The sequence below is a fragment of the Roseateles sp. GW823-FHT07B05 genome (assembly GCF_058794515.1).
The window spans coordinates 1-48,106 of sequence record NZ_JBXAGX010000025.1 but is presented as its reverse complement, the minus strand read 5'-3'; the positions used below and the strand labels follow the sequence as shown (position 1 = coordinate 48,106).

Sequence of the window (48,106 nt, the reverse complement as noted above, 5' to 3'; positions counted from 1 at the left end):
CTGCAGGCGGCTGCGGCGATGTCAGAGGAGCCGGAAAGTTCTACTTCCGAGCGGTACTGAAACGGGGACAGGGTCAGTTGCGCGGATTCTTCTCTATTGCCTTGGTACGGATGGCGGGTTGCAGGTCACTTTGACCTTTGGCATGGTGTGAGTTTCTCGCTTGAAGCGCCGGATCGCCTACTTCGAGCCGTTCCAGTGTTGCTGTCGCGTCATCCTTGCTTGGCCCGCTGACAGGTTGCGCGGGCGAAGTCAGGGCGGCGAACGAGTTTGCGGCCACAGTGCAACGTCGCTTAGTAGGACCGTGTCAGTCATGCTCTTCAGGCGAAGCTCTGCATCCAGACTGCCCACGAAATCTGTGAACTCTGTGTCGAGCGCTGCAAGCCAGGCGCGAAGCTCGATGACGTCCAACCGCCTCTCGCCGCTCTCGACCTTGCTCACGGTGGCCTGACTGTGACCGACCATCTTCGCAAGGTCGGCCTGCCTCAGTTGCTTGCGCTCCCGCAGCACGCGGAGCATGTCCAGGAATATTAGGTTGTGTCGGCAGTAAAGGGACTTGGCCATGGCTGTGTTTCCGGCGCAAGGCTAGCTTGCGGCGCGCCATATTCGGAAAGCGAATCTGCGCGACAGGGAGAACAAGGCAAGTAGCGGCGCGCGACCGTCCAGCAGCAACGCTCGGTAGCCCGGCCCAACGGCTGCCCGTGGGCTCGAAGGCTCGCCGTCCCGCATGCGCACCTTATAAGGTGTAGTCCTTAAGGATGCATGATGCGCCAATGCGGGCCGGACAAGCCCGCGATGAGTGCCTCGACCCCTCCCAACTTTGCGAAAGCACTGCGTGCCGTGCGGCTCGAACGCGGCCTCTCGCAGGAAGACTTCGACGATGTCTCGGGACGGACGTACATCAGCCGACTTGAGAACGGCGGCGCTGATCCGACGCTGACCAAGGTGGATCAGCTGGCCAGCACGCTGTCTGTCCATCCGCTGACGTTGCTGTTGCTGTCCTTCTGCACCAAGGGGACGACCGGCGAGGTGGACCGACTGCTGACACGCGTCCGAGAAGAGGTCGCAACGTTCGAAAACCTGCGCCTCGACAGAACCTGATCGACAGATCTTCGCGGCCAGGCGTGTAGCACCGGCGCCTCGTCCGCTCAGCGTCCACAGCACGGCTGCCGCATCAAGGATAGGACTCGAGCAGAGCTGGCGTCGCCCCCGTTGCCTTGACCGTGTTCACGATGTCGTTGATCGTGCGCGGGATGAACTGGCTAGAGTCGCCGACAACACTTCGAGCAAGCGCCGCGCCGAGCGAGGTAGCACTGAATCCGCCCGAAGCCTTGCTGAATGTGGTGTAGATGTTCAACGCATATCCGCCCTGATAGGGCATCAGGCAGACGAAGAACGTGGTGGCCTCACCGTACTTGCTCATCGACGAATCGCGACCGTTGGCGGTCAAAACGGCCCCCTCACAAGTCGGCACTTGAAATGATTGGCCGGATGCGGCTGCCAATGCAGCAAGGTTGGATCCCTTGAACGGCGATGCCAGCTGGAACCGCGCGGGCTTCTCTGGCAGAGGTGCTGGCGGGATGCCATTGTTGATCTGCACGCCGCTCATGTTCTTCTGCAGCGCAACCTTGATCGCGTCAGCAAGCTTGGCGGACGTTACTTCCGGGGCGGCCTTGATGTCGTAGATGGCATAGGCCTGGCTGGACTCGCGGGTTGGCGTTGTGCTGGAGCAGCCGGCCATGAGGACGCTGGCTGCGGCAACCAACGGAGCTGCCATCCGCGCTGTCCTTTGACTGCGGCGATGCACGCGCACGGACAGCTCAGCGGTAGCTCTCTCGATCAAATCTCGCATTCGTTATCTCCCAAGATGTCGCCTATAGAGTGGCACCTTATAGGATACATGACGAATGTTTTGAGGCCTTCGACGAGCAGCCAACGCTGGGCCTACAGCAGTGCGGAGGGCTTCAGCGCGTGCCCTTGAATCCGAAACGCTCAGCGTGCTGCGCCAGGTAGGCGCGTAGGGCAGCGTTTGGCGTCTTGCGCAGCTTCATGGGCAGTCCGAGTTCCTTTCGCTCAGATGGACCGAGCGCACGAGAGACCAGCATGGTCCCGTTGGCGGCAAAGGAGATGAGCCCAGCATCGAAGAGGGCGTCGAGGTTGGCAGACAAGATCAGCCCGTTGTCAGGATCCAGCCGCTGCTTGTTGTTCGAGTCTTTCCAGGGAAGTACATGGGAAGCTCGAAGGACGCGACCTTGGGTCAGGCCGGTGACCGCACATGCATGCCCCCACTGATCGAGAAGATCCTGCCGAAACTTGCCCTGACCGATCCGTGCGAGTGAAAGGCTCAACCGCGTGGTGGCGGCAGGACTTCGACCACCAGCTCCCGAGGGAGGTAGAGGCTCATCCGGTGCTACGCGCATGGCATCGACCAGGCGCAGCCACTCGGCACCACGCTGCGCGATGGGCACCATACCCATGATCTGCTCGGCCTCGGACAGTTGTAGCGGCATGTAGGCGGAGAACATTTTTGCCAGACTGCTCTTCCCTCTGACTTCGTTGGCCTGCAGGGTGATCGGCTGGTTGGGCCACCAAAAGAATTCCTCAGGGCAGATCCAGTTGCAGAGGGATGGCAAGCATCTGCGCCACTCGGCATTGAACGCCACTTTGCTGCGCCCGAAGGCGGCCTTCACCCCGTCCAACTGCCAGGCCTCGTCGCCAAGCGCAGCGAGGTTCAACTTCTTGACGATTCGCTCCCGTTCCTTCTCGTCGCCGCGAAGGTACTGGGCGTTGCCAGCGACGCCGACCAGTTGCTGGACCCGATCGTGAGAGGCGATCATGAAAACGAACGTCTGCCCGCGGTTCTCGTCGGTGGCCGCGTTGCCGACCCGCTCGGTGTGAAAGGTGCGGTAGCGCTGGCCGCGCTCTTCGAAACCAAGTCGATCAGCGTTGTTCCATTCCTCGTGCCCAAATCCATGCAGCGCTGGATAGCTCTCCCCTGAGACCTTCCACCCGGAAGGCCCCTTGTAGTTCTGCGTGTTCCAGAGGATGGGCTTGAGTAGGAAGAGCGCCATGGTCACCTTCTTCGATCAGTAGGACCGCGGACTGTATGGTCCGGACGGTGGCCGTGCGCGATGCGGCATGACTGGTTCGGTGACCTCAGGTGGCGGGGCATGCGCGCCGCAGCGCAATTCGCGCGGCTACTGGTTGAAGCCGTTGCTCGGCGGCGCTCCCCAGCTGACACGATGCACAGAGCTGACTGCCGCATGCCGGGCGTCATCTTCAGAATGAACGTAGACGCTGGTGGTTGATAGGTTGGCGTGGCCGAGCGTGTCGCGTGCATAGCGCAGGTCGGCCGCATTGGCCAAGCTGGACCCGGCTGTGTGGCGCAGCCAGTGTGCGGACGCTGCCTTCAGCTTCTCCGCCTGCCCCTCTCCACGACCCTCTTTGAGCCAGCGCTCGGCTGCCATCGCGAAGACATCCTTGATGACGATGTGGACGGCGCCCCGGGTCAGGGCCTCAGGCCAGGGCGGCGCCGGATGGTCGGCATGTTTCCAAGTAACCGGGAAGAGGAGGGGAGAGGGCTCATCTGGGCGCGGTAGATCGGCCAGGCCAAGCGCGCGCCGATAGTTCATCAACTCCACCATCAGCTCTGTCGTCGCCGGCACCAGGCGCCGCTTCTTGCCCTTGCCCAGCACATCAAGCCACCAGCGCGGGTCGCCGGTCTTCGTGTCGGGGCGATTGAAGAAGTCTCCCATCGTGTTACCGACGACCTCGGAGATCCGCAGCCCTCCGATGAACAGCAGCGAGAACAGCCAACGCACCCTGACGTATATGTCGCGCTCGCGCTGAGTGATCCGCGGCATGGCCAGGATTGCCTCTCGCACAACCGTCCAGAGGTCCTCTTCGGGGTGATGTTGGTTTGAATGCCAAAACTGACGTTTCAGTTCAAGGGTAATCCCTTGCTTGGTCACTGCGCGGTTTGGTTGGCAGGACGATCCGAGCGGGGATCATGCCGCCCGAAAGCCAAGAACGCGCGCGAGCTTAAGTGCTGTCGGCGCGACGCCCGTCGCACGTTGAGCACTGACGGGATCGACGACTGCCGATCCATCATCCGCACTTCCGCCCGCCTGTGACTCGTGAGCCAGATGCACCGGTTCCTTTCCCGGGCTGTTCGACAGACCGTCAGTTTTTGCACCCGGAACCAAGACGTCTTCGAGCAGCACCGCTGTAACTCGTTGATTTATCGAGAACCATTCCCTCAGAACGTCAGTTTTTGCATTGGAAACCAGCAGCGGTCAGCGATGCCTGCCACGACATTGCGGGGTCGGTTTGCTGGGTTCGGCCTTTCGAGGCTGGACATGGGAATCCTCCCTAAAGCTGCCCACTGAATGTGTCGTTACGATTTGTGAATGCGCCTGCTGCATCTTTCCGACATTCACTTCAAAGCACCCGACTGCCTGCAGCCGTTGATCGACCCGGAGCGCCCATACAGGACGCGGCTGAAGGCCGACCTCGTGGCCCTATGCGCGGAAAAGGCGGTTGACGCCATCCTGGTCAGCGGCGACATCGCCTTCAAGGGCCACCCCGACGAGTTCGCTGTTGCCTATGCTTGGCTGAAAGAGCTCGCTGCAGCGTCTGGTTGCCCCACTGATCGGATCTACGTGGTGCCGGGCAACCATGACGTCGATCGGTCCGTCTGCAAGGGCTCTATGGCCATCGCGAATGCGCAGGCGGCCATCGCCAATGCCAACCACCTGCGCAGGGAGGCCGTGCTGCGCACCCAGCTCAACGACCCGGATTCAGGCCTTGCGCTGTTCAAGCCCCTGGCCGCGTACAACGCTTTCGCTTCGCCCCTGGGGTGTTTTGTCAGCCCAGCGCAGCCGTACTGGTACTACAACCTGGACGATCTCGGCGGCGGAGTGACTTTGCGCCTTCACGGCCTCACCTCGACGTTGATCTCGGGTTTAGAAGATCGCGACGACCAGCCGGGTCGGCTCTATCTCAGTCCACTGCAGACGGTGCTGGACCCCGAGCCTGACGTGCTCAACCTGGTCATGTCGCACCACCCGCCGCGGTGGTTCCTCGACGAGCACGCTGTTGACGACGCCGTAAACGACCGGGCGCCGCTGCAGTTCTTCGGCCATGAGCACCGCCAGCGCTGCATCGCAACCGACGGCTACATGCGCTTCACGGCCGGCGCCGTGAACCCGGAACGCCATGAGCACGACTGGAAGCCAGGCTACAACGTCATCGACATCGAGGTGCTCGGCCAGGGCAAGGATCGCGTGGTGCAGGTGTGCGCGCACGTGCGCCAGCTCCAGAAGAATCCGGAGCGGTTCATCGCTCTGACGACCAAACAAGGGCAGGATGTCTGGGTCCAGAACATCCTCTTCCCCAGCCATGCAACGCACGTCGTCCGTCCGACCGAAGCCCAGCCCGCTCAAGCGGCCGCTGCAGCTCAGGTCGCGCCCGCGGCACCTGCGCACATCGCGACACCTGCGGAGGTAGCTATGAGCAGCCCGAGCACCAAGGGATTGGTCTTCCGTTTCTGGAACCTGCCCGACAGCCAGAAGCGCGAGATCATGCTGAACCTCAAGCTCATCACCCAGGAAGACCTGGTGCTGAGCGACGAGGAACTCTACAACCGCGGGCTGCGGCTCGCCGCCAAGCAAGGGCTGCTCGACGCGCTGGCCCGTGAAGTTGATCGTCTGCAACAACAAGGCTAACTGCCAGCCAAGGGAGGCAAATGAAACCTGAATTTCAGCGTTGGTACGAGGCGGTGCAGTTGACCCTAGACCCGCAAGTCATGGAAGCGCGCTGGGCGGCCTTGCAGGCGCTTGCCGAGTCGATCAACGACGCGGAGCTTGAAGCGCTCGCGCGGGCCGCCTTCCGTTCCGACCAGACGACGGCTGCCACCGCCACGGTTCGCACCAAGCTGGCCGACAAGGGCGGCGCGATGGCCGACGAGGAGTTCGCGCTGCTGGCTGCGGCTGCTCTGGCTGTGATCCTGCAGCGGGACGAGCCGGCGGCCGCACGGGCAGCCACGATGATCTGCACGGCTCATTTCAAGAACCTACGAACGCTGAGGCAGCCGATGGATCTGGTCGGTCTTGGCGCCACCGCCAGGGTTGCGCTGGCCCGGACCTCGCGCCGACGCCCGCCACTGGAGTTGGAACCGATGCCGTCGCTGGAGGTGGATACAACCCCCGCTGAAGAGACCGAGGACAGCAACGAGAGCATCAGGCTGCTTGCCGGCGCCTTCACCGAGGCGATGCAGCAAATCGCCGACCGGCAGGCTGACTTCGAGGAACGGGCTCTGCGGTATATCAGCATCCAGGACGAGGAGCTGAACATGCTTTGGTGGCTCCAGGGCGGCCGCACCCAGGCCGGCCAGCTCTTCGAGGAGATCCCTCGGGAGCAGCAGCCCTTCGTGCTGGCGCGCGATCTCGCGGAGGCCACCTTTTCCCTGCCTGGTGCGTCCGCCATCGGGTCGCTGCTGGAGCGGGCTGGCATCAAGAACGACGAACCGCTAGAGGTCGCGGCTGCCATCCAGGCCTTGCCGATCGAATGGCTCAGGATCGCACTTCCTGAGGCGGACAAACACAAGGTCTCGCCGGTCACCACGCCGCTGCACGAAGGAATCAAGCGGCGTCTTGAAGTGCGTGGCGAGAATTCGTGGATCGCTGGCTGGGCCGGCGTCTGCGACATCGACACTTCAGCGCGCCTGACACCGCTGCAACTGGCGGACCTCTGCTACTGCGAGCAGCTTCTCATCCGCAAGTAGCCATGGCAGACCTCGAACCGCAAGAAAGCGCCGAGTCACCTCGCTGTGCTAACCCGGACTGCCAGGTCGCGGTGGATGGCCGCTGCATAGAAGGCTTCCCCGACACGGCCGAGTGCCCGCAGTTCGGCCGCATTGCGATCATGCCGGTTGCCCCAGCGCCGGGCGCCCACCCTGCACCGAGCAATGGCGTTGCCATGCAGGCCTCGACCACGTTGTCTGTGGACGAGGCCGATGACGTCGTCAAGGAAAGGCCGTCGCGTGTCATCGCCATCGCAGGACCTCAGTCCGCAGGCAAGACCAGCCTGATCGCCGGCCTTTACGACCTGTTCCAGCTCGGCCAGGTCGGCAACGTGTCATTCGCTCAGTCCTTCTCCTTGCACGCCTTCGAGCAGGCCGCACACGACTCGCGCGCGGCGTCGCGCCGCACGACCCCTAACACGGCACGCACCGAGCGTGGCGAGGTCCGCTTCTATCACCTGGAGCTGGTCGACACTGACTCCGGCGCCGTGCCGAGCGTCCTGCTGGGCGACCGGGCGGGCGAAGAGTACCTGGAGACGCGCAGCAATCCGCTGTCCGCGCAAGAGTTCCCTGAGCTGCGGCGCGCGGACGTGTTGACCCTGCTTGTCGACGGCGAGCGGCTATTGGATGCCGGCCAGCGCCACAACCTGCGCTCCGAGATCCGCCAGACGCTGCACGCCTTCGTCGAGGCCGGCGTGGTCAGGACTACCCAGCGGCTGGCGCTCGTGCTGACGAAGCTGGATGTCATTCGCAAGGCAGCCGATGGTGGCGAGCGGACGTTCCAGGGCTTCGACACCCTGCTGGCAGGCCTGCGCGCCGACTATGGCGCGAACTTCGCGGCCGTCGAGTCCTTCCAGATCGCAGCGCAGCCCAGCACGGATGGCGCCAAGCGCGGCGAGAACCTCGACCGCCTGCTGGCCTACTGGATGGCGGAGCCGATGCGCTACCGCCCGGCCTCGATGGTCTTCGACGTGCCGGAGGCGGAACGCTACTTCGACCGCCTCATGGCTCTGCCGAAAGGCGCCCAATGAGCAAGCATTCCGTCGTCGTCATGGGCCTCCCTGGCTCCGGCAAGACCACCTTCCTCGCCGCGCTGTGGCATCTGGTCAGCGAGAAGGAAGTGCCCTGCAAGTTGACCTACGTGTCGCTGCAGACCGGCAACATCGAGCACCTGCATGAGATCGCCTCTCAGTGGCGGGCGGCCAAGAAGCAAGAGCGTACCGCCCAGGGGGGCGACAAGCTCGTATCGATGATCCTCAAAACCGAGGGTGGGAATCCGCAGACAGTCACGTTCCCCGATGTCGCCGGCGAGGCCTTCCTGCGGATGTGGGGCCTGCGCGAGTGCGACGAGACCGTCGCGGGCTGGCTCAAGGAACCGGGCGTGCTGCTCTTCATTCACGCCGACAAGGTCACCGTGCCCAACTTGGTGATCGACGAAAAGTTGCTGATGGAAGACCTCGGGCTTCCGCTCGAAGCCGACGCCGAGCCCGAGAAAGTGGTCGACTGGTCCCCGGACGTGGCACCCACCCAGGTGCAACTCGTCGACCTGCTGCAGTCGATGCAGACCGAACCACTGAACGTCGGGCCCCGCCGCCTGGCCATCATCCTTTCGGCGTGGGACAAGGCATCGGGCCGCGGCTTGTCGCCCGAGCAGTACCTGGCCAGGCGCATGCCGCTGCTAGATCAGTTCCTGAAGCACGGCCTGCATTCCGACTGGGAGACGCGCATCTATGGCGTCAGCGCCCAGGGCGGCGACTACGACGACGACAACACGAAGCTGGCGGACGCGGAGCGTCTGCGGGATATCGACGTGCCGTCGGAGCGAGTTTCGGTGGTCTATGCTGGTGGCAAGTCCAACGACCTGACCGAACCGCTGCAGTGGCTGCTGACGTAGCGCTTTCCCCGTGATCATCAAAGTTCATCAAGCGCTGCACGGGTATTCAGACGGACATCGCCAACTCGCCTGCTCGGCCAGACTCTCCCCGCAGGATGCCAAGCTGGTCCTCGTGATGAGCGACGTCTCGGGGTCGGGGGTCGCGTCCGAAGGCAGCAGCTACCTGACCGGCTACCCCCTCTCGGAAAGCGGTATGTACGCGCTGGCCAGGACCTGGTCGGCGCCAGAGATGCCGCGACCGGGATGCGTCTGGACCCACACGCTGTTCATCGACTTCCCGGACTTGGCTGCAATCGGCGCTCCGTCTCGGCTGGCCAAACTCTTCGCCAGGCCGGAATCACCGTCCTGGTCCTCCTATGGCACGCCCGGGACTCTCGACCTGCTGGCCGGCGACGGGCCCGAGCCGCGCATGACGATGCCGGAGGAAGACTGGGTGGCCGGCGTGCTGAGCGGGCTTTACGAGTCCGCCAGCAGCCGCGTGGTTGCCAAACGGGATCCGAGTGTGCCGGTGGACGCGCTGACGCTGCGGATCTGGGACCAGCAGTGGCCGCGGCTGCGTCGCTCGTTCAGGTTCTGCACGTTCACGACCAAGGACCGCTCCACCTTGGCCGCCTCATTCGATCTTCAGATCCTGCCCGGCCCCGATGTGTCGAGCCGCGCGCGCCTACCGAACACGCGCGAGGTGTCGCCGATGTCCTTCCAGAGCCAGCCCGATTGGCTGATGACTCTCATGGACGATGTGCGGCAGCCCAACTACGGCGGGCTGCGGGACACGCTGAAGCGCCTCGGTGCCGACATCCTGGGCGGCCGCGAGGCCATGCCAGTCTTTTGCACCTTCCACCGCCTCACGAGCGGCCCGGTGTCGCCGAACAAACTTCATGAAGCGATCGAGATGGTCGACGAGCCAGGTCCGCTTTCGACCTCGGACCTGGCACGCGCGCAGGTCGCTGACTACGTGCTGAGCAACGTCGAGGATGCCGACACGAGGGCGTTGGACTTTCTCTGGGACCAGTGGCACTACATCGAGCCGTCGCGCCTCCAGCAGCGCCTGCCGGACGTGGCTGCACCGCTCTGGCGGGCATCGCAGCGACGTCTGCTGGCGGCTTTGCGCAACCCCGCCGACGACGCAGCGGGCTGGGCGGCGCAGATGCTCAAGGCCGTTCCCACCGAAGATCTGCTGGCGGATTGGCCCGAGCGCGACGTGCCGCTCCGGGAGTTGCTGCGGGCGCGGCCCGACCTGGTGGAGGTGCCTGCCTTCTGGGCGGTGGTCGACGTCCGCTCCGCCCATGACCTCAACGGCCTGCCCATGACGGACACGGCCGCCGTCGCGCTGGTTCATGGCATGGAGCGCGAGCCAGGTATGCGCGCTGCGGTGCAGGCGCTGGGGCGGGTGCACGTTCTCAAGATCGTGCAGCTCCTGAGCGGTCTGAAGGACTCCGACGGCAGAGAACTGCGCTGGGTTCGGTACTGCGTCGACGATGCCTCGGCGGTTGCTGAGTTTATGAGCCAGGTGCAGGCACCGGCGCAGGCGCTGCTCATGGAGTTCGCGCGCACGGTGTCGCCCGATTCAGTGCCCAACCAGTATGGGGACGATCCTTGGTACACCGCGCTGTTGGAGCTCAGAAATGCCAAGGGGTCCTTGCCGCATCGGCTGGCCGCCTACGCCTTCGCTCGCGCACTGGGCCGCAGCTCTAGGAACATCGGCGAGTTGCTGCAGATGACCTTCGAGCAGCTGCACGCGGCCGTGTCCAACTCGGCGCTGGCTGACGACGACTGGCGGCTGATCGAGCCGCGGCTGTCGTGGGTGTCCGACGACAAGCGGTGGAACCGCGCAGGTCGGCTGAGGAACGCGGTCGCCAGCGCCTACCTGGACCGGCACCTGTGGCCGCGTGGGTTCGCTTGGATGGCTTCGGACAACAGCGTGTTCGTGGCGTTGATGGAAGAGACGGCGGAACGCTGGGGCGGCAAGCGTTTCCTGAAGACTGTTGAAGAGTCGCTGGAACAAGAGACCGACGCCCTCTGGCGGGCCAGGCGCGAGCTGATCCACTGGTTCCTTAAGCGCAAGTAGTCGCAAGATGGATGGCTCCATTCCGCAAGCTGCGTTCAGCTCGGCCACCGCCAGATCCAAGGTTTGAATTCCGGCCTTGCCGCTGGAAGTCGTGAGTCTGCGATCAGCCTTGCAACGTCGTCCACGGACAGTTCCACTTTTCGCTTGAGGGTCAAGCGGGGTTGTGGCTTCGCTCGCAACCATGATGGCCACCGCGCCTCGTCTTGGATCCACGCGATTTCAAACTGTTCTGTCCACACGCGTTCACGAGTGGGCGTCAATGTGAGAACGCCGGCAACCGACCCTGATAGCTGGCACAGCGGACCATGCAGCAACTGTTCCATGACACGTGACAGTGCCGCCTGCTCCCCGCCAAGCGTGCCGGGCACGCTTTCATCCAACGTGATGACGCACCAGTACCCTCGCTCTGTTGGGCGATGCGAGAGCTCGGGAATGGCCGCCCAGTACGCCGTCCCTGACCCGCCCTGACGGGTTTCGATTGCGATGGGTGACCAGCCGACTGCTGACAGCCGCTCCGCGTCAAGGCGCGTATCCGGACTGTCGTGCCACCGTGTCCAGCTACCTGTGTGACTGTCGAAGACTTCGAGTTCGTCCAACGGCACGCCCCCAACGTGGAAGCCGTTGAGGTCCTCGTCGATGCCGCCCACCTTCCAGATCAGCTCAGCATTGCCGTCCAGGTGGTCGTCTTCGGCAAAGGTCCATTCATGGAGGCGATCCCGCACAACGGTGCGAAGCATGCGCATCAACACCATCGGGTGCTCTGAAGCACGCGTCCGCCAATCGCGCATGGCGACGTCGAGCGTCCGCCACAACGAGAGCCGAAAGATTCCTTGATGAGGGGTGCGAGTTCGATCCGCTTCGAGCAGTTCGACATGCGGATATCGATCACCCGTGTCCCAGCGCGCAGGCCGCAGGAACGGCTGTCGCCGAATGGTTCGTACGCCAGCCAGTGCGTCGACCCTGTAGAAAAATCGATCGGGCAGCTCAGGATCAGGCGTGCGATGCACCTTGTGGGCTACTCCTGCTGCGGTTCAGGAGTGCCGGGTGCGATAGGCATCACGCCCCTATTCAGCACCGTACCGGTCCGAGGCCTGGAGATCGCAAGCGGCTTTGGGGAGCCTGCGATGAGACCGGTCGCGCCTTTTGGTTCAGTCGCCGCAAGATCCCTCGCCTGGTCACGTGTCAGACCCCGCTCGAAGATGCGCTGCGCCTTCTCTGCCAGGTCGTTGGGGACGGCAACAAACTTGCCAGGGGCGACTCGAACTCGCTTCATGCTTTAGGCCTCCGCAGCCAGTTACTTTGCCATGCTCGCGTCAAACAAGAACGCGCAAGGCTTGGGGGGCGGATCGTCCCAGCCCGCAGCGGCGTGCTTGAGTCGTTCCGGCTCGGCACGCTGACCGACCCCGCGCCGATTTCGGTGCAAAAACCTGGGTTAAGGGATCAGCACTCCTTGGAGAATCAACGACTTACGCAGAGGGGCCAAAAGAGCCCGCGTCGATTTGCGTGCAGAAACTGGGGTTAAGCGATATGTCGTGGACGGCATTGCGGGCGGTTGCTGCCAAGCCTGCGATCAGGCCGACTGCCGCCCTGGTGGTGTGGTCTGCTCGACTGCCAGCGATGGCCAGGCTGACGGTGCTGCACTCGACACAGAGGCTGTTAGCGACCGCCAGAATTTCGCCATCCGGGCGCTCCAGGGCGATCGCCACGCGTAGGAGATCAACCAGCCGGTCGACTTCCGCCAGCCGGCAGGCCAACTGCCGTTGCCACGGTTTCGCGCGCGAAAGCCCCTTCTTCAGCAGTCGGACCAAGTCGGCCAAGTCGCCGATCGTCTTGGTGATGGTCACCAGTTGTGGGGAATCAGAGGGCGGCACCGTTTCAGAGGTGGCGCTCGTCCCGGTGAAGGGCTCGTCCATCGCGTCAACCCGGGGTGACCTTGTGTTTGTACTTACCCGGCCCGCCAGGCGGGTTGATGCGCTCCAGCACGCCCTTCACCAGGTCTGCCTGCGACTGTGCAGCGGCGTTCGCAGCGGCGAGAAGGAGCTCCAGCTCGCTGTTGCGCTGCTCCAGCGCCGCAGCACGAAGCTGGAGGGCTTCGTACTGTTGGCCAGCCTGTCGAGCTTGGCTGCGCAAATCCTCGACCAACTGATTTTGAACGGCCAGACGCTCGGCTGACGTCTTGAGTTCTCGCAGCTGCTCGTCCACCTGGCGGCGTTCCGCGCGCGCTGCTGTGAGCAGGGCCAAAGCGTCGACCTTTTCCTGGAGTGCGGCCCGGAGTTCAGTTTGCTTTGCCGTCAAGGCCTCCGTGGCCGTCGCCAGCTCGCGCTGCAGGTACTGCAACTGCTGTTCGTGTTGGCGGGCTTCCCGGTCCCGCTGCTCCTTGGAGGCGTTGCGGAAGTGCTCAAGCGCTTCGCGGGCGTGTGTGTGCTTCTCCTCCAGCGATGCCACTTGGTCCAAGGCCGCTTGTAGTTGCGCCTGCAGGCCGTCGGCCCTGGCGGCCAACTGGGCAGTAGTTTGGGCGCTCTCGAGCCTGAGGGCGGCCAGTTCGGCTTCGATCTTCTGCCGAGAAGACTTCTCATTGGCCACTTCGGGTAGCAATCGCTCGGATTCGGCGCGGGACGCGCGTGCCTCGCCCTGGGCCTTGGACACCAACTCATTGAGGCGCCGGACTTCCTCGGTATGGCCAGCCCGGAGGCCATCAAAACGCGCCTGCGCCTCGAATTCCAATCGCGCTGCCAGGGTCATCACAAAGGCCTGCAACTCCTCGCTGACGGAACGCTCTGGTGTTGCGACGCCGCCCTCGTCAGCTTCGATTTCCTTGAGGTAGGAAGAGATCGTCGCCTTGGACCCCGTGTTGCCCAGTTCGATCCGGATTCCGTCTATGGACGGGTGCTTGCCGGCCTTGATCAATGCAAGCCGCGCCCGCTGTACCTGCCCCTTCGTGATTCCGGGTCTCGCCATGTCTGCCACCAATTTCGTACGTGTTACGTAACATGGATGGTACGTAATACGAAACGCGCGTCAAGGGCGCCAAATCGTCCGTTTTCTGACATTGCTTAATATCGGATTATCCAACGTCAGCCATCTCCGAGGCTCTCGAGGCCCGCCGAGCGGTTCAAAACGGTGGAAATCTCAAGGTTGAGAAAACGACGCGGCCCGAATGGCCGCATCACTGCGCCGGGTACGGGACGTCTGAAAGGAGAATCGCGCGATGCCTGCTGCAGCGACGGCAACCTACCGCAGCTTGGTCAGCGGACGTTTTCCTGGTGCGTAGGCTGCTTCCAGACGCTCTAGCAGCGCATTGAACTGCGCCAGCAGTGGCTGCAGCTCATCCGGCTGACCGCTCCCGTCCAGCCTCGAATCCAGCTTGCTGGCATTCAAGGAGGCGGTCTGACGTACCAAATCGCGCAATGGCAGCAGCCCTTTTCGGACCAGGAGAAATCCGCCCGCTGAAATTCCGAGCGATCCAGCCAAGGCCGAGAACAACAGCGTAAACGCCAAGCGATCCAGCAAGGCACTATCACTGCGCCTGTTATATATCAGCTCAGCGTCAGCCGTCCCGCCAGGGTGAGGCAACTCGACGACGAATGCCAAACGCTTATCCATTCCAGCTTGGCGGTTTCGGTCATCTTTTGCAAATACCAAAGTACCATCTCTGCGCCTGATTGTTAAAGACAATTCTTCGTGGCCGGCGAGTAGATCATTAAGCAGATGCTGGCTGTTCGATCCCTCTTCCAACAGCCGTTCCACGGCTATACGCTCTTGCGCGAGCAGGTCATCTTGGCGCTGGGAAAGCGTTAGCGAAATTACAACATACACCGCAACACTCGCCAAACCCAAGCCGAACATGGTTTGAAGAGCGAACTGTCGTGACAACCGGGCGCGTAGACTGTTACCCCCAAATTTAAGAGAAATCATCAGTCCCGGGCTTCCAGCACATAACCCATGCCACGGACGGTATGAAGCAACTGTCGATCAAAAGGCTGATCGATCTTGACCCGCAAGCGCCGGATTGCAACTTCGACGACGTTAGTGTCGCTGTCAAAGTTCATGTCCCAAACCTGTTCCGCGATTTCCGTCTTGGTGATTACCTCCCCCTGACGACGTAGCAGAAGCGCTAGCAGATTGAATTCCTTGGGGGACAAAGTCAATTTTTGCTTCGCTCGCTCAACCTTGTGTCGGATCAGGTCAACTTCCAGATCGGCCATACGCAATACAACCGGCGCCAGTTCCTCCCGATGACTGGTGCGCCCACGACGAAGCAACACCTCAATCCGCGCGACCAACTCTGAGAATGCAAAGGGCTTGACCATGTAATGGTCAGCGCCGCCCTGTAGTCCACGGACGCGATCTTCAATTTGTCCTCGCGCGGTTAACATCAGCACCGGCATAGAGCGGGTATGTCGCAGTGCTGCCAAAACCGCGGAACCATCAATACCAGGCAACATCCAATCCAGAATGACTAAGTCGTAGTCTCCAACCGCAGCCATGTGCAGACCGTCGACGCCTGTATGGGCGACGTCGACTATGTATCCTTCTTCGCTAAGACCTTTGCGCAAGTAAATCGCGGCCTTGAACTCGTCTTCGATGACCAACAACTTCATGTACCCGCCTTGGCGAGAACATACTCCGTCGGCTTAGGGGCCAACGGCAGCGATGGGGGTTGAAGATGGGCCGGGCCGCACCCGTTCAAACGGTCAGTTGCGTTCAGCTTCATTGCGTGACACATAAATCACGAACAGCTTGTCGACAAAACCGCTTGGAGAAATTGCGCGCAAGTCGACCGGGCGGTGATTGACCGAGTCGAACTTCCAAGTAAATACTTTTTCGCCTCTACGGAACGTGATGATGTCGCCGCAGTCCACGTTTAGTGAGTTTCTATCGTCAACATTGACGACCTTGGCCGATGAACCGGGCTGAACTACTTCACTGCCATACACTGACTTGCCGTTGGGAAGGCGCTCCAAATCAGATTGGCCGGCATGAGCGGCAGTCGCAAGCAGCAGCCCGGCCATCAAAGCAGTAAAACCGTTTTTCATAAGAACTCCTAGGACAGGCGCGCCCTCGGATGAGTGACTCAACGCCTGCTTGGAAACACTGTATAAATTCCTTCCTGACTTTAGTCGCGCGGCGAAATTACAAGATTGTCATCTTTCCAAGCGCGACCCACAGGCGCAAAGTACAGATCGCCTGCTAGACGCTCGATGCCCATATCTAGCCTTAATTATTCATATGGTGGCTAGAAAAAAGCTATTTTCTAGGCTGAGAGTGGTGCATGCACGCATTTCACAGCGCAAAATTGGTTGACAAAGCCGGTTTTGTTATTTGCCCATTGCAGCCGTGGCAGGCTGACTATTCTCGAAAACTTGATTGAAGAGGCTTTAATTTGCACCGAGCTAACGTGATATTGGGCGCAGCACCGTCAACGACGTCAACGGGAACGTCGCGGAGTGATTGGGGCCGCACTCCAAACGTCGCAACGAAAGTCCGTGTCAGATGGGCGCTGTCAGCAAAGCCTGCCCAATGGGCCGCCTCCGTGAGTGTCGATCCGCTGGCGAGCGTGCGCACCGCACGTTGCAGGCGCAGCCAACGGACGTAGGCACGGAACGGTAGACCCGAAACTTCAGCGAACCAGTGCAGGAAGCGAGAAGACGACAAGCCGACCGACCGGGCAGCGTCTTCCGCTCGCACTGACGCGCCCAAGGCGTGATCAAGCCATTGCAGCACGGCTGCCCAGCGTCCGTCGGCCGGGCCGTCGGCAGCGCTCGCGCGCGTCGTCCTGTGTCCTTGCAACCAGCGGGCCAGTTCGCATTCCAGAAATTCGACCTGCGATGCGGTCAAGCCGGCAGCCGATGCTGCATCGCTCGCGGCAGGCGCTTCGCCGACGATGGTGGGATCGAGAAACACCATGCGCAGGGGCCGCGATGCCACCAGACGATGCGGAACTCGAGCGGGGAGGAAGTGCCCCGGGGTATCCAGCACGCCCCAGGCGCCTTCCAGCTTCAATGTCCCTGCTGGGCACCAGGCGAGCTGGGCGGCTTGGTGCCGGTGCAGCCGCCCTGGTTCGACGGGGCCAACATAGACGGCCCATCCACGTCCGACGATGAGCTGGGGTCGTTCCGGGACAGCCGCTTCATCCATTAGCTGCCCGGACCTGCTTGCGGCCGAACAGTTCGTGGACCACGATCAACACCGCACCTGCCGAGATGCCGATGTCGGCCATGTTGAAAGCGGGCCAGTGGTGCGGCCCCCAGTGAAGGTCGATCCAGTCCACCACGGCGCTGCGCACCATCCGGTCGATCATGTTGGCCAGCGCACCGCCGAGGATCAGGCCGAAACCCACGCGCTCTGCACGCGAGGTGCCGGGCCTGCGGATCATGAAGACCAGGAAGACCGAAGCCGCTGCCGCGAGCCCGATGAAGAAAAAGCGTTGCCAGCCGCCCGCGTCGTGCAGGAAGCTGAAAGCCGCGCCGCGGTTCAGCACATGCACGATGTTCAGGATCGACAACCACTCATGCCGCGCGCCGTAGTCGACCCACGCAACGATGGCCGCCTTGGTCGCCACATCGCCCGCCAGCACCAAGGCCGCCAGCAGGAAGCCCACGCGAATGCTGCGATCAGCCTTCATGGTGCCGCTCATTCGACGGCGCCCCCCGCAGCAGGCGCATGCCATTGAAGACCACGGCCAGGCTTGCTCCCATGTCGGCGAGGATGGCCAGCCAGAGGCTGGCGTAGCCCGTGAAAGCCAGCACCATGAAGATCACTTTGGTGCCAATCGCAAAGGCGATGTTGGCCTTCAGGATGCCGCCCACACGGCGCGACAGCGTGATGAACTCAGGCAGCTTGCGCAGGTCATCCTGCATCAAGGCCACGTCGGCCGTCTCGATCGCCGTGTCGGTGCCCGCCGCTCCCATTGCGAAACCGATGTTGGACTTGGCGAGCGCCGGCGCGTCATTGACGCCGTCCCCCACCATGCCAACCGGGCCCTGCGCCGCAAGCTTCTCGATGGCCTCCAGCTTGTCTTGCGGCAGCAGGTCGCCGCGAGCATCCGTGATGCCAACCTGGGCCGCCACGGCTTGGGCCGTCTTGCCGTTGTCGCCGGTCAGCATCACTGGCTCCACGCCGAGCCGCTTCAGCTCAGCCACCGCCTGCTTGCTGCTGTCGCGCACCGTGTCCGCCACGGCCAGGACCGCGAGCGCCTGCTTGTCGGTCGACAGCACCACGGCCGTCTTGGCCTGGGCTTCGAACTGTTCGAGCAACGCGCGCACGGAGTCAGACGCGACGCCCAGCTCCGTTGCGAGGCGGTGGTTGCCGATGTAATAGGTTTGACCGTCGATGTCGCCCTTGACGCCACGCCCGGCCAAGGCTTCGAAGCCCTGAACGGAGGCATGCGGTCGGTCACCATAGCCATTGACGATGGCCGTGGCCACCGGGTGTTCCGACAAGGCATCCAGGCTTGCGGCGATGCGCAAGACCTCCGCCTCGGGCAACGAGCCCTGGGGCACGGTGTCCGTCAGCGCGGGGCGGCCGTGGGTCAGCGTGCCGGTCTTGTCGAGGGCCACCGCACGCAGCAGTCGCCCCTGTTCCAGGTACAGCCCGCCCTTGACGAGCATGCCCCGACGGGCCGCGGCAGCCAGGCCACTGACCACGGTGACCGGCGTGGAGATCACCAGGGCGCACGGGCATGCGATCACGAGCATCACCAGCGCCTTGTAGGTCCAGTCCAACCAAACGCCACCGAAGAACAGCGGCGGGATCACGGCGATGCCGATGGCCAGGGCGAAGACGATGGGCGTGTAGATGCCGGCGAACTGGTCGACAAAGCGCTGCGTGGGTGCCCGTTGGCCCTGCGCCTCCTGGACGGACCGGGCAATGCGGTCGAGGGTGGTCTCGCCCTTACGGGACCGAACTTCGAACTCCAACGTGCCGCGTTCGTTGATCGTGCCCGCGAACACCGTGTCACCTGGGTTCTTCTCCACCGGCATGCTCTCGCCGGTGATCGGCGCCTGGTTGACCGCCGAAGCGCCAGAGACCACCAGTCCATCAAGCGCGATGCGTTCCCCAGGCCGCACGCGGACAACCGCCCCCACTGCCACGGTTTCCGCCTTGACTTCTTCCCAGCGTCCGTCGGCCTGCTTGACGAGGGCCGTTTCCGGCGCGAGGTCCATCAGCTTGCGGATGGCATTGCGCGCACGGTCCAGGCTGAGCGCCTCGATCATCTCGGCAATGCCGAACAGCCAGATCACGACGGCCGCCTCGGGCCACTGGCCGATCAACGCCGCACCGATGACGGCGATCGTCATCAGCAGGTTCATGTTCAGCGACAGCGTGCGCAGTGCGATCCAGCCCATCTTGAGCGTCTCGATGCCGCCCAACGCGATGGCCACCAGCGATGCCCCGATGACTGGCAAGGACGATTCGCCCAGGCCGGAGAAGGCCATGACCTCCGCACCCATCGCCAGCACACCCGCGGCCGCCATGCGCAGCCATTGGGACTTGGAGATGCCCGTGCCGAACTCGCGCGTGACCGCCGGTGCCGGCTGGCTGCTGTCCTGCAGCACCGGCTGCATGCCCAGGCGTTCAATGGCCGCTGTGATCGGCGCCTCGTCCGGCAGGGAATGGCTGACGGTCAACTTGCGGCTCATCAGATCGAACTGCAGCGCTCTGATACCCGGCACGCCGCCCAGGGCCTTGCGCAGCAGCGCTTCCTCCGTCGGGCAGTCCATCTTCTCGATGAGATAGGTGGCTTGCCCCTTGGCGCTTGCCCCCGCTTCGCGCTCGACGGTGGCTTTCATGCCGATCTCGCGCAGCGCATCCAGCACCGGTCCTGGCTCGTCGAGACGGTGTTGCACCGCAAGGCGGCGGTTCATCAGGTCGAAGTCCAGCCGATCGATCCCGTCCACCTTGCCCAGGCGCTTGCGGATCAAGGCTTCCTCGGTCGGGCAGTCCATGTTCGTGATCAAGAACTGGGTGGTGTTGCCGCTGGCCGTCGGCGCAAACGACACAGGCGGCTTGCCGCAGGCGCCGCAATCGGCGGCGGGAGCGCAGCTCGACGCCACCGGTTCCGCGACCTCATCACTCAACTGGGCCTGCATGCCGATCGAATGCAACTGCGCCAGGATCGGCGCGGCAGAAGGCAGCGTATGCCCCACGGACAATCGGCGGGCGGGCAGGTCGAACTGCAGCGACGTGACGCCATCCATGGCCCCCAGACTGGCGCGAATGGCCGCTTCTTCATTCCGGCAGTCCATATTCGGAATCAGGAACTGCGAGGTGCTTTCGCTGGCCGCCTGGGCGGCTGAAGCCGGCGCCTCGCCGCTGGGGTCGCCGTCATCGGCAGCGCAACTCGACCCCGGTGTGGCCACCACGTCAACCAGCTGAGCCTGCATGCTGATCGAATGCAGCTGCGCGAGGATCGGCGCCGGCGAGGCCAGGGTATGCGTCACGGACAGCCGGCGGGCCGGCAGGTCGAACTCCAACGACGCGACGCCATCCATGGGCTCCAGGCTGGCTCGGATGGCCGCTTCTTCGTTGCGGCAGTCCATGTTCGGAATCATGAACACATGCGAGGTCGCCGCAGGGCTCGCGCCACCGCACCCGGAGGAGCACGTAGATCCGCAGCTTCCGGTGACCGCAGCGCCATTCGACGCCTTGGAACCCTGCGCTCCGCTATCGGCGTCCGTCGAGCGCGTTTCTTCGATCTTCATCGCTTTCCTTCAATGACCTGCCTGATTGCCTCCATTGCACACCCTGAAGTGGGTACGGAGTCAAGTAACACTTGAATGGCCTTGTTTTTCCCCGGCGGCGCCCGCCTCGCTGAGGATCTCTCGGCCGCCCTGGGCGGCGATCACCGAGACCACGATGCCGAGCACCAGGTCCGGCAGGTTCGATCCCCACCACATCACCAACGCCCCTGACAAAACGATCGCGAGGTTCACGATCGAGTCGTTGTTGGTGAAGATCGCGGACGCCTTGAAGTTGACGTCTTCGCCGCGATGGCGCTTCAACAACCGCAGGCAGACGAAATTGAGCGCTGCGTTCAGGGCTGCCATCGCCATCATCGCCGGGCCCAATGGGGGCTCCCCACCAAAGAACCGGCGCAGCACCTCGACCAGCAGCACAAGGGCCAGGCCGATCAACAGCCAGCCGGACAGCCGGGCGGCTCGAACCTTGATCGTCACCGAGCGGCCAATGGCGTACAGGCTCACGCCGTACACCAGGGCGTCGGACAGGTTGTCCAGCGCCGCGCCAATCACGGCGGTCGACGACGCCCACACGCCAACAGCCACGCCGGCCAGGCACTGCCCAAGATTGATCAGCAGGACTGCCACGAGGATTCGGCGGTCTGCCGCATCGCTGGCATCCAGGCCATGTTCATCGTCGTCGCTCATTCGTATCCCTTCCGGTGCGGCATGTCGCGAAGTCCTGGCCAAGCGATTGGAGACCCCGTACCTGGTAGAGAGTCAAGAGGCGTAGCAGGTTTGTTCAAGCGCTTCTGGAAACCGGTGGCAACACTGGCGCTGCTTGTTGAGGAGTGGCAATGTCAGCGCGTTCTGTTGTTCGGTACGGGGTCTATCCAACGGTGATGGCCCTGGTGGTTCTCGGTGTGGCGACGACGCCAGCGCGAAGCTATGCGCTGGTTTGGCTCGCCGGGCTTGTCGCGTTTGGGCTGCTCGCTGTGGCATTGCTGGAGCGCTGGTTCCCCTTCGACGCTCGGTGGCAAGCAGCGGACCTGGACTTCCCGGCCGATGTGGCGCATGCGGTCGTCAACCTGGTTGTGATGCACGCCGCGGTGCTCGGATTCGTCCTGCTGCGCGATCTGGCTGGCTATCAGGGTCTGGGGTGGCCCAGCGACTGGCCCTATCTCGCCCAGGTCTTCCTGGCGGGCTTGCCGCTCGATCTGTCGCTGTACGCCATGCATCGCCTGAGTCATCGCCATGGCGTCCTCTGGCGCTTTCACAGCATCCATCACTCGTCACGCCGGCTCTACTGGCTCAACGGCGAACGCCGGCATCCTCTCCACGCAGCGCTGATGGCCGGCCCGGGGCTGCTGGTTCTGGGCGTGCTGGGAACGCCCGCCATGGTGGTGGGAGGCTGGTTTGCGATCCTGGCCGTGCATCTCGCGTTCCAGCATGCCAACCTGGATTACCGAGTCGGCCCGGTTCGCTACCTGCTCGGTGTGGCCGAGCTTCACCGCTGGCATCACCGCGAGCGCTTCGAGGACGCGCAGGTGAACTTCGGCGAGTTTTGGCTGCTGTGGGACCACATCTTCGGCACCTTTTATCAGCCCAACTCGCCGCTCGGCCCTATCGGGATCGAGGGTGATCCGGTTCCGCACGGCTACGTCGAACAGATGGTCTACCCATTCAAGGCGGAGGCATGCGCATGAGCTTCGACATGCCCACCTACGGTCGGGCGATTGGGCCGTTCGTAGATGCTGAGTTGCGAGAGGCCTGGCGAGCAATGCGCAGCAGCGAGCCCACTGTAGGTTTCCTGCACCTCGAACGAGCCCACGTCATGGGGCAGGCTTCGACCTACCAGCATGTGCGCGTCCATCTGCACATGCTGGCATGGGGGCTGCGCACTCGCGACGTTCGGGAGACAGCCGGGCAGTTGCTCCGCATCGTCGGCGCAGCGACCAAGACGCCGTTCGGGTTGGTTCCCACGGGCAACACCGGAGGGGCAGACATCAGCCCCGTCAAGCCACTGCCGATCCCTGGAGATTTGGCCAAAGTCATCGAAGACGCGAAGCGAGCCGCGAAAAGCTGACCTGCGATCAGGCCCTTGACTCTGAAGTCACTTCATGTCTCAGCATCTGCGGCGTCAAAACTTTCTCCTTCAGAGCCATGGACCGTCGTCACTTTTCCAAAGCAGCAATCGCCAGCGCAGTCGCGGCCCCGCACACGCTCTACGCACAAGACCGCCCCGTCGAAGGCAAGCAGTACGCCAGCGTGTCGCCGCGCCAACCCACGCGAGATGCGAATCAGATCGAAGTGGTGGAGTTCTTCGCCTATAGCTGCGAACACTGCTTCCTGTTCGAGCCTGTGCTTGACGCCTGGCACAAGCGGCTGCCTGCGGGAGCAGTGCTCCGCCGGGTTCCGGTCGCCTTCCGCGAGGTGCCGTTTGCGATGCACCAGAAGTTGTTCTTCGCGATCGAACAACTCGGCCTGGTGGAGCGGCTGCACGGCAAGGTGTTCACGGCCATCCACGTGGGCAAACAGCGACTGGACAAGCCCGAGGGAATCGCCGACTTCGCGACGAAGAATGGCGTTGAGCCGGCTCGACTCTTGGACGCGGTCAATTCTTTCGCCGTCGCCACCAAGGCAAAGCAAGCCAACACGCTGGCGACTGGCTACAAGATCGAAGGCACGCCGTCGATGGGGGTTGACGGTCGGTGGTTGACTTCAGGGTCCATGACCGGTTCGAACGAGCGCTCACTGGCCGTGGTCGACTACCTGATTGGCGAAGCGCGACGCGTCGGCAAGAGCTGAGGTGAAGTGAGCCGCCTGGACAAACTGCGGGAGACGCATCCGGCGCTGGTGGAGTACATCGTCTGGAGCTCCCTGGCCGTCACCATCTTTGCCGCTGCGTTGCTCGCGTACTACTTTCACAAGGACAGCGTGAAGCGGCGCCAGCGGCGAGAGGAGAGGCGGCAGCAGCGCCGCCGCGTTCGTCATCGCAGGCGGTAGAGGCCGGCCTGGGTCACCCACCGTGGACCGACTTCGGCGGCCCACGCCTGCGCGACGTGGGCGATGGCTCCCTGGCGGCTTCGGACAACCCAGACAGGATGCCGCAATCATTCGCGGATCGCGCCGAGCCGCAGCGTTGACGCAGGTCTCTGAGCTGACGCTCCAGCGATTTCAGCTCCTTGATCCGCTTGGCGACATGCTCCATGTGGTCGTCCAACAGCGCGTTGACGTCTCCGCATTCCTCGTCGGGTCGGTCCCTGAACCGCAGCAGCACGCGAACCTCATCCAGCGACATGTCGAGGCTGCGGCAGTGGCGAATGAATTGCAGCCGCTCCTGGTGGGCGGCGTCGTAAAGCCGGAAGTTGCCTCCCGTACGGGCGGCAGCCTGCAGCAGCCCCTCCCGCTCATAAAAGCGGATGGTCTCGATGGCCGTGTCGGTGGCGCTGGCAAGTTCGCCGATCTTCATGAAAAGCCTTGTGAAGTTGCTGGCGGGCTTGACTCTAAACCCACTTCAGGGGTTCCAATACGGGTCGGAACAAGAATCATTTGCAATGAAGCCTCTCCTTCTTCGCCTCACCGCCTTCGTTTTCTTCTTGCTTGTTGCTGCCGGTAGCCATGCGCAGGTGCCTGAGTCCGAGGTGCGGCAGCTTTGGCAGTTGATCGACTACGTCGGGGTTGACTACGGCGGCGCGGTCAGCAACGGCGCGGTGGTCAGCGCGGCCGAGTACGCGGAGATGGCAGAGTTCGCCGAGCGAGCCGTCCAGCAAGCGAGGGCACTGCCGGATGTTGCTGGAAAGGGTGAACTCCTGAAAGCCGCGCAGGCCCTAAGCAGTGCGGTCGCCAGCAAGGCCGACGCCAAGGAAGTGGGCGAACTCGCCAGACGGGCTTCAGGTCTTCTGCTGGCAGCCTACCCCGTGCCGGTGGCTCCGAAGACGATTCCGGAACTGCGGCAAGGCAAGACGCTGTATCAGGCCCAGTGCGCCAGCTGCCACGGCGCAGCCGGCGGCGGGGACGGACCGTTGGCGGCAACGCTGGATCCCAAGCCGATTGCCTTCACGGACCGCGAGCGTGCCGGGACCCGCAGCTTGATGGCGCTCTACCAAGTGGTCAGCCAAGGCGTCCCGGGTACCTCGATGCCGGCGTTCGGCGCGCTGTCTGACCAGGACCGTTGGGCCCTTGCCTGGTACGTTGGCACCCTCGCATCGGACGAAGCAGCGCGCAAGCGGGGGGCTGGCTTGTGGCAGAACGACTCACGCGCCAAGGTCAACGTGACGAACTTGGCCGCTCTCACGACGCAGACCGAAACGACTTTGGCACCCGTCCTGGGCGCGGACAGTGCGCACGACTTGATGGCCTATCTGCGCAGTGACTCTGCCGCGCTGGCGAGCGCCGAGGGCGGTGTGCCGCTGGCCCGTGCGCGGCTGCAGGAGAGCTTGGCAGCGGCTCGCGCCGACAAGGTCGCGGAGGCAACCCGCCTCGGCCTGTCGGCATACCTCGACGGGTTCGAGCCCCTTGAACCCAAGCTGTCGGCGCGCAACAAGGAGTTGATGGTCGAGATCGAGAAGGGGATGTTGACCTATCGGGCGGCGCTGAGCGGCGGCAAGCTCGAGGAGGCGGAAGCGGCAGCCACGCGCCTCGATGCGCTGTTCACTCAGGCCGAGACGGAGTTGAATGCGGGTGCTTCGGATGCCACGACGACGTTCGCAGGCGCACTGACCATCCTGCTTCGAGAAGGTGTCGAGGCGCTCCTCATCGTCGTCGGCATGATCGCGTTCCTGCGCAAGGCGAATCGCGCTGACTTGCTCCCGCATGTGCATGCGGGCTGGGTGTCGGCGTTGCTGGCGGGCGGCCTGACCTGGTTCATCGCCACCTACGTCGTGAGCATCAGCGGCGCCGATCGAGAGGTGACGGAAGGCCTGTCGTCATTGTTCGCCGCCGTGGTGTTGCTCGGCGTTGGCCTCTGGATGCATCAGAAGAGCAGCGCTGGACGCTGGCAGGCTTACTTGAAGCAGAAGCTGTCAGCAGCGATGTCGCGCCGTTCGGCATGGGCCTTGTTTGGCCTGTCTTTCATCGCCGTCTACCGTGAAGTGTTTGAAACCGTGCTGTTCTTCTCTGCGCTCGCGGTGGACGGTCATCGAGGCGCGCTGATGGGCGGCTTGGCTTGCGGCGTCGCCGCCCTCGCGGTCATCGCCTGGCTGATGTTGCGCACCAGTGCACGCATGCCGATCGGGAAGTTCTTCGCCGCCAGCTCGATCCTGGTGGCCGTGATCGCCGTGGTTCTGGCGGGCAAGGGCGTTGGTGGCTTGCAAGAGGCGGGATGGATCTCGGCGCATCCGATCGTTTGGCCTCACGTCCAGATGCTGGGTATCTATCCCACCGCCGAGACCGCTGTTGCCCAGGTCGTGGTCCTGCTGATCGCCATTGCGGGATTTGGGATCAACATGATGCAAGCGCGGCGTGTGCCTGCGGCAACTTAGGGCAACGCTGATCAAGTCCCGCCTTGCGGGTTGGTCTGGTGGCGGGGCCGCAGCGGCGTCGCGATGATTGACAGATGAAGCAAGCCACACTTGCAGCCGCCGCGGATCAAGGCGCGGAGTTCGAGCGATTTCGCCGGCCGACCCGGCGCGACGTGTTCCTGCAGACGATGGATGCCATCGTGCCGTGGGCTGAGCTGTGCGAAGTCATCGAGCCCCACTACCCGAAGGCCGGCAAGGGCCGTCCGCCCATCGGACTGGAGCGCATGCTGCGCATGTACTTCGTGCAGCACTGGTTCAACCTCGCCGACGAAGCCTGCGAAGAGGCGCTGTTGGACAGCACGGCGCTGCGCCGCTTCGTGGGCATTGACCTGGGCCGCGAGCGCGTGCCCGACGGCACCACCTTGCTGAAGTTCCGCCGGCTGCTGGAGGACGACAAGCACAAGCTGGGCGCCGCACTGTTCGCCAAGGTCGGCGAGGTGCTGCAGAGCAAGGGCATGAAGGTTGGCACGGGCACCATCGTGGATGCCACCATCATCTCGGCGCCGAGCTCGACCAAGAACGATAAGGGCGAGCGCGATCCCGAGATGCACCAGACCAAGAAGGGGCAGCAGTACTTCTTCGGCATGAAGCTGCACATCGGCGTGGACAGCCAGACGGGCCTTGCGCACAGCACGGTGGTGACCGCAGCCAACGTTCACGACAAGCACCCGCTGCGCGAACTGCTGCACGGCGAGGAGCTGGAAGTCTTCGGCGACAGCGCCTACGCCTCCCAGCAGGCGTTGATTGCAGCCAAGGCGCCGAAGGCCAAGGACCGAACGAATCAGAGGGTCAGGGGCACAGGGTGCTTGGCCGACTTGGAGCGCATCGTCAACCGCATCAAGTCCAAGACGCGCTCGCGGGTGGAGCACGTGTTCGCAGTGGTGAAGCGGCAGTTCGGCTTCAGCAAAGTCCGCTACAAGGGCCTGGCGAAGAACGCGACGCGAGCGTTCGTGGCGCTGGGTCTGGCGAACATCTACCTGGCGCGCAAGCGTCTGGTGGCATGAGTGCGTCTGCAGTGGGCGCGCGACGCGCCTGCTGCCTCGAAACTGCCGAAAAATGCGGCATTGGCGTGGAGCAACACCGTCAAGTCAGGCAAGTAGGGCGTTGGTCCGACGCAGCGTCGAAATCAATGGCTTGTTCAGCGTAGCCTTAGAAAACAGTCGCTGGCCGCCGACATAGTCTCGCGATGGACGACGTCACAGTGCCCTGTGTCAGTGGCCGGTTTTGGTGTCTCCCGACGTTCACCAGGCGATCGACCACTGCCTCTGTTCGAAGCTCGACCGAATGTCGGTTCTTTCTGCCGGCGAACTCACGCATCCGACCCGTTGCTGCCGGTCGGCCTTTTGGAGAACTGTGTCAGCCGGCGCAGCAGGACAGCTGCGTCACGTCCTTGGTGAAGGTCTGCGCCGCGAGCTTCAGGCCCTCGACCATCGTGAGGTACGGGAACAGCTGGTTCGCCAGGTCGTGCACGGTCATGCGGGCACGGATGGCGATGGCCGCCGACTGAATCAATTCGCCGGCTTCAGCCGTCACCGCCTGCACGCCGAGCAGCCGGCCCGAGCCCGTCTCCGCCACCAGCTTGATGAAGCCTCGCGAGTCGAAGTTAACGAGCGCGCGCGGCACGTTGTCCAGCGTCAGTGTTCGGCTGTCCGTCTCGATGCCCGCTCGATGGGCTTCTGCTTCGGTGTAGCCGACAGTGGCGACCTGCGGGTCGGTGAACACGACGGCAGGCACCGTGCCGAGATCGAGCGCCGCATCGCCGCCGGTCATGTTGACGGCCGCTCTCGTTCCGGCCGCCGCGGCGACATACACGAACTGCGGCTGATCGGTGCAGTCTCCGGCCGCAAAGATGGCCGGCGCGCTCGTGCGCATGCGATCGTCAATCACGATGGCCCCCTGTTCGTCCACCGCCACGCCGGCGGCTTCGAGGTTCAGCGCCCGGGTGTTTGGCGTACGGCCTGTGGCCACCAGCAACTGATCGGCGCGGAGTTCGCCGTGATTCGACGTCAACACGAATTGGCCGTCTGCATAGGCGACGTGGCTCGCCTGCGTCTGCTCCAGCACCTCGATGCCTTCATCGCGGAACGCGGAGGCAACCGCCTCGCCGATGGCCGGGTCTTCACGGAAGAAGAGCTTGTTGCGCGCCAGGATGGTGACCCGGCTGCCCAGCCGCGCAAAGGCCTGCGCAAGTTCCACGGCCACCACCGAAGAGCCGATCACGGCCAGGCGCGGAGGAATTGAATCACTTGCCAGGGCCTCTGTGGACGTCCAATACGGCGTGTCCTCCAGTCCGGGGATCGGGGGTAGTGCGGCGCTGGCGCCGACAGCCACCAGGCAGCGGTCGAAAGGCACTTCTTCTTGGCCGCCATCGCGCAGCGATACCGACAAAGTGCGGCCATCCTTGAAGCGTGCCGTGCCGTGCATCACGGTGATGGCCGGCGTGCCGGCCAGGATGCTTTCGTACTTGCCGTGGCGTAGTTCGTCCACACGGGCTTGCTGCTGCGCGAGCAGGCGATCGCGCAGCACGGTGGGCCTAACAGCCGACACGCCGGCGTCGAACGGGCTTTCGCGGCGCATGTGCGCAACGTGCGCGGCGCGGATCATGATTTTGGAGGGCACGCAACCCACGTTGACGCAGGTGCCGCCGATCGTGCCTCGCTCGATCAGCGTGACGCGGGCACCACCCTCGACGGCCTTGAGTGCGGCCGCCATCGCGGCGCCACCACTGCCAACAACCGCGACGTGCAGCGGGCTGCCAGCCGCGGGCCGTGCCGAGCCACCGAGCCATTCACGTGCCTTGCCGAGCAGGCCGGTCGGCGGCGCAGCGGGTGCGTCGTTGGTGTGCTTGGCGCGGTAACCTGCCGCCGCCACCGCGGCCGTCAATGCGGCGAGCGATGTGCCCGCGTCGACCTTGAGGCTGGCCATGCGGTCCGGATAGAACACCGACACCGAGCGCACGCCGGGCACCTTTTGGAGCGCGTCCTCGACATGAACGGCGCACGATGCGCAAGTCATGCCTTCGATTTGCAACTGGGTCATACAAGGTCTCTTTCGGAGGGAGAGAAGGGGTCACTCATTGCTTCTGCGGTAGATCGCAGCCGACCGGGCCGCACCTGAGATTCGCCGGCCAGACCAAATCCCAGATCGAGACGCCGACCATGACGGCCAAGCCCGTGTACAGCAGTCGCGCGGTCCACCAGTGGCCGAAGAACGGATACATCGCTGCGAGCACGATGGCTGGTCCCACCATGCCAAGCGCACTGCGATGCCACTGCCGGTGGCTGAACCAGCCCAGGCCGTTGGCCACGAGTGCTACTGCCGCGAACAGCGGTAGCAAGGTGGTCAGGAACAGTCCCTCGTACTCGGTAAGAAAACCAAGCCCGAGCGCCGCTCCCAAGCTCGCGATGGCCGGAAAGCAGGCCGCGCAGCCCATCGCCGAGACGATGCTGCCCAGCGCACCGGCCTTGTCGGCGATACGCGTCACCAGTCCCATGATCGGACGGTCCTACTACTTGGCGGTCGACGGATAGCCCGCGTCGGCGGTGGCCTTGGTCAGCGCCTGGACGTTGGTCTTGGCGTCGTCGAACGACACCACGGCCTGCTTTTTTTCGAAGCTGACTTCGGTCTTGGTCACGCCTTGGACCTTGCTCAGGGCCTGCTTGACCGTCAACGGGCAGGCGGAACAGGTCATGCCTGGGACTGACAAGGTGACGGTCTGCGTGGCGGCCCATGCGGGTGCGGCCATGGCGACGACGAAGAGGGAGGCGAGCAGTTTCTTCATGAGAACTCCGATCAGTAGAAGAATGGGACGACGTAGGGAAAGCCGAGCGCGACCAACACCAGCACGGCGACGGCCCAGAAGAGAAACTTGTAGGAAGCGCGCACCTGAGGAATCGCGCAGACCTCGCCAGGTTTGCAGTCTTGCACCGGGCGAAAGATGCGGCGGTGAGCGAAGAACAACGCCACCAGCGCCGCACCGATGAAGATCGGCCGGTACGGCTCCAGTGCAGTCAGGTTGCCGACCCAGGCGCCGCTGACACCCAATGCCACAAGAACAAGAGGCCCAAGACAACAAGTCGAGGCGAGCAATGCGGCCAAGCCACCTGCAACCAGGGCGCCGCGACCACTTTGGGGTTCCGACATATTGCTGTTCCTTTCCAAGTCTTTTCGAACAGCGTAACCTTACTTCCGTAGTTCAGTACGGAGTCAAGGGGTATGGACAAAGCGGTCGAAAACTTCACCATCGGCGCCTTCGCCGAGGCAGCCGGCGTCAACGTGGAGACGATCCGGTTCTACCAGCGCAAGGGGCTGCTACCCGAACCGGACAAGCCCCAAGGCAGCGTTCGGCGCTACGGGGAGGGCGACGTGGCGCGAGTCCGTTTCATCAAGTCGGCACAGCGCCTGGGTTTCAGCCTGGACGAGGTGGCCGGGCTGCTCAGGCTGGACGACGGCACGCACTGCGATGAAGCGCGCGACCTCGCCGAACACAAGCTCGCCGACGTACGCTCGAAGCTGGCCGATCTGCGACGCATTGAGCACGTGTTGGCTGCTTTGGTCCAGGACTGCTGCGCGAGTCACGGCAACGTCTCCTGCCCGCTGATTGGTGCGCTGCGGGCGCCCTGACGCTACACATGTTGGGAGATAGCCCCTTCACTCGGCGGTGGCATGAGGAAGCGGGCGTCCGGCCAGCAGATGGATCAATGACTGGTCTCGGCGCCTTCTGTCATTGACTTGCCAAAACCGTAGGGCTTGAGCCAGCCTGTAGCAGCCGCTCTTGGTCGATTTGCTCACGTATCGTGCAGCATGGGATTCCAGCGGGAGCCATACTTGGCCATGGAGTTGAGCGTCGCGAGCAGCTTACGCATGGACGCCACGAGCGCAACCTTCTTGGCCTTGCCTTTCGCGAGCAGGCGCTCATAGAAGGCTCGAAACACGCTGCAGAACCGTACCGCGACCAGTGTCGCCATGTAGAGGGTGCGTCGTACATCGTGGCGACCGCCCCAAATGGATCGCTGGCCGCGCATCAAGCCCGAGTCGCGGTTCATTGGCGCTACACCCACCAGCGCAGCAATCCGGCGCCGGCTGATCTTGCCGAGCTCCGGCAAGTCGGCGATTAGCACCGCAACGCTGGTCTGGCCAACGCCCGGAACAGTGCTGAGGGCCAGCGCTAGCTCTGAATGATGCTTCTGCAGGTGGGCCGCTATGGCGGCCTGGTTGTCTGCCAGCTCTTGCGCCAGGAAAGCCAGAACGCGTTCCACGCTCGCAATTGACGCAGCATGAGCCTGCCGGCGGCGCAGCTTCTCCGCCGTCTGCATGTCAACCAGTTGTCGGCGCCGCTGCACCAGCGCCTGCAAGCTCAGCCGCGCATCGTCAGCCAGTGGCTTGACGAATCGGTCGCGCTCTGGATGCTGATGAAGAACGCGAGCGAATGACGCCAGCAGCCGAGCATCCAGGGCATCTGTCTTTGCCATTAGCCCCATCGCCCGAGCGAAGTCGCGAGCAGCTCGGGGATTGACCACCGCGACGGCCAAACCTTGCGACTGCAACGCAGACGCTGCCGAGAACTCATAACCACCTGTGGCCTCTAGGACGACGAGTGCAGGGCAGAGTTCAGCAACGCGCCTTCCAAGCTCTGCGATGCCGGCCTCGTCATTGCCCACCTGCCAAGTCTCGGTCCGCCCCAAGCACGCTACTTCCAGCGTCGCGCTCGCGACGTCAATTCCCACAAAAACGGATTCGGACATGTCCTCTCGTTCCCTTCCTTGCATATGCGAACTCTGAGTTCCAACAACCGTTCGGGTTGAGGAGAAGACGGCCGGGCCCAGGCGCCCGGCGCTGAGCAACGGGCTTCAATGTGCGGCCCCAGGGAGGATCGAGCTACCTGGGCCAGTCCGAGCCGGAAAGATACAAGGGAGGAAAAGCAGGGAGCTTGCGCCCACGGTGATGCTATTCAAACGCCGCAAGCTGAGTCGCCGGCAAAACCCTGTGTGCGAGCAAACGCAGTGCAGCTGCGTGAGCTACTGCTCTTTGGGCCATGCCGGTCGTTGTCCCGGCACTGGCCTCCCGAGCCGTTACAAGCATCGTCCGGTCAAGGCTCGATCTTCAACGCCACGTCAACCGAAGCCGTCGAGGGCGTCTTGTTGGACCACAGCCAGCAATGAACCTGCTCGGCCTGTACCTGCAAGGTTTGCGCTGCCTCCTTGACCTCCGTGAGCTTGGCTGGATAGATCGTCTCCTTGCCCAGGTGGTAGTGGATATTGAAGTTCATCGCCGCGCTGCCCTGAAACGACCAGGCGATCTTCTGACCCGGCTTGAGCTTTGCGCAGACCTCGACGAACTTGCTCGGTTGAACTTCAGCCTTGTGCGTGAACTGCCCGTTGGCATCCCACTGGACGTCGGCGATGTGCCCCGACGCAATTGCGCTCAAGGGCACCAACAGCAGAGCCGCGACGCCCACGACAGGCTTAATCAAGGTGCTCAGCACCTTCACTGCACGACCTTCAACTCGGTCACGACAAACTTGCCACCCTCGTTGGCGGCCTTGAACTGCACGCGCGTGCCAGGCTGCAGCTTGTCCAGCATGGCCTTGTCGCGCACCTGGAAGACCATGGTCATGGCAGGCATGTCCAGGCTCTTGATGTCGGCGTGCTTGAGGGTGACCTTGCCGGCTTCGCGATCGACCTTGCGCACTTCGGCGTCCGTCATGTCTGGGCTCGCCGCTGGGGCACTGGCTTGTACGGACGGCGCGCCAGGGGTGGCAGCCCATGCAGCCGGGCTGAGCAGGCCGACGGTCAGCAGCGTTGCGGCGAACAGGCCGAGATGGCGTTGGTTGTTGCGGTTCATGTCATTTCCTTTCGGGGATGTGATGCGGAGAGATGCGGGGCTCGAGGCGTGCGTCATTTGGCGCTGACCAGGATCTTGCCGACCATGCCGGCCTGGTAGTGGCCGGCGATCAGGCAGGCGAAGTCGAACTCGCCGGCGCGGTTGAAGGTCCAGACGATCTCGCCCTTCTTGCCCGGGTCGACGTGCGCCATGTAGGGCTCGTCGTGTTCCATGTTGGGAAACTTGAGCATCAGCGCGGCATGCTCGTCGAGCTCCTTCTTCGTGCCGATGACCAGCTCGTGGAGCATCTTGCCGTCGTTCTGCACGACGAAGCGGATGGTCTCGCCCAGCTTGATCTCCACGCGATCCGGTGTGAAGCGCATGTTGTCGGTCATCTTCAGCGTGACGGTGCGGGTGACTGCCTTGGCGTCACCTGCGATGCCCCAAGCCTTTTGCTCCTTCTTCACCTGCGCTGCAGGCTTGCCGTGCTTTTCGTTGCCGTGGGCCCAGGCCGAGCCGGTGAGTGCGGAAAGCGAGAGTACGGCCGCGAGGGCGATTTGCTTCATGGTTGTCTTCATGTGGGGTGATGAACGAGTTTTCAGTGGCTGCCGTGGCCGCCGCTGGGCTTGCGGATCTTGACCTCGACATCGGTCTTCGGGCGCTGGACCGGCGGCATCAAGCCCGGGCTTTCCGACTGGAAGCGCGCGGCGTCTGGCAGGCTGCCCTTGAACTCGTACGCCACGGTGCCGGCGGGGTGCTGGTACCAGCCCGGATCGCTGTAGTCGCCCTTCTTTTGGCCCTTGCGCACCTTGACGACGCTGAACATGCCGCCCATACCGACGGCGCCGAAGGGACCCTGGCCGGCCATCATGGGTGCGGTGTTGTCGGGCAGCGGCATGTCCATCTCGGTCATGTCCTTCATGCCGCGCTCGCCCATCACCATGTAGTCGGGCACCAGCTTGCGGATCTTGCTGGCGACACCGGTGTGGTCCACGCCGATCATGGTCGGCACGTCGTGGCCCATGGCGTTCATTGTGTGGTGGCTCTTGTGGCAGTGGAACGCCCAGTCCCCCTCTTCATCGGCGAGGAACTCGATCTGGCGCATCTGACCCACGGCCACGTCCTCGGTGACCTCATACCGGCGCGTGCTCTTGGGGGTGGGGCCGCCATCGGTACCCGTAACGAGGAACTCGTGACCGTGCAGATGGATGGGGTGGTTGGTCATCGTCAGGTTGCCGATGCGGATGCGCACCTTGTCCTTGAAGCCGACGACGAGCGGGTCGATGCCCGGGAAGATGCGGCTGTTCCAGCTCCACAGGTTGAAGTCCAGCATCGTCATGATCTTGGGCGTGGCCGCGCCCGGATCGATGTCGTAGGCGTTGAGCAGGAAGCAGAAGTCGCGGTCCACCTCGTCGATCAGCGGATGCTTGCCCTTGGGGTGCGTGACCCAGAAGCCCATCATCCCCATGGCCATTTGCACCATCTCGTCGGCGTGCGGGTGATACATGAAGGTGCCGGGCCGGCGCGCGACGAATTCGTAGACATAGGTCTTGCCCGGTGGGATGCCGGGCTGGTTCAGGCCGGTCACGCCGTCCATGCCGTTGGGCAGGCGCTGGCCATGCCAGTGGATGCTGGTCAGCTCGCCGAGCTTGTTGGTGACGAAGAGGCGCACACGGTCGCCTTCGACCACTTCGATGGTCGGGCCCGGGCTCTGGCCGTTGTAGCCCCACAGGTGCGCCTTGAATCCGGGCGCCATCTCGCGCACCACGGGCTCGGCCACCAGGTGGAACTCCTTGACCCCCTTGTTCATGCGCCACGGCAAGGTCCAGCCGTTCAGCGTGACCACGGGGTTGTAGGGCCGGCCCGTGTTGGGTACCAGCGGCGGCATGGTGTCCGGCTTGTCCTGCATCACCGGCTCGGGCAAGGCGGCCATGGCCACCTTGCTGACGGAGGCCATAGAGGCGGCTGCAGTGATCGCACCGGCACCGCCCAGGAGAGAGCGACGATTGAAAAACATGTCAGTTCCTTGGGAAGACTTCAGTGACCGGCGCCTGCTTCGGCACTGGCGGCGCCGGCAGATGCGGTCGGCATGGAGAGGGAAGCGCGGCCGATCAGCGCGGCGTCGAGATCCGCCTTAGCAAGCCAGAAATCACGCAGTGCGTCGATGGACGCATTGACGCTGCTGATCTGAGAGCGTGCGTCGGCGAGCAGCTCGAACACGCCGATCAACATGCCGTTGTAGCGAAGCACCTGCTCCTCGGAGATGCGCTTCTTCAACGGCACGATCTCCTCGCGGTGATGGCGGGCGATGTCGTAGCTGGCGCGGTAGTTGCCATAGGCCTCGCGAACTTCTGAGCGAGCGTTGATCGCCGTCGCTGCGGCCTGATGCAGGGACTGCATGTAGATGCCCTCGGCCTTGGCGTTTCGCGCACCGCCCCAGTCGAACAGGGGCAGTTCAAGTCCAATCTCCCAGCCAGTCTGGCGTGGCGCTTCGTTCGACGTGTTGCGAACCAAACCCAGCTCGAAAACGCTGATGAAGCGCGTCACCTGGGTCAGGCGCAGGTTCTTCGCCGTTTGCTCGGCCGACAGGCGCGCCGCCTGCACATCGAGGCGCTGGCTCAGAGCCAGGTGCTCGATGTCCGGCTGATCCTTGGGCGCGTCCGGCAGGTCCGGCAGGCGCTCGGGGAGCTTGAAGGCCAGCTGCTCGCCCCACAGCCCGAGCAGGCGGGCCAGGCGCTCACGGGCGGAGCGATGGATCTGCTCCGAGCGGGCCAGGCCAAGCGCTGCATCGGCGTAGAAGCCCTGTTCACGCAGGCGCATCAGCGCGTTGACGTTGCCGGCCTGCTGCAGCCGGCGAGCTAGCTCGGCGCTGGCCTCCGCGGCCTCCTGCACCTGATGCATGTAGCGCAGACTCTCACCAGCTGCGACGGCCTGCACCCAGGCCTTGCGCGTGTCGGCGGCAAGGGTCAGCACATCCATCGCCACCTCACGCTGGACGGACTGCAGCCGGCGCTCCTCGAGCCGGCTGACCAGAGGCAGCGTCAGCAAGCGGGCGAGGTTGATATGCAGCCCCCGCTCCAGCTCGACCTCGTCGCCTCGGGTGAGGCGGCCAAAACTGAATCCGGGATTGGGCAGCCTGGACGCCTGACTGACTTCGGCCTCGGTGATGCCCAGCTGCTGCAGTCGTGCCTGCAGACTGCGGTTGTTCAGCAGCGCGATCTGCACTGCGGCGTCGACACCGAGGGGTTGGCGCAGCAGCTCCGCCACCTTGTCGTTCGTTCGAGTCAGGTCTTCGGGCGAGCGATGGACCGTCAGCGTTTGATCGGTGTGCGTCTTGGTCAGCGACTGCACATTCTTCAGCGCCGCGCCGGGCTCGACGGAAGCGCACCCCGCCAGCACGGCGACGGCCAGCAGGGAAAGGGGAAGTCGGAATCGTGTCATGGGTTGGGCTCCTTCAGCGGGGCGCATGGCCTTCATGGCCCTTTGCAGCGGGAGCGGGTTTTGTGACTTGGGAAGCGGGGGAAGCAGGCGCGGTCGGGCTTGTCGGCCGGTCATCGGCCTCCGCTTTCTCGCGGGCGTAAGCCCGCCATCCTCCGGCCTGGTTGGCCTTCTCGTTGGCTTGCTGCCACGACACAAGGGGCGTTTCCTGGATGGGGCGGTAGCGGGCGAGCGCGCTGGAGTATTGAACCGCTGGCACGCTGGCTCGCGAATCGGTGGGGTCGGCCGGACCGGCCTTTGCGGTGGCCGTCTGCGCCTGCGCAGGCAAGATGGCCGCGCACAGGATCAAGCTCAAGCTCAAGCTCATGGCCGCGGCGCAGGATGGCTTGGCCGCGCGGACGTCAGAACGCCCGTCGTTCGGTGAGAAGCGGGACATAGATTCCTCTCGGGAAAGTAGATCGAAGTGCCGCCGGCAGCCCCTGCCGATTCAGCAGGCGCACGGGGTCACGCGGTCGAACAGGGCCAGCTCGCGGATGGGCGCTCAGGCACATCCGCTAGGTCGACTCAGGAGTGGCTTCGAGGGGGGCGATCAATGCGGTCGATCCGGCCGCCCACGGCAAGGTAGCGGATGTCCTGCAATACCGTATCGGCGTTGAACGCCGTCGCCAGCGTGGGTGACCCGGCATGGGGCATTGCAGCGCCGCAGCACGGCGCGCACTTCATGCACTTGGTGGCTGGTGACACGTCCGCCTTGCTCGAGCTGTGTTCACCATCGGCCAGCATTGCACCCGACACTTCATGCGCCACGGCAAGCGTGATGACCGCGTGCGCGTGGTGATGGTCTGAAGCGCTGTCCGCCGCGTGGTGATGCTCACCCGATTCGGTACCCGAATGCGCTGGGCCGCAGGCCATGTCGCCGGCAGCCGCCAGCCCCTTGAGGGGCAAAGCCAGGATCAGCAGGCTGATCAGGAAGCAGCGAAGCGTTGCGCGCATCCAGAAACTCTATCTCAGCCGGCGGCTGCTGAACACGGGATGGTCGTAACGACCAGGCTGCATGCCAGACCAGTTCACCGTCTGCGGCACCAAGCGGCCACCCAGCCTTCAGCTCACCCCGTATGCCCGTCCTTCAGCAGGCGCTCCAGGCGGGCGACTTCGTTGCCGACGGCGGTGATCTGTCGACCGTCCTTGGCAGTGAGAACCTCGCCTCGCTTGAGGTAAACCGCGCGGCCAAAAGCGTCTTCCTTCGCCATCTTTCCGTCCTTGAAGATGTGAAGCGTCGAGCCATCACGAAGCTCGACGGACGCCTGGACAGCGTTGGCCAGTGCGTCGCTTGCTTGGGCCTGAGCGGCCATGCCCGCGAGCGCGACGGCGACAGTTGCAGAGATCAGGAAGGTCTTCATGGTGGGGTCCTTTCAAAGGCGTGCCTTGTGCACGCAATTGACTCTAGAAAAACCTCACCAACACCAAGGCCACGGGCGCATTACAAGTTCGTCATCCAGCGCTCGTGGTCCCCGATGGCCACTCCAGGCCGATCTCTGTCCACCCGTTGTCCGACCGCGCGAAGACCCGCCCTCCGTGCATGACGGCTATCGCCCGCACGATGGCAAGGCCCAAGCCCTGGTGACTGCCGGAATGCTGCCTGGCGCTGTCGCCACGCACGAAGCGATCGAACAGCCGTGGCAACAGCTCCGCGGGGATGCCGACCCCTGGATTGCGCACAGCCATGCGCACCTGGTCGCCGTGCGCGCCAATATCGACGTGAATGGCGCCGCCATCCGCGGTGTACCGGGTGGCGTTGCCGACCAGGTTCACCAGGGCCCGGCGTATCAGCGTCGGGTTGGCGACCGCTCTTGCGTCGCCTTCGATCAGCAGCCGAAGGTTCTGCTGCTCCAGCAGCGGCTCGAAGTACTCCGCCACATGTTCAGCCTCCGCGCGAAGGTCCATGGCGCACAGTTGCTCCGCCAGCTCACCTTTGTCCGCTCGCGCCAGGAACTGCATGTTGGTGACAAGACCCGCCAGCTCCCGCAACACCTCCAGATTCACTTGCAGCGTCTCTCGCAGTTCTGAGGCCGGGCGCTCGCGGTGCAGCGCTACCTCAGCACCCTGGATCATGGTCGCCAAAGGCGTGCGCAGCTCGTGGGCGACATCGGCACTGAAGCCCTCCAGCTGTTCGTAAGCCGCCTCGACCCGGTCGAGCGCGCGGTTGAAGGCGTGGACCAGCGTCTGAAGCTCAGTGGTTTCGACCGGGGACAGCCTCGCTGACAGCGATTGCGGGTTGAGCGCGGCCGCTTCCCGCGAGAGGCGCTGTACCGGCCGTAACGAACGCCACGCGATCGCCCCCGCCAACAGCACCGTCAACGCGACGCCTGCGCTGCATACCGTGGCCAAGCGAGCCCCATAGCGCCTCAGCAGCGCCTGTTGAGGGCGGGTGTCCACAGCGACGATCAGCTCGCGCGCGCTGAGCACCGCATCCGGCTGCAACAGCACGAGGCGGCCTTCCATGACGAGGCCATCCTCGCGAACCACCTCCATCAGGCCCGGGCGGCGATGGGTCGCGGGCCTCACGAGCGGCCGTTTCTGGCCGCCGTAGAGCAGGCGGCCGTCCGTGGACAGCAGCCAGATGCGGATCTGTCCGTCGCCGATCAACACGTCGTTGAGGTGATGCGTGAACGACTCCAGGTCCTGCGGCTGCTGCACTTCTTCCAGCAGGTGTCGCACGATGTCGACCTTGCCCTCCAGGTCTTGCGCTCGGGCATTGCCGATCTCTTCTTCCAGACCCTGATGCAGCAGTAAGGCGACGCTGGCAAACACGGCGATTGCGAGTGCAGCAAGGGCCAGGGTCAGTCGCAGCGCCATGGAGCGCGGTAGCAAATGGTTGCCGGGTGCGGACCCGCTCACTCACGCACCTCGAGCACATAGCCGACGCCACGCACCGTGTGCAGCAAGGGTGTTTCGAAGCCTTCGTCGAGCTTCGCGCGAAGTCGCCGGACCGCCACATCAATGACATTGGTCTCGCTGTCGAAATGCAGGTCCCACACCTGCTCAGCCAGCACGGTGCGGGACAACACCTCGCCGTGACGACGCATCAACAGCGTCAGCAGACCAAACTCCTTCGGCGTGAGGTCAAGGCGCTTGCCCGCGCGCGTGACCTTGCGGCGGGCCAGATCTACCTCCAGATCACCAAGGCGCATCAGCGTCGAGGCCTGCGCCGAGACCGACGACCCGCGGCGCAACAACGCCTCGACCCGGGCCAGCAGTTCAGAGAACGCGAACGGCTTGACCAGATAGTCGTCGGCACCGCCTTTGAGACCCTGGACGCGGTCCTCCACCTTGTCGCGGGCAGTGAGCATCAGCACAGGCGTCTGCTTTTGCGCACGCAAGTCGCGCAGGACGCCGAAGCCGTCGATCCCAGGCAGCATCACGTCCAGCAGCACGAGGTCGTACTCGCCCTCCAGCGCCATGTGTCGGCCATCAATGCCGTCATGGGTGACATCGACCACATAGCCGTTTTCTGACAGTCCTTTTCGGAGGTACTCCGCCAAGCGGACCTCATCTTCGATCACCAGGATTCGCATGGCGCCAAGTGTGCCGCAGGGTCACAAGTCGGTGAAGGTTTTGAACATTACAGAACTGTCATGTTCAAGTGGGCTTGATGTTCCTCCGGCCTCACTAAAGTGGTTTCCGTGTGCTCCGACGCTGGCTGCGAAGGGGGATGCTCCCCCGGACTGCCCTGTTGTATGAAGGAAAAGCCGCCATGAAACTCCGCATCATTTCCCTGGCCGTCGCGCTGTCCAGCGCTTTCGCTGCATTGCCATGGTCCGCGATGGCCGCCAACGACACGCCGGCGGCCAGCGCCCCGGCAGGCGCTGCCTACGCCGTTGGCGAGGTCAAGAAGATCGATGTCAGCCAAGGCAAGATCACGCTCAAGCACGGTCCGATCGACAACCTCGGCATGCCTGGCATGACGATGGTGTTTCGCGCCGACCCGGCAGTGCTCGGGAGCGTGAAGGTCGGTGACCAAGTCAAGTTCAAGGCCGACAAGGTCGACGGCTCGATCAAGGTCACCGAGCTGTCGAAAGCACCCTAACGCGCTTCGCCACTGCGCCACCTGCGCATCGCCAAGTCACCTCCCGACACGCGCCAGCAACCCCAACCCAGAGTAACGACTGATGAAGCTCCGCACTTTCACCGCCATGGTCACCCTTTGCGCGGCCAGCAGCATGGCCTTCGCCGGTGGCACCCACGCCGGCGGCCACGGGCATGACAAAGGTGGCGACAACGCCATCGGCGTGCCAGGCAAACCCGCCCTGGTCACGCGCACCGTGGATGTGGACATGACCGATGGCATGCGCTTCAACCCGGCCAGCATCGAGGTGAAGCAAGGCGAGACTGTCCGCTTCCGAATCAAGAACTCCGGCAAGCTCAAGCACGAGTTCGTGCTCGGCACTGACAAGGAACTCAAAGAGCACTACCAGCAGATGCTCAAGTTCCCGGAGATGGAGCATGAAGACCCGAACATGATCACGCTGGCTGGCGGCAAGACCGGCGAGGTGGTCTGGCAGTTCACGAAGGCCGGCAAGGTTGACTTCGCCTGCTTGCAGCCCGGCCACTACGACGCTGGCATGAAGGGCGCGGTCACCGTCGCCAAAGGCAGCGGCAAACCCGCCGCCAAGAGCGTAAAGGCGGCCGACGGCCACGACCACAAGCACTGATGGCGGGCATCAAGATGAATCGCCGCCGCATCCTCAAATCCAGTCTGGGCATCGCCGTGGCGTTGTCATTGCCAGCGCTCGCGAGTGCCAAGCCTGCCAAAGTCGAGGTCTGGAAGTCGCCTGACTGCGGCTGCTGCAAGACCTGGCTCAAGCACCTGGAGGCCCAGGGCATCGGCGTTGGAACGATCCACGACATCGGCAACGCTGGCGCGCGGCAGGCCTTGGGCATCCCCGTCAAGCTCGGCTCATGCCACACGGCAAAGATCGAAGGCTATGCCATCGAAGGGCATGTGCCTGCGCGCGAGATCAAGCGCTTGCTCAAGGAGAAGCCCACGGCCATCGGCTTGGCCGTGCCAGGCATGCCCCTGGGCAGCCCCGGCATGGATGGCCCCGACTTCGACAACCAGACGCAGCCCTACGACGTGCTGCTCGTGCTCAAGGACGGCAGCACGCGCGTGTACCAGTCCTACTTTCGTTGAGCCTCTGTGACGGAATCCTCTTGAACGCCCAGACCCTTCGTTTGCGCCCTGTTCGTGACTCAGATTCAGCCCGCGCAGTGATTGCAGAGTCGTTCGGTCTGGCAAGTACGTTTGTAGATATGACCTGAGCGTCTGCACCATCTGCCGGCTTCCCGCCTCATGCCGCGCCCGACGCGCTGGCAGGGGGCGGTTCCGGTTGACGCGGGCGTTTTGTGCGGGTTTCGCCGGGATCGTGCCTTGCCGCCTGTGCGACGCGGAATCCCCCGCGTTCAAGGAGCATCCCATGGCTCATCAACTGCATGCAACCTGCATCGCAGCATGCGACCAATGCGCTGTCGCGTGTCACCACTGTTCAACTGCATGCCTTCAAGAGCAGGACGTCAAGATGATGGCGCGCTGCATCGCGCTCGACATGGACTGTGCGGCCATCTGCCAGCTGGCTTCAGCGGCGATGGCGCGGGACAGCGAACACGTTCAGGCGATCTGCGCACTGTGCGCTGACATCTGCGACGCGTGCGCCGACGAGTGCGGCAAGCACTCGATGGACCATTGCCAGTCCTGCGCCGAAGCTTGCCGTCGTTGTGCACAAGAGTGCCGTCGCATGGCGCAGTCCCCGCGGGCGACGTCTACGCGGTCGACCAGCGAGCACGGGCATTGACGTGCTGAACTTGCCACCCGCCTTGGCGCCTTTCACGCAATGAGCATGGCTGACGCTCTGGTCGCTGACCTCCGTCCAAGCGGAGACCTTTTAGTGATGCGGCGTTCATCCAGCGAGCATTCGGTTTTCAACATCCCACCGAAGGGACGCATGGTTCTTCCCCGCCACATCGGCTTCATCCCCGACGGCAACCGTCGCTGGGCAACAGGCAGGACACTCCCCAAAGAGGCCGGCTACGCGCACGGCATCGCGCCGGGCCTGGGCTTGTTCGAGCAGTGTCAGCAACTCGGCGTGGAAGAAGTTTCCGTGTACGGCTTCACCCAGGACGACACCCGCCGGCCCACTGTGCAGACCGAGCATTTCCGATCTGCCTGCGTTGCGTTCGCACTGGAAGTCGCTCGCCGCGGCGCTGCGCTGCTGGTGGTCGGTGATGACCGTTCGCCGGTGTTCCCGCCCGAGCTCAAGCCCTTCAGGCAACGATGCAGCGGCGGCATCAAGGTCAACTTCCTCGTCAACTACGGCTGGGAGTGGGATCTCGACGGGCTGCGCACCGGCCAACTGCAATCCGATCAGGTCTCCAGGATGGAACTGATCGTCCGGTGGGGCGGTGGTCGCCGGCTGAGCGGCTTCCTGCCGGTGCAGTCGGTCTATGCGGACATCTATGTCGTCGATGAGCTGTGGCCGGATTTCCAGCCGTCTCATCTCGACGATGCGCTTGCGTGGTTCCAGCGGCAGGACCGCACGCTGGGCGGCTGAGTCTGGTCGCTCCTCAAGACCCTGCTGCCGGAGGGGTTAGCGCAGAGACTGCTGGACCTTGCCACGGGGGGAAGCTTCGAAGTGGCGCCACTGGATGCCAGGAACGTTTTTGTAGGAGATGGACATGGTTGCTTTTGAAGTGAAGGACATGACGTGTGGCCACTGCGTCAGCATGATCACGAAGGCCGTCAAGTTCTTGGACGGTGACGCGCAGGTCGCCATCGACCTGGCGAGCAAGCGGGTTCAGATTGAATCTCGCGCCGCCGACGAGGCGGAACTCAAGACCGCCATCGAAGAGGCGGGCTACACCCCAACGCCCGTTGCTGCAGTTGCAGCCGAGCCGCCGCAGAAGGCAGCCGGCAGCTGCTGCGGGTGCAGCCGCTGAGACCCGCCACGCTGGCGTATTGCAGTTCGAACGGAGCGACCCCATGGATCCATACCGCCACGATCACGCCAGCCATGACAAGCAGCCGGCGGAGCCCGCTGGAGCGCGGGAGTACAGCTGCCCCATGCACCCGGAGGTCCGTCAAGACACGCCCGGTGACTGTCCCAAGTCCGGCATGCACCTGGCAGCCGTTGGCGGCGACGTGCCGGAGTCGCAGCACACTCACTCGCACCACCACCACGGGCATGGCACGTCTGCTCACGCGGTGCATGGATCTGCTCACGCACCCCAGCAGCGTGACCCGCTGGACGCCAGAACGCCGCCAGCAAACCTGCGACCGACGGCGGCCGTAGCGGCAAGCAACAGCCAAGTGAACAGCCCGGCCGCGGTCTATACCTGCCCAATGCACCCGGAGATCCGCCAGGACCATCCGGGCAACTGCCCCAAGTGCGGCATGACCCTGGAGCCACTGATCCCCAAGGCGACGGCGGATGACGACAACCCTGAACTGCGCGACTTCTCGCGCCGCTTCTGGTGGACTTTGCCGCTGACGGTCGTCATCACGACGGTCGCAATGGCCGGCCATCGCCTGGGCTGGATGGCACCGGCCACACAAAGCTGGGTTGAACTGCTGCTGTCCTTGCCGGTCGTCCTGTGGGCGGGCTGGCCATTCTTCGTGAGGTGCGCGCAGTCGATGCTGCATCGCAGTCCCAACATGTGGACGCTCATCGGCATCGGCACGGGTGCTGCGTTCGTCTACAGCGTGGTGGCGACCATTGCGCCGCAGCTGTTCCCGACCAGCTTCGTGGCGCATGGCCGCGTCGGTGTCTATTACGAGGCGGCGGCGGTCATCATCTCCCTGACCCTGTTGGGTCAGATGCTGGAGTTGCGGGCCCGTTCACAGACCTCGGCAGCCATCAAGTCGTTGCTGAACCTCGCACCAAAGACGGCGCGCCGGATCGAACCTGACGGCTCCGAAGCCGACGTGCCGCTGACGCATGTCCATGTAGGCGACCATCTCCGCATCCGCCCGGGCGAGAAGGTGCCGGTGGACGGCGTGGTCATCGAAGGCACCAGTGCCATCGATGAGGCGATGCTCACGGGTGAGCCGGTGCCGGTCACCAAGCGACCGGGCGACAAGGTCATCGGCGCCACCATCAACACCTCCGGCTCGCTGGTGATGCGCTCCGAGCGCGTGGGCTCGCAGACCATGCTGTCGCAGATCGTCCAGATGGTCTCCCAGGCCCAGCGCTCCAAGGCACCCATGCAACGCATGGCGGACCAGGTGGCCGGCTGGTTCGTGCTTGTCGTCGTCGGCATCGCCCTCGCGTCGTTGTTCGGCTGGGGACTGTTTGGTGGCGACCAGGGGTGGCAGTTCGGCATGATCAACGCCGTGTCGGTTCTCATCATTGCCTGTCCTTGCGCGCTCGGGCTGGCCACGCCGATGTCGATCATGGTGGCCACGGGCAAGGCGGCCACGCAGGGCATCCTGTTTCGGGACGCCTCCGCCATCGAGCACTTCCGGCGTGTCGACACGATGATCGTGGACAAGACGGGCACGTTGACGGAAGGCAAGCCGGCGTTTGACCGCGCCGTTCCGGTTCCTGGGCAGTCCGAAGACGAAGTGGTGCGCCTCGCCGCCAGCCTGGACCAGGGCAGCGAGCATCCGCTGGCTCAGGCGATCGTCGCGGCGGCACACGGCCGCAAGCTGACTCTGTCGACGGCCGTCGACTTCGAGTCGTCGACCGGCATCGGTGTGCGCGGCCAGGTCGACGGTCGGCGGATCGCTTTGGGGAACACCGCCTTGATGGAGCAGGACAGCGTGGATGTGACCGCGCTGAGCGGGACGGCGGAGGCGCTGCGCCAGCAGGGTAGCAGCGTCATGTTCCTGGCCGGCGATGGCCAATTGCTCGGCTTGCTGGCGGTGTCGGACCCGATCAAGCAGAGCACGCCGGAAGCGGTGCAGAGCTTGCATGACACCGGGATGCGGGTGGTGATGGCCACGGGCGACGGCCTGACCACGGCCCGGTCGGTGGCCCAGCAGCTCGGCATCGACGACGTACACGGCGAAGTCAAACCTGCCGACAAGCTGGCGCTGGTCGAGCGCCTGCAGCGCGAGGGCAAAGTGGTCGGCATGGCCGGCGACGGTATCAACGATGCGCCGGCGCTGGCCAAGGCCGATGTAGGCGTCGCGATGGGAACGGGCACCGACGTGGCCATGAACAGCGCGCAGGTCACCCTTGTCAAGGGCGACCTGCGCGGCATCGCCCGGGCGCGAGAAATCTCTCAGTCGACGGTGGCCAACATGCGGCAGAACCTGCTGTTTGCCTTTGTCTACAACGGCCTGGGCGTACCTCTCGCCGCCGGTCTGCTGTACCCGTTCACTGGCTGGCTGCTGTCGCCCATGATTGCGGCCCTGGCCATGAGCCTCTCTTCGGTGAGCGTCGTGGCGAATTCGCTGCGATTGCGGGCAACGACTTGATGCCGCTTCCTCCGCGCGGTTGAGCCTTCCGCTGGGACCTCGTCCCCTTTACTGGCAGGTCACAACCGTCTTGAAACCAGCAACAGGAGTTCGACATGGATCATCAAGGTCAACACCCGGCCCAGGCCGGCAAGCACGGCACCGCTCACGACAGTTCGTCGGCACGCGCCTATTGGATGTTCGCGCTCAACCTTGCGCTGAGCCTGATCCCGATGTACCTCGCCATGTTCACCATGATCGACGGCTGGGGTGACTACCGGAACAACGTGAACATGCTCTACATGGCGCTGACGATGCTCGCCCCGATGGGGGTGATCATGCTGGCGACGATGGGCAAGATGTATGTCAACAAGCCGCTGAACCTTGCGCTCTATGCCGGCCTGACGGTCCTGTTCCTTGCCTCGCTGTTGGCAACGCGCCGCCAGGCGCTGGTCGACGACCGCCAGTTCATCGACTCGATGATTCCCCACCATTCCGGTGCGATCCTCATGTGCCGAGAGGCAAAGCTCGCCGACCCGGAGCTTCTGAGGCTCTGCGGAGAGATCGTCAAAGCGCAACGTGCAGAGATTGAGCAGATGGAAGTGATCGCCGCACGCTTGCGAGCTCAGAAGTGAACGCGTCCTGACGACAGATGGGAATCCGCGCTCCAATCTGACACGACCGTAGTCTGCGGGGCTCGCAGCGGTCATGCGCCGCTTCACAGGCTCCCATCCAAGGCAGACGTCCCCGGGGTCTCGCAACGGCAGCACAGCCGTTTGCTCGAAAAGTGCATGGCACCTTCAAGGCGCGCGCGACGACATCAAGGTGACTTGGGCGGACGCATACCAACGCGCCGTCGAGCTGCTTGGATGCGTCCGATCCGGTCAATAGTGGCGATCTCTGGCGCTGCACGTTTTCCGCGGAACGTGGCAGATGCCTAGCTGGAGAACCGACGACAGCCGCGTGCGCTGCGCCTTGTCTAGAGCTTCTCAGTTGGTCGACCACCCGGTGGCTCTCGCCGTTCCTCGCCCTGTACGACAAACGATGCCTTGGACTCCAGGGGGTCCTTCGCCAGGTGCTCGGCAGCCTTCGCGCGGACTGCCCGAAAGTGACCCTCATCAAGCGGGCCGCCGTCAGGCTCGTATCGGGTCGGCAGGAGAGTTGCGCCCTAACTGATTGGCGCGTTGGTTATCTTCGCGGGGCGACGCAAATGACGAAAACGTAATGGCCCCGTTGGGCTGCCGTCCCAGCGCGATTCCTACAGTGAGATCCATGACGTCCGGAAACGGCGTTTGGGCCGTAGCCGCCGGCTACGGCGCTGATTTAGCTTTAAGGAGTACATCATGTCGCGCATCAATCTTTCCACCGCTATCGTTGCCGCAGTCCTTGCGATCACAACTGCGCCTACTTTCGCGAGCAACGGCTTCACGCCGGCCAACAACGATTCCGGCGGCGAGTACCACGCCATGCCCGGCGGCAAGACACGAGCCGAGGTCATCGCGGAACTCGAAGCGGCCCGACGGGATGGCACCCTTGCGAGGATGAGCCGCAACCAGTCTTACGAGCTGGGCTATGACATGCCGACGAAGTCGGTTGGCACGAAGCGGGCGAAGGAAGCCTCCAATGGCAACATTTCGGGCAGCGGCGAACTCGTTTTCGAAGCTCCGGCAGCGGGTGCACGCACCCGGGCGGAAGTGATCGAGGAATTGCGTCGCGCGCGCGAGGACGGGTCGCTGCGCCGCATGAATACGAATCGCGGGTATTAATCGAGCGACTCAGGTTAGCGGTCGCCGATGTTCAAGTCTCGTTGCGCATTGCTTTGTGCTGGCGTCAGGCGTCTACAGCTATCGCGAGGACGGCGCGGGTCTGCGAAGAGATCGGGGCGACCGGCTAGAGCGCAGAACCAGCCGAGGTAGCTGACAGAAGGCCGTGCGGGTGGCAACGGCCAAGACGTTGGCCGCCTAGAGCCCGCTGAGGTCCTGGCGCAGCACGCAGGCTTGGCGCTTGCGGTCGCAAGCATATTGAATGTCCTTGCAGCCTCGGCACTTGTAGCGCTGCAACCGGCTGGCTTGACCATTGTGAACGTTGGCAATGCGACCCGCCACTCAGCGAGCGGCGGCGATGCCCACATCGAGTCGAAAGCGCAGGACAGCCAGGTGAGGCTGGAGGTTCGCAATCCCGGCGTCGACGTCTCGCTGGAGGGTGCGGCACTTGTTCAGCCGCTTCGTGTACGGCGACGGGGCGCGGCAGGATTCGCGCAGCCATCAGGGCCTGGGATGAACCTCGTGCAAGCAGGAATCGCAGTCATGCATTGCGGCCACGACTACGCGCGGTCCCATGATGCTGGACGGAGATTGTTGACGCTCGCCGAAAACTGACCCGCCAACCGGGGTGATGCTCGCGCAAAACTGACCCACGCAAACACACTGCCC

At 63.8% G+C, this 48,106-nt stretch carries 53 protein-coding genes and 1 pseudogene; 22 read left to right on the top strand and 32 right to left on the bottom strand.

What is annotated here, in order from left to right; genetic code table 11:
- Positions 1–249: 249 nt before the first annotated feature.
- Complete coding sequence (locus tag AC1Q7O_RS26825) at positions 250–561, bottom strand: helix-turn-helix domain-containing protein (protein ID WP_492662257.1); 312 nt, start codon at positions 559–561, stop codon at positions 250–252.
- Between the two features lie 231 nt (positions 562–792).
- Between AC1Q7O_RS26825 and AC1Q7O_RS26820 the strand changes: the two genes are divergently transcribed.
- Positions 793–1,098, top strand: a complete 306-nt coding sequence (locus tag AC1Q7O_RS26820) for a helix-turn-helix domain-containing protein (RefSeq protein WP_492662256.1) — start codon at positions 793–795, stop codon at positions 1,096–1,098.
- 73 nt (positions 1,099–1,171) lie between these two features.
- Here the strand turns inward: AC1Q7O_RS26820 and AC1Q7O_RS26815 are convergent, their stop codons facing one another.
- The 4 genes from AC1Q7O_RS26815 to AC1Q7O_RS26800 form a co-directional block, all read right to left on the bottom strand.
- A complete protein-coding gene (locus AC1Q7O_RS26815) occupies positions 1,172–1,849 on the bottom strand; it encodes a hypothetical protein (RefSeq protein WP_492662255.1) in 678 nt (225 codons plus the stop codon).
- 112 nt (positions 1,850–1,961) lie between these two features.
- On the bottom strand, positions 1,962–3,068 hold the full coding sequence (locus AC1Q7O_RS26810; RefSeq protein WP_492662254.1) for an HNH endonuclease: 1,107 nt from the start codon (positions 3,066–3,068) through the stop codon (positions 1,962–1,964).
- Between the two features lie 126 nt (positions 3,069–3,194).
- Positions 3,195–3,968 (bottom strand): tyrosine-type recombinase/integrase, encoded by a 774-nt coding sequence (locus AC1Q7O_RS26805; protein ID WP_492662253.1) that lies wholly within the window; start codon positions 3,966–3,968, stop codon positions 3,195–3,197.
- A gap of 36 nt (positions 3,969–4,004) precedes the next feature.
- Entirely contained in the window at positions 4,005–4,220 is a 216-nt protein-coding gene (locus AC1Q7O_RS26800; RefSeq protein WP_492662774.1) for a hypothetical protein, read from the bottom strand.
- A 186-nt stretch (positions 4,221–4,406) separates the two neighbouring features.
- Here AC1Q7O_RS26800 and AC1Q7O_RS26795 point away from each other — a divergent pair, with 186 nt between their 5' ends.
- Genes AC1Q7O_RS26795 through AC1Q7O_RS26775 form a run of 5 tightly spaced genes read left to right on the top strand, consistent with a single transcriptional unit; the run spans position 4,407 to position 10,761 of the window.
- A complete protein-coding gene (locus tag AC1Q7O_RS26795) occupies positions 4,407–5,723 on the top strand; it encodes a metallophosphoesterase (RefSeq protein ID WP_492662252.1) in 1,317 nt (438 codons plus the stop codon).
- Positions 5,724–5,743: 20 nt separating this feature from the next.
- Positions 5,744–6,781: a GTPase-associated system all-helical protein GASH gene (locus tag AC1Q7O_RS26790; RefSeq protein ID WP_492662251.1), complete on the top strand. Its 1,038-nt coding sequence runs from the start codon at positions 5,744–5,746 to the stop codon at positions 6,779–6,781.
- 2 nt (positions 6,782–6,783) lie between these two features.
- Complete coding sequence (locus AC1Q7O_RS26785; RefSeq protein WP_492662250.1) at positions 6,784–7,830, top strand: TRAFAC clade GTPase domain-containing protein; 1,047 nt, start codon at positions 6,784–6,786, stop codon at positions 7,828–7,830.
- Positions 7,827–8,693, top strand: coding sequence for a TRAFAC clade GTPase domain-containing protein (locus tag AC1Q7O_RS26780; RefSeq protein ID WP_492662249.1), 867 nt, complete (start codon positions 7,827–7,829; stop codon positions 8,691–8,693). Before AC1Q7O_RS26785 ends, AC1Q7O_RS26780 begins: the two co-directional genes overlap by 4 nt.
- A gap of 10 nt (positions 8,694–8,703) precedes the next feature.
- Positions 8,704–10,761, top strand: a complete 2,058-nt coding sequence (locus tag AC1Q7O_RS26775; protein WP_492662248.1) for a GAP1-N1 domain-containing protein — start codon at positions 8,704–8,706, stop codon at positions 10,759–10,761.
- A 35-nt stretch (positions 10,762–10,796) separates the two neighbouring features.
- Here the strand turns inward: AC1Q7O_RS26775 and AC1Q7O_RS26770 are convergent, their stop codons facing one another.
- The 11 genes and pseudogenes from AC1Q7O_RS26770 to AC1Q7O_RS26720 form a co-directional block, all read right to left on the bottom strand.
- Complete coding sequence (locus AC1Q7O_RS26770; protein WP_492662247.1) at positions 10,797–11,768, bottom strand: hypothetical protein; 972 nt, start codon at positions 11,766–11,768, stop codon at positions 10,797–10,799.
- A 459-nt stretch (positions 11,769–12,227) separates the two neighbouring features.
- The gene (locus AC1Q7O_RS26765; protein WP_492662246.1) at positions 12,228–12,674 is read right to left on the bottom strand and encodes a hypothetical protein; all 447 of its coding nucleotides are present in this window, start codon (positions 12,672–12,674) and stop codon (positions 12,228–12,230) included.
- 4 nt (positions 12,675–12,678) lie between these two features.
- Entirely contained in the window at positions 12,679–13,719 is a 1,041-nt protein-coding gene (locus AC1Q7O_RS26760; protein ID WP_492662245.1) for a DNA-binding protein, read from the bottom strand.
- Between the two features lie 273 nt (positions 13,720–13,992).
- Positions 13,993–14,676: a HAMP domain-containing protein gene (locus AC1Q7O_RS26755; protein WP_492662244.1), complete on the bottom strand. Its 684-nt coding sequence runs from the start codon at positions 14,674–14,676 to the stop codon at positions 13,993–13,995.
- The gene (locus AC1Q7O_RS26750; protein WP_492662243.1) at positions 14,676–15,362 is read right to left on the bottom strand and encodes a heavy metal response regulator transcription factor; all 687 of its coding nucleotides are present in this window, start codon (positions 15,360–15,362) and stop codon (positions 14,676–14,678) included. Before AC1Q7O_RS26750 ends, AC1Q7O_RS26755 begins: the two co-directional genes overlap by 1 nt.
- 93 nt (positions 15,363–15,455) lie before the next feature.
- Entirely contained in the window at positions 15,456–15,797 is a 342-nt protein-coding gene (locus AC1Q7O_RS26745) for a CzcE family metal-binding protein (protein ID WP_492662242.1), read from the bottom strand.
- Positions 15,798–16,110: 313 nt separating this feature from the next.
- The gene (locus AC1Q7O_RS26740) at positions 16,111–16,764 is read right to left on the bottom strand and encodes a helix-turn-helix domain-containing protein (protein ID WP_492662241.1); all 654 of its coding nucleotides are present in this window, start codon (positions 16,762–16,764) and stop codon (positions 16,111–16,113) included.
- A 127-nt stretch (positions 16,765–16,891) separates the two neighbouring features.
- On the bottom strand, positions 16,892–17,386 hold the full coding sequence (lspA, locus tag AC1Q7O_RS26735; protein ID WP_492662240.1) for a signal peptidase II: 495 nt from the start codon (positions 17,384–17,386) through the stop codon (positions 16,892–16,894).
- Positions 17,376–19,853, bottom strand: a complete 2,478-nt coding sequence (locus AC1Q7O_RS26730; RefSeq protein ID WP_492662258.1) for a heavy metal translocating P-type ATPase — start codon at positions 19,851–19,853, stop codon at positions 17,376–17,378. Before AC1Q7O_RS26730 ends, lspA begins: the two co-directional genes overlap by 11 nt.
- A gap of 15 nt (positions 19,854–19,868) precedes the next feature.
- A pseudogene (locus AC1Q7O_RS26725) lies at positions 19,869–20,315 on the bottom strand (heavy-metal-associated domain-containing protein); the annotation flags it as partial.
- Between the two features lie 210 nt (positions 20,316–20,525).
- A complete protein-coding gene (locus AC1Q7O_RS26720) occupies positions 20,526–21,149 on the bottom strand; it encodes a cation efflux transmembrane domain-containing protein (protein ID WP_492662239.1) in 624 nt (207 codons plus the stop codon).
- Positions 21,150–21,343: 194 nt separating this feature from the next.
- Here AC1Q7O_RS26720 and AC1Q7O_RS26715 point away from each other — a divergent pair, with 194 nt between their 5' ends.
- From AC1Q7O_RS26715 to AC1Q7O_RS26700, 4 genes are all read left to right on the top strand, one after another.
- Complete coding sequence (locus AC1Q7O_RS26715) at positions 21,344–22,147, top strand: sterol desaturase family protein (RefSeq protein ID WP_492662238.1); 804 nt, start codon at positions 21,344–21,346, stop codon at positions 22,145–22,147.
- Positions 22,144–22,527 carry a DUF3703 domain-containing protein gene (locus tag AC1Q7O_RS26710; protein WP_492662237.1) on the top strand — a complete coding sequence of 128 codons (384 nt, stop codon included), beginning with the start codon at positions 22,144–22,146 and terminating at the stop codon, positions 22,525–22,527. The genes AC1Q7O_RS26715 and AC1Q7O_RS26710 overlap by 4 nt, the downstream gene beginning before the upstream one ends.
- A gap of 77 nt (positions 22,528–22,604) precedes the next feature.
- Entirely contained in the window at positions 22,605–23,249 is a 645-nt protein-coding gene (locus AC1Q7O_RS26705) for a thiol:disulfide interchange protein DsbA/DsbL (protein ID WP_492662236.1), read from the top strand.
- A 6-nt stretch (positions 23,250–23,255) separates the two neighbouring features.
- A complete protein-coding gene (locus tag AC1Q7O_RS26700) occupies positions 23,256–23,447 on the top strand; it encodes a hypothetical protein (protein WP_492662235.1) in 192 nt (63 codons plus the stop codon).
- A 13-nt stretch (positions 23,448–23,460) separates the two neighbouring features.
- Here the strand turns inward: AC1Q7O_RS26700 and cadR are convergent, their stop codons facing one another.
- Positions 23,461–23,913, bottom strand: coding sequence for a Cd(II)/Pb(II)-responsive transcriptional regulator (gene cadR, locus AC1Q7O_RS26695; protein ID WP_492662234.1), 453 nt, complete (start codon positions 23,911–23,913; stop codon positions 23,461–23,463).
- Between the two features lie 85 nt (positions 23,914–23,998).
- On the opposite strand from cadR, the gene AC1Q7O_RS26690 reads away from it, so the two are divergent.
- A complete protein-coding gene (locus tag AC1Q7O_RS26690) occupies positions 23,999–25,924 on the top strand; it encodes a cytochrome c/FTR1 family iron permease (RefSeq protein WP_492662233.1) in 1,926 nt (641 codons plus the stop codon).
- A gap of 74 nt (positions 25,925–25,998) precedes the next feature.
- Complete coding sequence (locus tag AC1Q7O_RS26685; RefSeq protein WP_268149440.1) at positions 25,999–26,967, top strand: IS5 family transposase; 969 nt, start codon at positions 25,999–26,001, stop codon at positions 26,965–26,967.
- Positions 26,968–27,319: 352 nt separating this feature from the next.
- On the opposite strand, the gene merA is transcribed toward AC1Q7O_RS26685, so the two are convergent.
- The 4 genes from merA to merT are packed head-to-tail and all read right to left on the bottom strand — an operon-like array spanning position 27,320 to position 30,106.
- Positions 27,320–29,002 (bottom strand): mercury(II) reductase, encoded by a 1,683-nt coding sequence (gene merA / locus AC1Q7O_RS26680; RefSeq protein ID WP_492662232.1) that lies wholly within the window; start codon positions 29,000–29,002, stop codon positions 27,320–27,322.
- Positions 29,003–29,036: 34 nt separating this feature from the next.
- Positions 29,037–29,456 carry an organomercurial transporter MerC gene (gene merC / locus AC1Q7O_RS26675; protein WP_444761965.1) on the bottom strand — a complete coding sequence of 140 codons (420 nt, stop codon included), beginning with the start codon at positions 29,454–29,456 and terminating at the stop codon, positions 29,037–29,039.
- Between the two features lie 15 nt (positions 29,457–29,471).
- Positions 29,472–29,744, bottom strand: a complete 273-nt coding sequence (gene merP, locus AC1Q7O_RS26670; protein WP_444761966.1) for a mercury resistance system periplasmic binding protein MerP — start codon at positions 29,742–29,744, stop codon at positions 29,472–29,474.
- A gap of 11 nt (positions 29,745–29,755) precedes the next feature.
- Positions 29,756–30,106 carry a mercuric ion transporter MerT gene (gene merT / locus AC1Q7O_RS26665; RefSeq protein WP_444761967.1) on the bottom strand — a complete coding sequence of 117 codons (351 nt, stop codon included), beginning with the start codon at positions 30,104–30,106 and terminating at the stop codon, positions 29,756–29,758.
- A 72-nt stretch (positions 30,107–30,178) separates the two neighbouring features.
- Between merT and merR the strand changes: the two genes are divergently transcribed.
- Positions 30,179–30,586 carry a mercury resistance transcriptional regulator MerR gene (gene merR / locus AC1Q7O_RS26660; protein ID WP_444761968.1) on the top strand — a complete coding sequence of 136 codons (408 nt, stop codon included), beginning with the start codon at positions 30,179–30,181 and terminating at the stop codon, positions 30,584–30,586.
- Positions 30,587–30,750: 164 nt separating this feature from the next.
- Here merR and AC1Q7O_RS26655 read toward each other — a convergent pair whose 3' ends face one another.
- The 11 genes from AC1Q7O_RS26655 to AC1Q7O_RS26605 all read right to left on the bottom strand — a co-directional run bounded on the left by AC1Q7O_RS26655 (position 30,751) and on the right by AC1Q7O_RS26605 (position 39,798).
- Entirely contained in the window at positions 30,751–31,707 is a 957-nt protein-coding gene (locus tag AC1Q7O_RS26655; protein WP_444761969.1) for an IS110 family transposase, read from the bottom strand.
- 344 nt (positions 31,708–32,051) lie between these two features.
- A complete protein-coding gene (locus tag AC1Q7O_RS26650) occupies positions 32,052–32,453 on the bottom strand; it encodes a hypothetical protein (RefSeq protein WP_492662231.1) in 402 nt (133 codons plus the stop codon).
- Positions 32,450–32,806, bottom strand: coding sequence for a copper-binding protein (locus tag AC1Q7O_RS26645; RefSeq protein ID WP_492662230.1), 357 nt, complete (start codon positions 32,804–32,806; stop codon positions 32,450–32,452). The genes AC1Q7O_RS26650 and AC1Q7O_RS26645 overlap by 4 nt, the downstream gene beginning before the upstream one ends.
- Positions 32,807–32,859: 53 nt before the next feature.
- The gene (locus tag AC1Q7O_RS26640) at positions 32,860–33,351 is read right to left on the bottom strand and encodes a cupredoxin domain-containing protein (protein WP_492662229.1); all 492 of its coding nucleotides are present in this window, start codon (positions 33,349–33,351) and stop codon (positions 32,860–32,862) included.
- Positions 33,352–33,383: 32 nt separating this feature from the next.
- Positions 33,384–34,742 carry a multicopper oxidase family protein gene (locus tag AC1Q7O_RS26635; protein ID WP_343622714.1) on the bottom strand — a complete coding sequence of 453 codons (1,359 nt, stop codon included), beginning with the start codon at positions 34,740–34,742 and terminating at the stop codon, positions 33,384–33,386.
- Between the two features lie 80 nt (positions 34,743–34,822).
- A complete protein-coding gene (locus AC1Q7O_RS26630) occupies positions 34,823–36,226 on the bottom strand; it encodes a TolC family protein (protein ID WP_343622712.1) in 1,404 nt (467 codons plus the stop codon).
- Between the two features lie 13 nt (positions 36,227–36,239).
- A complete protein-coding gene (locus tag AC1Q7O_RS26625) occupies positions 36,240–36,659 on the bottom strand; it encodes a hypothetical protein (RefSeq protein WP_492662227.1) in 420 nt (139 codons plus the stop codon).
- A gap of 128 nt (positions 36,660–36,787) precedes the next feature.
- A complete protein-coding gene (locus AC1Q7O_RS26620) occupies positions 36,788–37,216 on the bottom strand; it encodes a hypothetical protein (protein ID WP_268168665.1) in 429 nt (142 codons plus the stop codon).
- 113 nt (positions 37,217–37,329) lie between these two features.
- Positions 37,330–37,623 carry a CopK family periplasmic copper-binding protein gene (locus tag AC1Q7O_RS26615; protein ID WP_268168664.1) on the bottom strand — a complete coding sequence of 98 codons (294 nt, stop codon included), beginning with the start codon at positions 37,621–37,623 and terminating at the stop codon, positions 37,330–37,332.
- Between the two features lie 91 nt (positions 37,624–37,714).
- Positions 37,715–39,079, bottom strand: coding sequence for a heavy metal sensor histidine kinase (locus tag AC1Q7O_RS26610; RefSeq protein WP_492662226.1), 1,365 nt, complete (start codon positions 39,077–39,079; stop codon positions 37,715–37,717).
- A gap of 38 nt (positions 39,080–39,117) precedes the next feature.
- Positions 39,118–39,798 (bottom strand): heavy metal response regulator transcription factor, encoded by a 681-nt coding sequence (locus tag AC1Q7O_RS26605; protein WP_268168662.1) that lies wholly within the window; start codon positions 39,796–39,798, stop codon positions 39,118–39,120.
- 179 nt (positions 39,799–39,977) lie between these two features.
- On the opposite strand from AC1Q7O_RS26605, the gene AC1Q7O_RS26600 reads away from it, so the two are divergent.
- The 9 genes from AC1Q7O_RS26600 to AC1Q7O_RS26560 all read left to right on the top strand — a co-directional run bounded on the left by AC1Q7O_RS26600 (position 39,978) and on the right by AC1Q7O_RS26560 (position 47,440).
- Positions 39,978–40,310 (top strand): copper-binding protein, encoded by a 333-nt coding sequence (locus tag AC1Q7O_RS26600; RefSeq protein WP_343622709.1) that lies wholly within the window; start codon positions 39,978–39,980, stop codon positions 40,308–40,310.
- Positions 40,311–40,392: 82 nt separating this feature from the next.
- Positions 40,393–40,935 (top strand): cupredoxin domain-containing protein, encoded by a 543-nt coding sequence (locus tag AC1Q7O_RS26595; RefSeq protein WP_343622707.1) that lies wholly within the window; start codon positions 40,393–40,395, stop codon positions 40,933–40,935.
- A complete protein-coding gene (locus AC1Q7O_RS26590; protein WP_343622705.1) occupies positions 40,935–41,414 on the top strand; it encodes a DUF411 domain-containing protein in 480 nt (159 codons plus the stop codon). The genes AC1Q7O_RS26595 and AC1Q7O_RS26590 overlap by 1 nt, the downstream gene beginning before the upstream one ends.
- 283 nt (positions 41,415–41,697) lie before the next feature.
- On the top strand, positions 41,698–42,072 hold the full coding sequence (locus tag AC1Q7O_RS26585) for a four-helix bundle copper-binding protein (protein WP_492662224.1): 375 nt from the start codon (positions 41,698–41,700) through the stop codon (positions 42,070–42,072).
- A gap of 45 nt (positions 42,073–42,117) precedes the next feature.
- Positions 42,118–42,828: an undecaprenyl diphosphate synthase family protein gene (locus AC1Q7O_RS26580; protein ID WP_492662773.1), complete on the top strand. Its 711-nt coding sequence runs from the start codon at positions 42,118–42,120 to the stop codon at positions 42,826–42,828.
- A 124-nt stretch (positions 42,829–42,952) separates the two neighbouring features.
- The gene (locus AC1Q7O_RS26575) at positions 42,953–43,213 is read left to right on the top strand and encodes a heavy-metal-associated domain-containing protein (RefSeq protein WP_268168655.1); all 261 of its coding nucleotides are present in this window, start codon (positions 42,953–42,955) and stop codon (positions 43,211–43,213) included.
- A 43-nt stretch (positions 43,214–43,256) separates the two neighbouring features.
- Complete coding sequence (locus AC1Q7O_RS26570; RefSeq protein WP_425571279.1) at positions 43,257–45,695, top strand: copper-transporting P-type ATPase; 2,439 nt, start codon at positions 43,257–43,259, stop codon at positions 45,693–45,695.
- A gap of 95 nt (positions 45,696–45,790) precedes the next feature.
- On the top strand, positions 45,791–46,309 hold the full coding sequence (locus tag AC1Q7O_RS26565; protein ID WP_425571264.1) for a DUF305 domain-containing protein: 519 nt from the start codon (positions 45,791–45,793) through the stop codon (positions 46,307–46,309).
- Positions 46,310–47,017: 708 nt separating this feature from the next.
- Positions 47,018–47,440 carry a DUF4148 domain-containing protein gene (locus AC1Q7O_RS26560; protein WP_343622699.1) on the top strand — a complete coding sequence of 141 codons (423 nt, stop codon included), beginning with the start codon at positions 47,018–47,020 and terminating at the stop codon, positions 47,438–47,440.
- Positions 47,441–48,106 lie beyond the last annotated feature (666 nt).

What these genes read in the sequence shown, in the direction of transcription:
- AC1Q7O_RS26825 (WP_492662257.1), bottom strand. Translation starts at nt 561, where the DNA reads ATGGCCAAGTCCCTTTACTGCCGACACAACCTAATATTCCTGGACATG.
- AC1Q7O_RS26820 (WP_492662256.1), top strand. Translation starts at nt 793, where the DNA reads ATGAGTGCCTCGACCCCTCCCAACTTTGCGAAAGCACTGCGTGCCGTG.
- AC1Q7O_RS26815 (WP_492662255.1), bottom strand. Translation starts at nt 1,849, where the DNA reads ATGCGAGATTTGATCGAGAGAGCTACCGCTGAGCTGTCCGTGCGCGTG.
- AC1Q7O_RS26810 (WP_492662254.1), bottom strand. Translation starts at nt 3,068, where the DNA reads ATGGCGCTCTTCCTACTCAAGCCCATCCTCTGGAACACGCAGAACTAC.
- AC1Q7O_RS26795 (WP_492662252.1), top strand. Translation starts at nt 4,407, where the DNA reads ATGCGCCTGCTGCATCTTTCCGACATTCACTTCAAAGCACCCGACTGC.
- AC1Q7O_RS26790 (WP_492662251.1), top strand. Translation starts at nt 5,744, where the DNA reads ATGAAACCTGAATTTCAGCGTTGGTACGAGGCGGTGCAGTTGACCCTA.
- AC1Q7O_RS26785 (WP_492662250.1), top strand. Translation starts at nt 6,784, where the DNA reads ATGGCAGACCTCGAACCGCAAGAAAGCGCCGAGTCACCTCGCTGTGCT.
- AC1Q7O_RS26780 (WP_492662249.1), top strand. Translation starts at nt 7,827, where the DNA reads ATGAGCAAGCATTCCGTCGTCGTCATGGGCCTCCCTGGCTCCGGCAAG.
- AC1Q7O_RS26765 (WP_492662246.1), bottom strand. Translation starts at nt 12,674, where the DNA reads ATGGACGAGCCCTTCACCGGGACGAGCGCCACCTCTGAAACGGTGCCG.
- AC1Q7O_RS26760 (WP_492662245.1), bottom strand. Translation starts at nt 13,719, where the DNA reads ATGGCGAGACCCGGAATCACGAAGGGGCAGGTACAGCGGGCGCGGCTT.
- AC1Q7O_RS26755 (WP_492662244.1), bottom strand. Translation starts at nt 14,676, where the DNA reads ATGATTTCTCTTAAATTTGGGGGTAACAGTCTACGCGCCCGGTTGTCA.
- AC1Q7O_RS26750 (WP_492662243.1), bottom strand. Translation starts at nt 15,362, where the DNA reads ATGAAGTTGTTGGTCATCGAAGACGAGTTCAAGGCCGCGATTTACTTG.
- AC1Q7O_RS26745 (WP_492662242.1), bottom strand. Translation starts at nt 15,797, where the DNA reads ATGAAAAACGGTTTTACTGCTTTGATGGCCGGGCTGCTGCTTGCGACT.
- lspA (WP_492662240.1), bottom strand. Translation starts at nt 17,386, where the DNA reads ATGAAGGCTGATCGCAGCATTCGCGTGGGCTTCCTGCTGGCGGCCTTG.
- AC1Q7O_RS26730 (WP_492662258.1), bottom strand. Translation starts at nt 19,853, where the DNA reads ATGCAGGCCCAGTTGAGTGATGAGGTCGCGGAACCGGTGGCGTCGAGC.
- AC1Q7O_RS26720 (WP_492662239.1), bottom strand. Translation starts at nt 21,149, where the DNA reads ATGAGCGACGACGATGAACATGGCCTGGATGCCAGCGATGCGGCAGAC.
- AC1Q7O_RS26715 (WP_492662238.1), top strand. Translation starts at nt 21,344, where the DNA reads ATGGCCCTGGTGGTTCTCGGTGTGGCGACGACGCCAGCGCGAAGCTAT.
- AC1Q7O_RS26710 (WP_492662237.1), top strand. Translation starts at nt 22,144, where the DNA reads ATGAGCTTCGACATGCCCACCTACGGTCGGGCGATTGGGCCGTTCGTA.
- AC1Q7O_RS26705 (WP_492662236.1), top strand. Translation starts at nt 22,605, where the DNA reads ATGGACCGTCGTCACTTTTCCAAAGCAGCAATCGCCAGCGCAGTCGCG.
- cadR (WP_492662234.1), bottom strand. Translation starts at nt 23,913, where the DNA reads ATGAAGATCGGCGAACTTGCCAGCGCCACCGACACGGCCATCGAGACC.
- AC1Q7O_RS26690 (WP_492662233.1), top strand. Translation starts at nt 23,999, where the DNA reads ATGAAGCCTCTCCTTCTTCGCCTCACCGCCTTCGTTTTCTTCTTGCTT.
- AC1Q7O_RS26685 (WP_268149440.1), top strand. Translation starts at nt 25,999, where the DNA reads ATGAAGCAAGCCACACTTGCAGCCGCCGCGGATCAAGGCGCGGAGTTC.
- merA (WP_492662232.1), bottom strand. Translation starts at nt 29,002, where the DNA reads ATGACCCAGTTGCAAATCGAAGGCATGACTTGCGCATCGTGCGCCGTT.
- merC (WP_444761965.1), bottom strand. Translation starts at nt 29,456, where the DNA reads ATGGGACTGGTGACGCGTATCGCCGACAAGGCCGGTGCGCTGGGCAGC.
- merP (WP_444761966.1), bottom strand. Translation starts at nt 29,744, where the DNA reads ATGAAGAAACTGCTCGCCTCCCTCTTCGTCGTCGCCATGGCCGCACCC.
- merT (WP_444761967.1), bottom strand. Translation starts at nt 30,106, where the DNA reads ATGTCGGAACCCCAAAGTGGTCGCGGCGCCCTGGTTGCAGGTGGCTTG.
- merR (WP_444761968.1), top strand. Translation starts at nt 30,179, where the DNA reads ATGGACAAAGCGGTCGAAAACTTCACCATCGGCGCCTTCGCCGAGGCA.
- AC1Q7O_RS26655 (WP_444761969.1), bottom strand. Translation starts at nt 31,707, where the DNA reads ATGTCCGAATCCGTTTTTGTGGGAATTGACGTCGCGAGCGCGACGCTG.
- AC1Q7O_RS26645 (WP_492662230.1), bottom strand. Translation starts at nt 32,806, where the DNA reads ATGAACCGCAACAACCAACGCCATCTCGGCCTGTTCGCCGCAACGCTG.
- AC1Q7O_RS26640 (WP_492662229.1), bottom strand. Translation starts at nt 33,351, where the DNA reads ATGAAGCAAATCGCCCTCGCGGCCGTACTCTCGCTTTCCGCACTCACC.
- AC1Q7O_RS26635 (WP_343622714.1), bottom strand. Translation starts at nt 34,742, where the DNA reads ATGGCCTCCGTCAGCAAGGTGGCCATGGCCGCCTTGCCCGAGCCGGTG.
- AC1Q7O_RS26630 (WP_343622712.1), bottom strand. Translation starts at nt 36,226, where the DNA reads ATGACACGATTCCGACTTCCCCTTTCCCTGCTGGCCGTCGCCGTGCTG.
- AC1Q7O_RS26625 (WP_492662227.1), bottom strand. Translation starts at nt 36,659, where the DNA reads ATGTCCCGCTTCTCACCGAACGACGGGCGTTCTGACGTCCGCGCGGCC.
- AC1Q7O_RS26620 (WP_268168665.1), bottom strand. Translation starts at nt 37,216, where the DNA reads ATGCGCGCAACGCTTCGCTGCTTCCTGATCAGCCTGCTGATCCTGGCT.
- AC1Q7O_RS26615 (WP_268168664.1), bottom strand. Translation starts at nt 37,623, where the DNA reads ATGAAGACCTTCCTGATCTCTGCAACTGTCGCCGTCGCGCTCGCGGGC.
- AC1Q7O_RS26610 (WP_492662226.1), bottom strand. Translation starts at nt 39,079, where the DNA reads ATGGCGCTGCGACTGACCCTGGCCCTTGCTGCACTCGCAATCGCCGTG.
- AC1Q7O_RS26605 (WP_268168662.1), bottom strand. Translation starts at nt 39,798, where the DNA reads ATGCGAATCCTGGTGATCGAAGATGAGGTCCGCTTGGCGGAGTACCTC.
- AC1Q7O_RS26600 (WP_343622709.1), top strand. Translation starts at nt 39,978, where the DNA reads ATGAAACTCCGCATCATTTCCCTGGCCGTCGCGCTGTCCAGCGCTTTC.
- AC1Q7O_RS26595 (WP_343622707.1), top strand. Translation starts at nt 40,393, where the DNA reads ATGAAGCTCCGCACTTTCACCGCCATGGTCACCCTTTGCGCGGCCAGC.
- AC1Q7O_RS26590 (WP_343622705.1), top strand. Translation starts at nt 40,935, where the DNA reads ATGGCGGGCATCAAGATGAATCGCCGCCGCATCCTCAAATCCAGTCTG.
- AC1Q7O_RS26585 (WP_492662224.1), top strand. Translation starts at nt 41,698, where the DNA reads ATGGCTCATCAACTGCATGCAACCTGCATCGCAGCATGCGACCAATGC.
- AC1Q7O_RS26580 (WP_492662773.1), top strand. Translation starts at nt 42,118, where the DNA reads ATGGCTGACGCTCTGGTCGCTGACCTCCGTCCAAGCGGAGACCTTTTA.
- AC1Q7O_RS26575 (WP_268168655.1), top strand. Translation starts at nt 42,953, where the DNA reads ATGGTTGCTTTTGAAGTGAAGGACATGACGTGTGGCCACTGCGTCAGC.
- AC1Q7O_RS26570 (WP_425571279.1), top strand. Translation starts at nt 43,257, where the DNA reads ATGGATCCATACCGCCACGATCACGCCAGCCATGACAAGCAGCCGGCG.
- AC1Q7O_RS26565 (WP_425571264.1), top strand. Translation starts at nt 45,791, where the DNA reads ATGGATCATCAAGGTCAACACCCGGCCCAGGCCGGCAAGCACGGCACC.
- AC1Q7O_RS26560 (WP_343622699.1), top strand. Translation starts at nt 47,018, where the DNA reads ATGTCGCGCATCAATCTTTCCACCGCTATCGTTGCCGCAGTCCTTGCG.